This is a genomic window from Humidesulfovibrio mexicanus (genome assembly GCF_900188225.1).
In the GTDB taxonomy this organism is placed as follows: domain Bacteria; phylum Desulfobacterota; class Desulfovibrionia; order Desulfovibrionales; family Desulfovibrionaceae; genus Humidesulfovibrio; species Humidesulfovibrio mexicanus.
Genome location: NZ_FZOC01000010.1, coordinates 1 through 57,098, shown reverse-complemented (window position 1 = coordinate 57,098; position 57,098 = coordinate 1). Strand labels below are relative to the sequence as shown.

Below are 57,098 nucleotides of genomic sequence, written 5' to 3'. Positions count from 1 at the left end.
GCCTTCGACCTCACGGCCGGGACTGCCGCCGTCCTCTCCAGCCAGAACGCGGCGGACCTGCATACCCTCGACCTTGCCGACAAGCCCGAGCTGGTGCGGGCCCTTGGCGCGCTTTTGGCCTACCTCAGACTCACGCAGTGCACGGACATGCCGCCACTGGGCGAACTCCGCCCCCTGGACCTCTCCAGGCACCTGATCCTTGACGAGGTCACTGAGCGCAACCTGGAGATATTCCGAAGGCTTGACGGCAAGCCTGGCGGGGGCACCCTGTGGCATGTGCTGGACCAGACCGTCACGCCCATGGGCGGGCGGCTGCTTGAATCGCGGTTGCGCCAGCCCTGGCGGGAACTGCCGCCCATTGTGCGCACGCAGGAAGCCGTGGCTGTTCTTTTCGACCGCGACGAACTCCGCCGTGCGCTTCGCCTGAGGCTGGAAAACGTGCAGGATCTGGAGCGCCTGGCCACGCGCATCGCCCTCTCCCGCGCCACCCCGCGCGATTTCGTGGCCGTGCGTGAAAGCTTGAAGCGCCTGCCCGAGCTGCGCGCCCTGGTGGACCAAGGCCTCAAGGAAACCGCAGTTCCGGCGGACATTGTGTCCCTGCTCAAAAATTGGGACGATCTTTCGGAAGTGACCGACCTGCTCTCGCGCGCTTTTGTGGATGCGCCGCCGCTTGCCATCACCGATGGCGGGTTGTTCCTGCCCGGCTATGACGCGGCCCTGGACGAACTCATCGGACTCACGGAACACGGCGAGGCGCGCATCCAGGAAATGCTGGAACGCGAACGCGACGCCTCGGGAATCCCCAAACTCAAGCTCGGCTTCAACAAGGTCTTCGGGTATTATCTGGAGATCTCGCACGCCCATCAGGGACAGGTCCCAGAGCACTTCATCCGCAAGCAGACCCTGGTGAACGGCGAACGCTACATCACCCAGGAGTTGAAAGACCTGGAGGACCGCCTGCAGCACGCGGCCGAGGAGCGCAAATCCCTTGAGTACCGGCTGTTCGGCGAGCTCAGGGAACAGGTGGCGCAGCTGCGGGCCAGGCTTATGTTCATGGCCGGGGCAGTGGCCGCCCTGGACTACTGGCAGGGCCTGGCCGAAGCCGCCCGGCTCAATGGCTGGAGCCGCCCGGAACTGCACGAGGGCATCGAGACGGAGGTGTCACAAGGCCGCCACCCTGTTGTGGAAGCGGCCACAGGCGCTGGAGGGTACATTCCCAACGACCTGCGAATGGACGAGGCGCGTCGCATCCTGCTCATCACCGGGCCCAACATGGCGGGCAAGTCCACGGTGCTTCGCCAAACCGCCCTCATGAGCATTCTTGCCCAATTGGGATCGTTCGTCCCGGCGCAGTCCGCCAGGCTGGGGCTGGTGGACCGCGTGTTCTCCCGCGTGGGAGCAAGCGACAACCTCGCCCGTGGGCAGAGCACCTTTATGGTGGAGATGATGGAGACCGCGCGCATCCTCAGGCAGGCCACCTCCCGCAGCCTGGTGATCCTGGACGAGATCGGCCGGGGCACCAGCACCTTCGACGGCTTGGCTCTGGCCTGGGCCGTGGTGGAGGAGCTTTCACGCCGGGGCAAGAACGGAATCCGCACCCTCTTCGCCACCCATTACCATGAGTTGACCTCGCTGGAAGGCCGCATTCCCGGCTTGCGCAACATGAACATCGCCGTGCGTGAGTGGAAGGGCGACATCGTGTTCTTGCGCAAGCTGGTGCCAGGTCCGGCGGACAAGAGCTATGGCATTGAGGTGGCGCGGCTGGCCGGTGTGCCGCAGCCTGTGGTCCAGCGCGCGCGCGAAATACTTGCGTCCCTCGAAGAAAAATCGCAGACTGGCGGCGGAGCTTTGGTGTCCGCTCGCCAGCCCCTGCTGCCGGGAATGCCCGCCCAGCCGAAGCCCAAGACGCCGGAGCCGGAGCATCCCATGCTCGTGGAATTGAAACGCCTGGACGTAGATGGCATGACGCCGATGTCCGCCCTCACCCTTTTGCACGAATGGAAAAAGAGCCTGTGCGCATCATGACCGGAATCGCACCAAGCCGCGCGCGCCAGTTCCGCATCGCGGCCGTTGTCCTGCTGGCGTTGCTGGGAACGGGCCTCTTGGCCTGCGGCAAGCGCGAATGGCCCGCGCCGCAGCTCAGCGAAGACCGCTTCCGCATCCGCAGCATGAACGTGCAACGCGGGCAAGGCTGCCTCATCGTGGACTGCGAACTTGCCGGGGCCTGGGCCAATTTGGACAGCGTGCGCCTGCACCTGGAGCCAATCGGCGACGAGCCAGGCGACGGTTGCCCAACATGTCCCTTCGTGCCGCGCATCTCGCGCTTCTACGGACCCGGCGCGCCCGAGATGCGCCGCGACATGAACCGCCTCATCATCACCGCCTGCGACCTGAATCCGAAAAAGACCTACCGGGTGCAGATCGTGGCCAGCAACGTCTATCCAGCCTTGAGCCTTGTCGTCTCGGAGCTTTTTGTCTCCGCGCCGCAATAACCATCCCGTGCCGACAGAAGGAGCACCGACACGATGCACCATTTTGCAATGAAAAACGGCAGCCTTTTCGCAGAAGGCCTCAGTGTGAAGGAACTGGCCAGGGAATACGGCACCCCGCTGTACATCTATTCTGCGGCCACCCTCAAGCGTCACTTCCAGGCCTTTGATTCGGCCTTCGATTCCATGGAGCACCTGACCTGCTACTCGGTGAAGGCCAACTCGAACCTCGCGGTGCTCAAACTGCTCGCCTCCCTTGGCGCGGGCATGGACATCGTCTCCGGCGGCGAGTTGTACCGCGCCCTTCTGGCGGGCGTTCCGGCCGAACGCATCGTGTACTCCGGCGTGGGCAAGAAGGCTCCGGAGATCGCCCAGGCGCTCTCCGCGGGTATTCTCATGTTCAACGTGGAGTCCGTGCAGGAGCTTGAGCGCATCAACGATGTGGCCAAGTCCATGGGCAAGATTGCTCGGGTGAGCTTCCGCATCAACCCCGACGTGGACCCCAAGACCCACCCGTACATCTCCACGGGCATGAAAAAGAACAAGTTCGGGCTCACCATCGAGTCCGCCCTGGACGCCTACGCCCTTGCCCGCGACCTGCCCGCCATCAAGCCCGTGGGCATGGACTGCCACATAGGCTCCCAGCTCACCACCATCGAGCCGTTCCTCGAAGCGCTGGACAAGCTCCTCGCCTTCTACGAAAAGCTCAAGGCCATGAACCTGGACATTCGCTACCTTGACTTGGGCGGCGGACTCGGCATCCCTTACAACGAAGAAGAGCCTCCCCATCCCAGCGCATTCGGCGCGGCCCTCACCAAGGCCCTTTCCGGCGTGCCGCTCAAGGTCGTTCTCGAACCCGGCCGCGTCATCGTGGGCAACGCGGGCATCCTGGTGACGGAAGTCCAATACACCAAGCAGACCCCCACCAAGAGCTTCGTCATTGTGGACGCGGCCATGAACGACTTGCTGCGCCCATCGCTCTACGGCTCGTTCCATCGCATTGAGGAGGTGGCGCCCAAAGGCCGCGCGCCCCAGGACGTTGACGTGGTTGGCCCCATCTGCGAGTCCGGGGACTTTCTGGCCAAGGACCGCCAGCTTCCGGAAATGCTGCAGGGCGAATTGCTGGCCGTATACTCCGCAGGGGCGTACGGCTTCACCATGAGTTCCAACTACAACACCCGCGCCAAGGCAGCGGAGATCCTTGTGGATGGCGATACAGCCATTGTCGCCCGCCGCAGAGAGACCTACGAGTCCATGGTGGCGCACGAAATCTAGCCGGACCGCGAGACCGGGGGCCCGCACCGCTCCCGGTTTCGCCCGGTATCAGCCATGGCCCGCCTGAACTCCTACCATCTGCCCCCGGAGGCTTGGCCCGCTCCCGGAGTCCGGGCGATCCTCGACGGACCGGAGGCCCGACACCTCATCGGCGTGCTGCGCGCCCGCGTGGGCGACACGGTGCGGCTCTTCGACGGCCTGGGGCGCCACGGGCTCTTCCAACTGGCGGCCACCACCTCCAAGTCCCGCGCAGAACTGTCCCCGCTCTCGGAAACGCTGGAGCCGCAACCCAAGCGCGGCGTGGCGCTGGCCCTTGGCTGGAACAAGGCCAGCCGCCGCGACTGGCTTCTTGAAAAGGGCGTGGAGCTTGGCGCGCTCGGCTTCGTCTTCTGGCAGGCGGTTCGCAGCCAGGGCGACATGCCCAGCCACCCCAAGGAAGCCTGGCGGGAGAAATGCGTCCAGGCGGCCAAACAGTGCCATGCGGCCTGGCTTCCTGAACTCTCGGTGCTGCCCGGCGGGGTGGATGGACTTTTGCGCATTGCGGCGGACTATGACGGATGCTATCTGTTGTATGAAGCGGCCTCCCCGGAAGCGCTCCCCGAACCGGCGCTGCTGGCGTCGGGCCGCACACTCGTGGTGCTGGGGCCGGAGGGCGGGCTGGAAGAGCGCGAAGCCACACGGCTGGCCGAGGCCGGTTTCCGCCATTTGAGCCTGGGGCCGCGCCCGCTACGCTGGGAGACGGCGGCGCTCTCTTGTCTGTCGCTGGCGCACTATGCCCTGCTCAAACCGTAAGCAACAGGATTGGCCGATGCGCATTGAGATTTCCGAAAAACAGCCCCTGGCCGACAAGATACGGCCGCAAACCCTCAACGACTTCGTGGGGCAAAGCCATCTTCTGGAGCGCATTGCGGCCTTCGCCAGCGGCCCGCGCCTGCCCAGCCTGCTCTTTTTCGGGCCGCCGGGCTGCGGCAAATCCACCCTCGCCATGGTCATGGCCAAGGCGGCGAACAAACGCTGGGTGCGCGTCAGCGCCCCAGAGGCCGGGCTCGCCGCACTGCGCAAGCAGTTGCAAGGGGCCGAGGTGCTCATCCTGGACGAAATCCACCGCTTCTCCAAGGCACAGCAGGATTTTTTTCTGCCGATTCTTGAAAGCGGAGAAATCGTGCTCTTGGCCACCACCACGGAGAACCCGTCCTTCAGCGTCACGCGTCAGTTGCTCTCGCGATTGCATGTGCTGCGATTCCGCTCGCTAACGCGCGAGGAACTGGTGCGCATGGCCCGACGCGGGGCAAATGTTCTAGGCTGCGACTGGCCCGACGAAGTCTTCGACCTGCTGGCGGGCATGTGCGGTGGCGATGGCCGCGCCCTCCTGAACCTCGTGGAGCATGTTGCCGGGCTCCCGCAGGACCGGCTTGGCATCGAGGCTCTCAAACAGGCCCTGCCGGAAGTCATCATCCGCGGGGACCGCGAGGGCGATTCGCATTACGAACTTGCTTCTGCGCTCATCAAGTCCATCCGGGGCAGCGATGTGGACGCCGCCCTCTACTACCTGGCCTGCCTTCTGGAAAGCGGCGAGGATCCCCGTTTCGTGTGCCGCAGACTCATCCTCTCCGCCTCCGAGGACATCGGCCTCGGCGACCCGCAGGCCCTTCCCCTGGCCGTTTCGTGCCAGCAGGCCGTGGAGTACGTGGGGATGCCCGAAGGCTTCATCCCCATGGCCGAGACCGTGGTCTACCTGGCCCTTGCGCCAAAGAACAACGCCAGCTACGCCGGGTATCTGAACGCCCTCAAGGAGGTGCGGGAGAACGGAAAGCTGCCCGTGCCCCTGCACCTGCGCAACGCCAGCACCAGCCTGCACAAGGAATGGGGCTATGGCCGAGGCTACAAGTATCCGCACGCCTTTCCCGGCTCCTGGGTGGACCAGGAATACCTTCCGCACGAACTGGTCCAGCGCGGAGCGCAATTCTTCGTGCCCAAGAACGAAGGGGCCGAAGCCCGTATGCACGCTTGGCTGGCCTCGCGCAAGCGCGGAATCAAGAAGCCCTAGGCTTGCGCTTTCTTGGCGTACAGCTTGCGCCACTCGTCCAGAAACAGCACCGCAGCGTCCAGCCCCTCAAGCGATCCCTGCTGCTGACGCACGGCCCACACCAGGTCGTCAAATCCCGTGCTCGACGGCAGTCCCAGCCGCTCCAGCAAGGCGGTTATCTCCGCCGCCAGTTCCGGAGGCAGCCCGCTGACTGCTGGCGCCATGTCCCGGACTTTGGGCCAGCCCGGCCGCCGGGTGGCAATGAAGTCGAGGAGATCGCGCATACGCGCGCTGTAGGTGTGGTCGGCCAGCACCCGCGCCTGCCCACGCTTGGCGATGGCGATGCGCTCCTCCGGACTGGCAAGGTACCGCTCCACAAGCGGGGCCAACTCCTCCATCCGGTCAAACACGGCAAGCTCGGCTTCCGGCCCATCGGTGACGAACAACTCGCCCATAAGCCCGCGGCGGTCCACCAGTTGAAAGGCTCCGCTAGCCGCTACCTCAAAGGTGCGCGGGTTCACGAAATCGCCTCCGGTCACCAGTTCGCGCGCCTGGATGCTGGAGTGCAGATTGATGTTGACCGTGGTGGCGTTGTAGATGCGCACGCAGTCCTCGCTCGAAACCCTGGCTCCCCCCATCTGCACATGCGGAGCCAGGATAGGGTCGCCCTCCCAATCCGTACCCCAAAGCTTGAAGTCAAACCGCGTGAGGTCGCGGAAGGCCATGCGCCGATTCGGATAGCCTGCGCCCATGAAAGACACAGCTGAACCGAACCTGCGGCGATCCACGGCGGAAAGTTCAAGCCTCCTGTGAAATTCCGGGTCCGCGGCCATGGGCAGATACAGAACGTTTTCCTGGCCCACCTGCCGCAGGGCATCGAAAAACGCCCCTTTCTGGATGACGGCGAAATAGTCGTAATACGGCGCAAAGGCCTGCCAATAGGTAAAAAGCCGATAATCCTCGACAAACCACATGGCCGTGGCCACGCCGTCACGCCGCAGACGCTTCAGGGACTGAATGGACAACGGGGCCTGAGCCAAGGCAAGAACACAATCCGGTTCAAAGGTCTCGGTTTTGGCCAGCACAGCCTGGGAAAGCACTTGCAGATAGCTGTTTTCAAGATACTGAAGCCGGTCGCTGGTGACCCTGAGCCCCTTCAACGCCTGATAGGAGGCGTAAAACTCCGGCGCCTCGAAGACCTCGACCAAATGCCCAAGCCCAGTCAAAGCCGATGCGCAGTAGCGTCCTACGGGCAGCGAACCGCCGTACAGCGGCAGCACCACGAGCACCCTCATATTCCCCCCAGGCGTTCATCGCTACAAGGCCGAACAAAAGCCAGCAGAACGAACATCAACAATTAGACTTTCTCTAGACTATTTTTAATAAGCTAAAAACGCTTGCCTTTCCAGAAAACGCCAGCAAATCGGCTGTGTGCCGCCTCGGTGTCCGGGGGCATCCAGTCGCGCTCCGCGTACATGCGCTCCGCAAACTCAGGAACCGGCGCATCGCGCCAGCAACCGCCAGTCCCCAGGTGCCGGGACAGAAAGACACGAAAGCGGCCACGCAAGGGAGCATCGGCATCCGTGCCCGCGCGCGGGGAAAACGTTGCGCCAAGGCCATCCAAGGCCGAGTCCAGATCCAGCAGATCCTCCGGCAGATGCAGCGGGTCCGATGTGGACAAATACCGGGCCAACTGCGCAGCGCCAAAGGGGCGCAGGCAGGAAACGCCGCGACCACATGGCTGCGATTCCAGGCAGGGCAGACAGTCCGTAACGGCCTGCAAAACCCTGTGGCCAAGGCCGTACGGCCCGGTCTCCCAGCACCAGGCCGAGGACAGAAACGTCGCCAAGACCGGCGTTCCCAGCGCGGCGGCAAGATGCATGGTGCCCGTGTCAGGGGTCACCAGCAGGTCAAGACCGCCGACAATGTGGCACAGGTCCGCGTAATCGGTCTTGCCGCTAAGATTGGTCACCGAGGATGCGAGCCGGGGCGGAAGTTCGCGCAATAGTTGATGCGCCACCCGCGACTCGGACGCACTACCGAGCAGCGTCAGCGTGGAACTGCCCCGCTGCGACACAAGCGTCGCCACCAGTCCGGCAAGCTCCCGGGGCGGCAAGGACCGGCGCGATTCCCGTCCTGCCAACACCACGCCGAGGCCGCCTCCCCTGCCCTGTGCGGCCGGATTCACCACCTCCGGCGGCACGGGAGCGGGATGGTGCCAGGCCCAGAAATCGGCGATATTGAGCCCGATGCGGCGCATGGCTGACCAGCGCATGGCCAGACGAGCCCACTGCCCCACGTCCTCCTGGCCGTTGCGCCACACATGCCCCCGCACCCTGTCGGGATCGAAAAGGCTGGCCAGACGAAAATTCAAGGGGGAAAAATTCAGGTTGTACACGAGGTCGAACCCCGATCCCGCCAAATGGCGAAACGCCGGGATGTTGGCCTCCAAAAGCGTGCTGACCTGGCCGGAGGGAGCAAGAGCGGCCAATGCCGTGCCATGGGCGACAACGGGATGGAGCACGACGCCGGGGTACAGGATGGCGGCAAGCCCGGCCAGAGAGCGGTCCAGGCAAAGGTGCACTTCCGCGCCGGGATCGGCGCACAGGGACAGCATCAGCCGCCTGGTCTGAACGAGGTCCCCGAAACGGGCGAGTTGGATGACGAGAACGCGCACTGAATGACCTCATTTCCCTGGATGAGCCTGTCTATCCCACGGAGCGGGATTCTGGCAAGAAAGGGCTGCTTGGCATTTTACAGAGTCCCCCGGACTTTGGTATGGCTTGGGGATGCGGCGCTATCCAATGTTCGTGAACCTGGAGGGAAGGCACTGCCTGGTGGTAGGCGCAGGGCAAGTGGGCCTGCGCAAGATCCGCTCCCTGGCAGAATGCGGTGCTTCGCCGCTGACCATCATCGACACCCGACAGCCGGACGCCGCGCTCCTTGAATTGGCCAAGCGTCCCGGCGTGCGCCTCCTGAATCGGCGCTTCGAGGACTCCGATCTGGATGGCGTGTTCCTTGCCATCGCGGCCACCAGCGACGGGACCTTGAACCGACGCATCGCATCCAGCTGTACTGATCGGGGTGTGCTCTGCAACGTAATAGACGCCCCCGAAGCCGGGAACTTCATCGTGCCCTCCAGCGTGGTGCGCGGCGACCTCACCATCGCCGTGTCCACGGGAGGCGCAAGCCCCGCGCTGACCAAACGCATTCGAAAAGACTTGCAGGAACGGTTCGGAGAGGAGTACGCACAGCTCTTGACGCTCATGGGGCATCTGCGTCCGGCAGTCCTTGCCATTGGCCAGGGCGCGCCGGAGAACGCCACGCTGTTTCGGACGCTGGTCGGATCGCGGCTGCTTGAGGCGTTCCGACGCGAAGACAGGCCCCTTGCCGAATCCGAACTCGTGACCATCTTGCCCAGGGAACTGCACCACCTCATTCCGGAGTTGCTCGATGGCCTTGCCTGATTATCTGCCGATGCTGGTCATCGGCCTGTATTTTCTGGGGACCGGGCTCTATGTCCTGGGTTCGGCCCTGCGCAAGGAAAAGCTGAAGCAGGCGGCGCTGCTGCTTGCGGGAGGCGCCTTCGCGCTGCATGGAGCCGATATTGTCTCGCAATTGGCCGCCGGGACCGCCGCACTCACCTCGGCGCGCTTCCTGTTCTGTCTGCTGGGCTTTGGCATCCTCGTCATCTTTCTTTTCCTGTGGTGGAGGCTCAAGCTGCGCTTTCTCGCCGTGGTGGCGCTGCCCTTGGCGCTTCTGTTCTATGCCACGGCCAATGCGGCAACGGGCACCAACGCAAGTCTGCCGCCCATGCTTTCCGGCCTGTTCTTCCTCCTGCACATTGGCACGCTCTTCGCCAGCATGGCGCTACTGGCCATGGGCTTCGGGGCCGGCCTGGCCTTCCTGCACCTGGAAAAACGCATCAAGACCAAGACGGGGCTCAAACAATTCCAGAAGGACATGCCCTCCCTGGACACCTTCGACACCGTCAACCACTGGGTAGTGGTGCTGGGATTCCCCCTGTACAGTCTGGGCCTTGTTTCCGGCTTTGTGTGGGCTTGGCTGGCGAGCAAACGCGTTTTCTCCTTTGATCCAAAGGAAATTCTGGCCATGGTGGTGCTGTGCCTGTTCGCCAGCCTGTTCCACATGCGCTTGGCTTGCGGCTGGCGCGGCCGCAAACCAGCGGTCATGACCATCGTCGTGTTCCTGCTGACGGTGACCTCGATGCTGGGCATCAACTTCCTGGTCTCCACAACCTTCCACGGGTTCAAACCGTAATGGACAAGAATATTTTCCTCGTCGGCCTCAACCACCGCTCCGCCGGGGTGGATGTGCGCGAAAAGTTCGCCCTCACCAATGTTGCGGATTTCGAGCTGAGCCTTTTGGAATCCTGCCCGGTGCGCGAGGCGCTTGCCCTTTCCACCTGCAATCGCGTGGAGATCCTTGTGGTGGCTGATGCCGCCAGGAGCGGAAACGAAGATCTCGGAGAGGCGGTGCTTGCCCATTGGGCCGCCACCTGCAAAGGACCGCTGGAGGTTTTGCGCACCCACACGTACAGGCACCAGGGCCTCGACGCCGTGTCCCACCTGTTTTGCGTCGCCGCCAGCCTGGACTCCATGATCATGGGCGAACCGCAAATCCTCGGACAGCTCAAAAACAGCTATCGCAAGGCTGTGGAAACGGGAACGGCGCGTGTCGTCGTCAATCGCCTGCTGCACAAATCCTTCTCTGTGGCCAAACGCGTGCGCACCGAAACAGCCATCGCCTCAAGCGCCGTGTCCATCAGCTACGCGGCCGTCGAACTGGCGAAAAAAATCTTCGGCGAACTTTCCGGAAAAACGGCCATGCTCATTGGGGCCGGGGAAATGGCCGAACTGGCCGCTACGCATCTGCTGGCCTCCGGCATCGACAAGCTCTTCATTTGCAACCGCACCTACGCTCGCGCCCAGGAACTTGCCAAGACCATGCGCGGCGAAGCCGTCTTTTTCGAGGACATGGTCCAACGCCTCACCGGGGTGGACATCGTCATCAGCTCCACAGGATCGCCCACAGCCATCATCCGCGCCAAAGACATCCGCGAAGTGCTGAAAAAGCGCCGCAACCGGGCCATGTTCTTCATCGACATCGCCGTGCCCCGCGACATCGACCCTGACGTGAACAGCCTCGACAACGTCTACCTCTATGACATCGACGACCTGAAGGAAGTGGTTGAGGAAAACATCAGCGCACGCAAGGGCGAGGCTGTCAAGGCGCGCGCCATTGTGAACCTTGAAACCGAGGCTTTCGCAGCCTGGATGAAGTCGCTCGCCCTGCAGCCCACCATCACGGACCTGCTTGCCAGGGCCGAAGACGTTGGCGCCCGCGAACTGGCCAAGACGCTCAAACGCCTTGGCCCGGTTGATGACGACACGCGCCAGGCCCTGGAGGTGCTGGTGGCCAGCGTGGGCAGAAAACTCCTGCACGAGCCCATCTGCTTCCTCAAACGGCGCACCCGTGAGGAGGGCTCCGCCGACCGCTTCATCGACATGACGCGCCGCATCTTCAACCTTGACGGCGACCCGGTGAACCCGGACGCCCATCTTGATCGCCGTGGCGACGAAACCCCGCTTGATTGCGAATGTTGCCGGGACGACGAATCCGACCGCGACAGCACCGGCAAGCAATAGGATGCCCAATGCGCAGCTACCTCATTGAAGACATCTACCCGGACCAACTGGAGAGGATATCCTCCGCCCTGGCCGATAACGGGTACACGGGCGGGCTGGACGGCCTGTTCTACCTGCCTGTGCCCCAAGAATTGCTGACACCGGTCCAACAAGCCCATGCGGCGGAATGCGGGCCTCACATCATGGCGCTTGAGGTCGGCCTCGGCGATGGCGGTGAAGGCGTGCTCAAGCTTGAACTGCTGGTGCGGGCGCAAAACAGGCTGCGCTGCGAATGCGTTTGCTATGCAACCCCAGCACAGCGCACCCACGCCATCGACTTCCTCGACGCGTTCATCCGCCGCCTGGACATCCCGGTCTAGCGGAGCAGACATGCCTGGGCCACCATGTCTGCAGGATCTGTCACCCAAATGGGCCCGATTCTGCCTGGGCATTGAACGATTCTCGCGCCAAATCCTCGGACGCTCCTTTGCCCAAGCGACGTGCGTTCTCGGTCTTTCAGGCGGGGTTGACTCGACCTCCCTCCTCGCAATAGCAGCCATGCTCTGCCACCGCAGCCGCGGCTCCCTGGTGGCGGTGCATCTTGATCATTGCCTGCGCGCAGAGTCTGCGCTGGATGCCGCTTTTGTCCGCAACACTTGTGAAAAATGGGACATACCACTTGTGGAGGAACGGATTGATGTGGGCCGCATGGCCCGCGACCAAGGCTGCGGCCTTGAGGAAGCAGGAAGGCGCGCCCGGTATGATCTGCTGGAACGCGTGCGCCAGGAGCGAGACGCCCAGATCGTGCTGCTGGCCCATCAGCTGAATGACCTGGCGGAGGACCAGCTTATGCGGCTTGTGCGCGGCACGGGGTGGCCTGCCCTGGGAGGAATGGCCGCGTACGATCCTGAGCGTCGGCTGTTGCGCCCCCTGCTGCTCACCCCTAAAGCAGTGCTTGAAGATTTCTTGAACGCCGTGAAACACCCCTGGCGCGAAGACACCACCAATGCCGAGCCCTGCGCAACCCGCAACCGCGTGCGCCTGGACGTTCTTCCCTCACTGCTGCGGGAAAACCCGGCCTACTTGAAGGCCGCAGCGCGCCTGTGGCGTCAGGCCCGGATTGACCAGAAGCACTGGGACGCGACGTTGCACGCAGCCCTGCCCAAGCCTGCACCAGACACGCAGGAAGGCGAACGCAGCCTGTCATCCACGCTCCTGAGCGAAAGCTCGCCCCCATTGCGCCTGCGACTGTACAAGAGCGTGCTGGATTCCCTTGGCCCCGGCCAGAGCCAGTGCGATGCGCTTTTCCGCCTTGATGAACTCTGGGCGATGGGTGTCTGCGGTAAAACAATTCGCTTTCCTGGGGACAAGGAGGCCCGCATCGGCAAGGCTGGCATCCGCTTCCGGGTCATTGACAGGAAAAAAGAGTGCGGATAAGAGCTTGTGAATCTTTTGCACAAGCAGATCGCATTCACCCCAAGGAGGCACAATGAATATTCTGATCTTCGGCCCCAACGGCAGCGGCAAAGGCACCCAGGGAACCCTGGTGAAGGCCAAGTACAACCTGGACCACATCGAGTCCGGCGCCATCTTCCGCAAGCACATCGGCGGCGGCACCGAACTCGGCATGAAGGCCAAGGAGTACATCAACCGCGGCGAGCTGGTGCCCGACGACATCACCATTCCGATGGTTCTGGATGTGCTGAAGAGCTCCAGCGTCGGCGGCTGGCTGCTCGACGGCTTCCCCCGCTCCCTTGTGCAGGCCGAGAAGCTCTGGGAAGCCCTGCAGAAGGACGGCGTGAAGCTCGACTTCGTCATCGAGATCCTGCTGCCCCGTCAGGTCGCCAAGAACCGCATCATGGGCCGCCGCCTCTGCGCCAACGACAACAACCACCCCAACAATATCTTCATCGACGCCATCAAGCCTAATGGCGATGTCTGCCGTGTCTGCGGCGGCGCGCTTTCCGCCCGCGCCGACGACCAGGATGAGGGCGCAATCGACAAGCGCCACGACATCTACTACGATTCCAAGACCGGCACCCTTGCCGCGGCCTACTTCTACAAGGATCTTGCCGCCAAAGGCTCCTGCAAGTACATTGAACTCAACGGCGAAGGCTCCATCGACTCCATCAAGCAGACCCTGCTTGCCCAACTGGCCTAGCCGAAACCACGCACTCAAAGGCCCCCTCCGAAAGGAGCGGGGCCTTTTTTTCCGCCCAGGAACATCCTTCTCGCCGCAATGAAAAAGCCCCCTGCCTTGCAAAAAAGGCAGGGGGCTTCCATTGTGCGAGGCTAAAGGGAGCGGGAGTGCTTTACACCACCCCGTTGGGATCCATGCGGATCTTTGTCTTGGCCTTCAACGGTGCGGCTCCGGCATCCTCGTCCGGCGGGGTAAGGCTGACGATGATGGGAGCGGCGACATACACCGACGAGTAGGTGCCGACGATGACGCCGATAAGCATGGCCAAGGCGAAGTCGTGAATGACCTGCCCGCCGAAGAGGTACAAGCTGCCCACGGCCACGCAGGCAAGACCGGAGGTGAGCACCGTGCGGGACAGGGTCTGGTTCACGCTATTGTTGATGATGACCGAAAGCGGCTCGCCGGTCTTCTGCCCACGCAATTCGCGGATGCGGTCGAACACGACGATGGTGTCGTTGAGCGAGAAGCCGATGAGGGTCAGAAGCGCGGCGATGATGGTCAGGTCGAATTCCTTGTTCATGATCGAGAACAGGCCCACCGTGACCAGAACGTCGTGTATGAGGGCCACGATGGCCCCGAGCGCATAGTTGAGCTTGAGCAGGAAGCAGAGCACCAGGGTGATGATGAGCGCGCCCAGCACCAGCCACATCTGCGGCGCGTGAAAATACTGGAGGGCCCATATGCCGCCGAAGAGCCCTGCGGCCATGATGCCCGCAGCCATCCAGCGGTGTTCGAAGCGCCCGGAAATGTAGATGGCGATGAGCAGGATGGCGAAGTACATGGCCTCCAGCGCCTTGCCCCGCAGATCCTCGCCCACCTTCGGGCCGACCATTTCAATGCGCTTGTAGTTGGGGACAACGCCGCCCATTTCCGTGGAGATGGCCGTGGTGACGACCTTCTGCACGGATTCGCTGCCCCCTTCGGAAATGCTGGTGCGGATGAGGAAGTCGTTGTCCTTTTCCTGCCCCATCTGCTGCACCACAAGCCCTGGCAGCCCTGTGCCCTCCAGCGTCTTTTTGAGGTCGTCGAGCTTGGTGGGCGCGTCGAACTGCGCCTGGATGACGACGCCGCCCGCGAAGTCGATGCCGTAGCGCGGTCCGCCTTTAAGCCCAAGCGAAACCATGCCCACAATGATCATCAGGGCGGAGAGCGCGAAGGCGTAGTACCGCAGCCCAATGAAGTTGATGTTGGTGCCGGGTTTGATGATGTGGAAGCTCATGGCGACTCCTTAGATGCTCACGACGGCGTCGGCCGGGCGCCTGGAGAGATACAGGTCGAAGAGAATGCGCGACACGAAAATGGCCGTGAACATGCTCATGATGATGCCGAGCACCAGGGTGACGGCGAACCCACGGATGGGGCCGGTGCCGAACTGGTACAGGATGACCGCCACCAGAGCATTGGTGGTGTTGGCGTCCAGAATGGCCAGGGTGGCGCGGTCATAGCCCTTGTGCACGGCATCTGCGGGCTTGAGCCCCAGGGCCAGTTCCTCGCGGATGCGCTCGTAGATGAGCACGTTGGCGTCCACCGCGGTGACGATGGTGAGGATGATGCCCGCGATGCCCGGCAAGGTGAGCGTGGCGCCGAAGGCGGCGAGCCCGGCCAGGGTGAGGATGATGTTCAGCACCAGCACCACGTTGGCGAAAAGTCCGGCCACACGGTAGTAGAAGGTCATGAACAGGACGATGGCGAGCGCGGCGCCTGCCGTGGCCATGATGCCCGCGTCGATGGACTCCTGTCCGAGGGTGGGGCCGACGGTACGCTGCTCCAGCACGGTGACGGGTGCGGGCAGCGCCCCCGCGCGCAGCACGATGGCCAGGTCTCGCGCCTCTTCCTGGGTGAAGTTGCCCGTAATCTGGGCCTTGCCCCCGGCGATCTTGTCCTGGATGACGGGTGCGGAATAGCACTTCCCGTCCAGCACGATGGCCAGGCGCTTCTTGATGTTCTCCTCGGTGACGCGCTCGAATATCTTCGCCCCGCGGGCGTTGAAGGTCATGCTCACGGAGAACTGGTTGTTGTTCTGCTCAATGGTGGCGCGGGCGTCGGTGATGTACTCGCCGGTCATCACCGCATCCTTCTTGAGCACAATGGGGGTTTCGACCTCGGACTTGCCACTGCGGGACTTGATGACCGAGAGTTCGCGCCCAGGGCCGAGGAGGCCCTGGCTTGCGCTGACGGGATCAACAGTATCATCGACCACCTTGAATTCTAGGTGGGCGGTCTTGCCGATAACCGCGATGGCGCGTTCGGGATCGCTCATGCCGGGGAGCTGCACCTGGATGCGGTTGCCTTCCTGGCGGCGGATGTCAGGCTCGGCCACGCCGAACTGGTCAATGCGGTTCCGGATGGTCTTGACGGCCTGGTCCAAGGTCAACTTGGAAAGGTACTTCTTGTGCTCGGAGGTCATGGAGAGCACATAGCGCACGCGATCCTCCGGCAGACTCTCCTTGGCGTCGATTTTTAGCGCACCGAACTGATCCGAAAGAATCTTCTCGAAGGCGGTCTGCTTGTCTGCGCCCACAAGCACGCACTCAAGGCGCAGCCCGGGCAGCAGGTTCGGCTTGAGCACGGCGAGATTCTCCTCGCGCGCGGTGGACTTGATGTCCTGGCCGATGCTGGACATGTTGTTGTCCATGGCCTTGTCCACGTCCACGCCCAGGGTCAGGTGGATGCCGCCCTTGAGGTCCAGGCCAAGGTTGATGGCGGTATCGGGCAGGAACTTGCCCAGAGTCGTGCCCGTGACGCCCGGCACCGAGGGCAGCACCAAAATCACAGCCACGAGCATCACCGCAAGGGTGACAAGGAAACGCCAGCGCAAATTGCGGTACATGTGCTCTCCCGTTTGCTTCATGACAGGCGACTGGCTCACCAAGGCAAGGCCGCGCCCAGACAAAGACAAGCGCGGACCCGGGCGCTTTCCCAGGTCCGCGTATTCGCCTTTCGGCTGAAAATCAAAGAAAAAGGCTACTTTTCCTTCTTTTCCAACTTTTCAAAGGCCTCGGCCTTGTCGGCCACGGTGTTGCGCAACATCTCAACCTGGACCTTGTCAGCAATCTCCACGATGACGGTGGCGTCCTTCATGCGGACAATGGTGCCATACAGGCCGCCGTTTGTGACGATGCGGTCGCCGATCTTCAGGTTGTTGATCATCTCCTTATGCTGCTTGGCCTTTTTCTGCTGCGGCCGAATAAGCAGAAAGTAGAAGATGGCGAACATGAGGATGAGCGGCACAAAAGCGCCAAGGGGGTTGCCCTGAGCACCGCCGTTTCCGGCAGCGCCGCCCATGGCGAAGGCAAGATTGTCAAACAGCATGGAATCCTCCTGGATGCTGGACCGCGGGCGGAATTGCCCCGGCCCCGCCCTCCAAGCCTATGCCGGCACGTACAGGTTGCCGTACGGCCTATGCGAGAAGGGCTTGATCTTCACGAAATCAGCCGCCAGGATTTCCTTGGCGTCAAGCCCAAGTTCCTTGGCGTACTCCTTGACGATACCCGTGATGGCGGCCGTGTCCGCATCATCCACAGGCTGCGCGGAAAGCCCAGGTCCGATCTGCTCCACTGGAACCTCGCCGCGCACGTAAATCACCCCGCCGTGCATGCCTGTCCCCAGGCTGCGTCCGGCGATCGGTTCCGTGGGCTTATCAGAATACATTCCAAGAAGCAAAAGGATTCCGCCAGCCATATATTCGCCAAGAAAGTCGCCGGCCTTTCCGCCGATGACGATGGTGGGAAGCTTGTCCATGTAGGCTTTCATATGAATTCCCACCCGGTAGCCCACGTCGCCCTTGATGAAGATCTTGCCGCCGCGCATGGCGTAGCCGACCACATCGCCGGCCAAGCCTTCGATGACGATGGTGCCGTCGTCCATGGTATTGCCGATGCCGTCCTGGGCGTTGGCCTTCACGCGGACCGTCGGGCCACGCATGAACGAGCACAAATCCTGCCCTGGCACGCCGTTGACCTCGAAGCTGAGCTTCCCTTCCATGGCTCCGGCGATGTAGCGCTGGCCATTGATGTTGTTCAGGACGATCTTGGTGGCGCCAGCGGCCACGGCTTCACGAATCTGCTCATTCAGCTGGCGGTAATAGATGCCGCCAGCGTCCAGGGTGATAGTCTTGGCCATGCTCTACGCCTCCAGATGCACGATGACCGGTTCGCCCGCCTTGGGCATCCACACGCGGTCCAGGTCGCTCTGGACCTCGCGGATGGAGCTTTCCTCGCTCGACATGAATACCGCGTCGCCTTTTTCGGCCACGACCAGCGGCCGCAGCTTGATGCGGTCGTTCAGGCCGAAAAGGCCGGTGCTGTCGGCCACGAGGATGGCGAAGGGACCGTTCAAGAGGGCCTGGCCGTACACCATGCGCAACGCGGTGTAGGCCTCCTTTTCCTGCTTGGGCATACGGGCTATCTCGTCCCAGAAGGGCGGTGCAAAGACCTTGCAGGCCATCTCCTTGGAAAGCCCGTGCTTGCGGATGAGCAGATCGAGTTCGTAGGCGACCACCTCGGTGTCGGTCATGAGCGTGCACAAATAGTTGTGTTCGCACAGATAGCGGCGGTTGATGCCATAGGAACTGATTTCACCGTTGTGCACGATGGACCAGTCGAGCAGCGTAAAGGGGTGCGCACCGCCCCACCAGCCGGGAGTATTGGTCGGGAAGCGGTTGTGCCCAGTCCAGATGTAGGCGTTGTATTCCTCAAGGCGGAAGAAGTCGGCGATGTCCTCCGGGAAACCCACGCCCTTGAAGGCGCCCATGTTCTTCCCGCTGGAAAAGACAAATGCGCCGGGAACCTTGTGGTTGATATGCATCACCGCGCCCACGACGTAGTCCTGCTCGCCCAATTCGCGCGCTTCTTCGGGCCGGTCCTTCTTGATGGACAGGAAGTAGCGGGTGACGATGGGCGCGTTCTTGATGGTCACCACCTTGCGGGTGGGAATCGGGTGATACTCGTGCACGGTGAAGTAATGCTTGATCACCTGCTCGGCGCTGTCCAGCGCGGACTGGGTGTCGCACATGAGGTGGAAGGCGTACTTGTCGGCCAGGTCCGGGTAGATGCCGTACGCGGCGAACCCGCCGCCCAGGCCGTTGCCGCGGTCGTGCATGCAGGCCATGGCGCGGATGGGCACGTCGCCGGGGATGAGCTCACGCTTCTTGTTGATGACCCCGAAGACGCCACAGCCGGAGATGTCCTTCTGGAAGTCGTAATACCGTTCGGGTGCTTTCATTGAAATAGTGCTCCTAGGCGGATGTCCGACCGCCGGTCTAGCGGGCGGCCTGTGTCGGCTCGGGGTTCCAGGTCTGGTCGAACAGCTCTGCGGGCCACAGAAACACGTCCGGACCTGCGTTGATGATCGTATCCTTGGCCTCTCCGTCGAGCGGCATTTCGAATTTGATGAAAGCGGTGTACATGCCGCCCTTGTCGATATCGCCCACGAGCACGTAGCCCACCAGCCTGCCATCGCGGAAAACGAGCTTGCGGTATGCCTCCTTGGCTTCGTCCAACAGAGCGTGAACCTCGAAGGAGGCGTCGTCCTCCGGCGGGTTGACCACGCCCACCGAGATGGTGGGCAAGCCATAGAAGCTGATGGAGTTCATGGGCAGGCCGCCCTGGTACGGCAGCTTGGCTCCGGCCATGTTGCGTCCGCAGGCGTAGCCCTGGTTGTAGGCATTGGGCCAAATGGGCACCACGCGATGCTCGCCGGTAAGCTGATCCTTGGCCTGGGCCACGTCCCCCGCGGCGTACACGTCCTTGGCGCTGGTCATGAGCCTGTCGTCAACCATGATGCCACGCTCGACCTTGAGCCCAGCGTCCTTGGCAAGCTGGCTGTGGGGCACCACGCCGATGGCCACGACCACGACGTCACACTCCAGGAAGCGGCCATCGGTCAGCAGCACGCCTTTGACGCGGCCCTCGGCCGTGCGCTGGATCTCCTTGGCGGTGACGCCGCAGTTGACCTCGATGCCGACCTTTTTGAGCCGATTGGCGGCGAGCGCACCGGCCTTCTCGTCAAATCCGCCGGAGAGGATGCGCGGCGCCAGTTCGAGAATCGTCACCGAAACGCCCCGGTCGTGCAGGCTCTCCGCCGCCTTGAGGCCGATGAGCCCGCCGCCGATGACCACGGCGCGCTTTATCTTGGCCGACAGCTCGATGAGCGTCTGGGCGTGGGCAAGGGTGGTGAAGGAGTAGATGTCCTCGCCCTTGACGCCGGGAATAGGCGGCACAAAGGGAATGCCGCCGGTTGCGATGAGCAGGCGGTCGTATTTCACGGTCTCGCCCGTATCCGTGTTCACGATCTTCTTGGCAGTGTCCACGGCGGTGACAGTGGTGCCGAGCTTGAGCTCTACTCCGTTCTTCTCGTAATAGTCCGCGCCGCGCAGCGCCAGCCTGTCCGGTCCGATCTTTCCGGCCAGCAGGTAGGAGATGAGCGGACGTCCGTAGGCGGGGGCGTCTTCGGCACCGATGACGATGATGCGGCCGTCCTTGTCGTACCGGCGGATGCCCTCTATGGCCCCGATGGAGGAGACGCCATTGCCGATGAGTACATAGGTCATGCTAGCGCTCCTCCTGCTTCAGGGCCTTGTTGGGGCAGGCGGCGACGCAGGCAGGACCGCCGGGGCGGTCGAAACACAGGTCGCACTTGACGATCTTGGCCTCCAGCGGGTGCCTGGCGATGGCCCCATACGGGCACGCCATGAGACAGGACCAGCAGCCCACGCACTTGTCGCGGTCATAAATGGTGCGGCCGCTTTCCGAATCCTTTTGGAGCGCACCGGAGATGCAGGCGGCCACGCAGGCGGGTTCGTCGCAGTGGCGGCAGGAAAGGGCCACACACACGGGACCGCCCTCATGCACATGCTTGCAGGGGCTCAGGCCGGTCTGGCCGCGTTCGACCGTGTAGGCCAGGATGAGATCCTTGCTCTGCGAGTGCGCGGTGAGACAGGCCAACTCGCAGATATGGCACCCGATGCAGTAGTCTTTGTCAGGGTAGACGCGTTTCATGTTCTTCTCGCCCCCATGTTAGCGACCGGCGTGCTTGACGCCCAGAATGTCCATCTCCGTGTCGGAGAGGCCGACCGCGCGCAGTTTGTCACGATTGCCGCGCAGACTTTCGATGGAATTGAGCCCCATGCCGCCGAGCATTTCTTCGATCTCGTGCCCCCAGGCCCGCACCAGGTTGACCATCTTTTTGGCGGCGACCTCAGGGTTCTGGCGTTTTGCCAAGCGGGCATCGTTGGTGGCGATGCCCCAGGGACACTTGCCGGTGTAGCACTTGCCGCACAGCGTGCACCCGACGGAGATAAGCGCGGAGGTGGCGATGTAGCAGGCGTCCGCGCCAAGGGCGATTGCCTTGATGACATCGGCGCTGCAGCGGGTGCCGCCAGCGGCCACGATGGAGGCGCGGTTCCGGATGCCCTCGTCGCGCAGACGCTGGTCCACGGTGGCCAGCGCCAGTTCGATGGGGATGCCCACGTTGTCGCGGATCATGCCCGGAGCGGCGCCCGTGCCGCCACGAATGCCATCGATGGCCACGATGTCCGCTCCGGCGCGCACGATGCCGGAGGCTATGGCGGCCACGTTGTGCACGGCGGCGATCTTGACGCTCACGGGGACGCGGTACTCGCTGGCCTCTTTCAAGGCGAAGATCAGCTGATGCAGGTCTTCGATGGAATAGATGTCGTGGTGCGGAGCCGGCGAGATGGCGTCGGACCCCAGGGGCACCATGCGCGTCTCGGAGACCATGGCGTTGATCTTCTCGCCGGGCAGGTGCCCGCCGATGCCAGGCTTGGCGCCCTGGCCCACCTTGATCTCAATGCCAGTGCCCGCGTTCAGGTAGTCGCGATGCACGCCGAAACGGCCCGAAGCCACCTGGACAATGGTGTTCTTGCCGTAGGGGTACAGGCTCTTGTGCAGGCCGCCCTCTCCGGTGTTGTAGCAAATGCCGAGTTCTGTCGCGGCCTTGGCCATGGCCACATGCAGATTGAAATTGATGGAGCCGAAACTCATGGCCGAAAACATGATGGGATAATTCAGCTCTATTTGCGGGGCCAGCTTGGTCTTGAGCTTGGGGCTGCCGTCCTTGGTCTTGACGAACTCCAGCTTGTCCGGCTTGGAGCCAAGAAAGGTCTTGAGCTCCATGGGCTCGCGAAGGGGGTCGATGGAGGGGTTGGTGACCTGGCTGGCATCGAGCAGGAGTTTATCCCAGTACACCGGGATATTGACCGGGCTTCCCATGCCAGTCAGCAACACCCCGCCAGTGTCGGCCTGCTTGTAGATGTACTTGAGAAACTCAGGCCTCCACAATGCATTGTCCTTGAAATCAGAACGTTTCTTCTGAATAAGCAATGCTCCTGTGGGGCACATGGCTTCGCAGCGATGGCAGCCAACACATTTTGCGTTGTCATGCATCACTTTCTGGCGAGCCTCATCCCAGAAATGCGCCTCATAAGAACATTGGCGAACGCAGACCTTGCAGTTTATGCAAAGGTCCTTGTCGCGGACAATGGAGAAGTCGTGATAGTTTCGGTTGATTGGCTGAAAAAGCAAAACCGTTACCTCGCTCCAAGTGTTTTGGATGAATGCGCCGGGTGGAGCAGCAAACCATCTTGCAACTCGCCCGGCATGGTCCGGCTGTCAGGGGTCGTCAGAAAATCATAACGGTAATGAGCTGTCAACAAAGGAATACGAAAATGTAGTCAAATTAACATTTTTGTAATAGCGTTCCTGCAAAGCCCCAGTGTCTCATGCACGGAAATGACGAATCGTGGACGCAAAAAAAGCCGCCTTCACGAACGAAAGACGGCTTTCTCTGCGTAGTTTAGACGTTCGCCCAGCGAATTAATCCCAGGGCGTGCGCATCCAACAGCAAGGGATGGTGGGGTAAAATCCTAAGCGTAAACCCGAATCTCCCGGACTCCTGGGGAAGAACCTCACCCCGGTACAGGTGCCACCCATCGCCCAGATCCTTCTCCGGGGACATGGGCGTGGTGCTGCGGCGGGTGAACACGCTGTCCTGGCTCACAGGACCATGGTACACTTCGACCCGGACATCGGACACCGACAAACCATCAAGATGCACGCGCGCCTCAATGAGGATGGGCTCCTCGACAAAGACGTCGGCGTGGGTTTCCGTGCGGATGTCGTCGATGGCAAGATTCCCCCAGCGCGTCATGAGGCGCATCCGCCAGTCGGCCAGTTCCTTGGCCGCGCGGAAGTCGTCCTTCACCAGGCTCACATAGTTGCGGCAGGAAGGCAGATAGGCATGTTCCACATACTCTTCCACCATGCGGTGGGCGTTGAAGACTGGCCCCAGCTCCCGCAGGGCCGACTTCATCTTGAGCAGCCAGTTGCGCGGCAGGTTGCCCCGCCCCCGGTCATAGAATTCGGGCAGGATGTCATTCTCAAGAATATTGAACAGGGTCTGGCTCTCCACAAAATCCTGGTAGGAGGCGTCCTCGTACTCCTCTCCCCTGCCTATGGCCCAGCCGAGGCGGTTGTCCGGCTGAAACGCTTCGTCCCACCAGCCGTCCAGGGTTGAGACCTGAAGCACGCCGTTGATCATGGCCTTCATGCCGCTGGTGCCGCAGGCCTCCAACGGCCGCCGGGGGTTGTTCAGCCAGACGTCGCAGCCTTGGACCATCCGGCTGGCGATCTTCACGTCATAGTCTTCCAGAAAGACCATGCTGGCGCGGCAATCATCGCGGCGGCACAACTGCTGGAGTTCCTGGATGATCTTCTTGCCCTCGTTGTCGTTGGGGTGCGCCTTGCCCGCAAAAATGAACTGCACGCGTCGGCCGGAGTCGTTGAGCAGCCGCACCAGCCGCTCCTTGTCCATCAGCAGCAGGTTGGCCCGCTTGTAGGTGGCGAAACGCCGGGCGAAGCCGATGGTGAGGGCCTGTGGATCCAGCACCTCATCGGCCACCAGCACTTCCTTCTGGCGTGCGCCCTTGTCCATCAACTGCTTGCGCAGCCGCTTGCGGACGAAGTCCACCAAACGTTCGCGCAGGCGTTCGTGTGTGCGCCACAACTCCGCATCCGGTATGCTGTCGGCCTGCTCCCATATCCGTTTGCAGTCCGGATCCTCGCGCCAATTGCCCAGGTAGCGGTCGTAGAGGATGGCCATGTCACGGGCCACCCAGGTCGCCGCATGAATCCCGTTGGTTATGGAGCCGATGGGCACGTCCTCCACAGGATTCTGCGGCCACACCTTGCGCCACATGCGGCGGGACACCTCACCATGCAGCCGCGACACGCCGTTGGAGAACCGCGACAGGCGCAAGGCCAGCACAGTCATGCAGAAGTGCTCGCCCTCGTCGCGGGGATCCTCCCGCCCAAGGGCCATGAAGACCTTGAAGGCCAATCCCAGCTTCCCGGCGTAATCTTCGAAATAGGCGCGCATGAGTTCTGGTGGGAAGCGGTCATTCCCGGCCGGTACAGGAGTGTGCGTGGTGAACACGCTGGACGAGGCCGTAAGCTCCGTTGCGGCTTCGAAAGAAAGGCCGTGTTCCTGCATGTAGACGCGAATGCGCTCCAGACCCGCAAAGGCGGAGTGTCCCTCGTTCATGTGGATGACCATGGGCTCTATGCCCATCGCCGTCAGCGCCTTGATGCCGCCGATGCCAAGCAGGATCTCCTGCCACAGGCGCATCTCCAGGCCGCCGCCATAGAGGCGCGCTGTGACCTGTCGAAACTCATGGCTATTCTCGGACAGATTGGTGTCGAGCAGAAACAGACGCACCTTGCCCACCTGCGCCTCCCATACGCGGGCGCAGAGGCTCTGCCCGGCCAGACCCACGCAGATGCGGAGCTGGTTGCCGATGTCGTCCAGCACGGGCTTGAGGGGCATCTGCTCGAAGTCGTGACCGGGGTAGCGTTCCTGCTGCCAGCCATCGGGCGTCATGTACTGGCGGAAATAGCCCTCGCGATACAGCAGCCCCACGCCGACAAGGGGCAGGTTCAGATCGCTTGCGCTCTTGAGGTGGTCGCCCGCAAGAACGCCCAGCCCGCCGGAATAGATGGGCAGGCACATGGCGATGCCGTACTCCAGGCTGAAATAGGCCACGGCCATATCGCGGTCGGGCAGGGCCGGAAACCTGAAGGGCGAGTGCCGACGGTCTTTGTAATGCTCCAATGAGCGCTTGGCGTCGGCCAGACGCTGGAGAAAGAAGTCGTCCCGGGCGAGTTCCTCGATGCGCCGCTGAGACAGACGGTTCAGGAGCTCCACTGGGTTCTGGTCACAGGCCGTCCACAAATCATGGTCAATGGTTGCGAAAATATTGGTAATGTCGTTGTTCCAGGAAAACCAGAGATTATACGCGAGATCCCAGAGGGCTTCCAACCGTGGCGGGAGCTTGGGGACCACGCTGAACACGCGCAGCGCCTGCATGAAGTCTCCTTGAGGGGGGATGTGGAATTTTTGGACGCGTACAGCGTATAAAGCGCGCGAAGAAATTGCAAGGCTGGCAACGTGACGATTGCGCGACGGGGACTTTCATTGACAGGACGGGCGATTCGTTGGAAAGAAATCCGGCTTGGCGATCAAGAAGGAGAGGAACATGACGCATCAGCACGGCGCGGCCGACCAGGACCAGCTCGAAGTCCGCGTGCGCTACCTGCACCAGGTCTGGCAGGAAAACACCCTGGCCTACGCCACGGACCACTCCGCCGGGCTCGACCTGCGCGCCTGCATCGATTCTCCCACCCTGGTGATCCCAGCCGGTGAACGCGCGCCCGTTCCGGCCGGTCTGGCCATCGAGATCATGCGGCCGGGCATCGCGGGATTCGTGTTCTCCCGCTCCGGCCTTGGCGCCAAGGACGGGCTCACCGTGGCCCAGGGCGTGGGGGTCATCGATCCGGACTACCGCGGCGAAATCCTCGTGTGGCTCTTGAACACCTCTGGCCAGACTCAAACCATAGAGCGAGGACAGCGCATCGCGCAGTTGGTGTTCCTGCCGGTCTTCGCGGCCCGGCTCACCGCTGCCGATGCGCTAGGCGAGACCGCGCGCGGCGCGGGCGGCTTTGGCCATACGGGAAAGGTGTAGGCTCACGTTCAATTCCGCAAGGAGCATATATATAATGACAAGCAAGCACGACGCGCTGGTGGCGCGGGAAAAGAAAGTCCTCTTCCAGACCTACGGACGCTATCCCCTGGCCATTGCAGCGGCCAAGGGCGCACGCATGACCGACCTCGACGGCAAGCAATACGTGGACCTTCTGGCCGGAATCGCTGTGGCAAACCTGGGGCACAGCCACCCGGAACTGCTGGAGGCCATGGCCAGTCAGGCCGAGAAGCTGCTGCACGTCAGCAACCTCTTTTATCAATCCCCGCAGGTTGAGCTGGCCGAGCTTCTGCTCTCCACCTGCGCCTGCGACCGGGCGTTCTTCTGCAATTCCGGCGCTGAGGCCAACGAGGCCGCCATCAAACTGGCGCGGCGCTATATGCGCACCGTGCGCTACAAGGATGCTGGCGAGATCATCACCCTCTCCGGCTCCTTCCACGGCCGCACCCTGGCCACCCTCACCGCCACAGGACAGGCCGGGCGCATCAAGGAAGGCTACGAGCCCCTGCCCGCAGGCTTCTCCTGTGTGCCCTTCGGCGACATAGACGCCTTGCGCGCGGCGGTGACGCAAAAGACCGCGGCCGTGCTTATGGAGATGATCCAGGGTGAAGGCGGCGTCCTTCCCCTGCCAGAGTCCTACGTACGCGAAGCTGCGGACATCTGCCGCGAGGCGGGCTGCCTGTTCATGGTCGATGAGGTGCAGACCGGCATGTGCCGCACGGGCAGGTTCTGGGCGCACCAACACTACGGCGTCGAGCCAGATGTGTTCACCACGTCCAAGGCCCTGGCCAACGGCCTGCCCATGGGCGCCATGCTGGCCAAGGAGCATGTGGCCAAGGGCTTCGTGCCCGGTTCCCACGCCACCACCTTCGGCGGCGGAGGAGTCGTCTCCGCCGTGGCGGCAAAGGTTGTGGAGATCATGAAGCGCGACGACATTGCCGGGCGCGCCCGCGATTTGGGCAAGCTGGCCCTCGACGCCTTCCGCGCGGTTCAGGCCAAGCACCCGGATCGGATCGCAGGTGTGCGGGGCCTGGGCCTCATGATCGGCATCGTGCTCTCCGGCCCTGGAGAAACAATCCACGCGGACCTGCGCCAGCGGGGCTTCGTGTGCAACCTGGCGCACGGCACCGTGCTCAGGCTGCTGCCGCCCCTCACCATCGCGGCGGAGGATCTGCTTGCCTTTGCCCAAGCCCTGGATGATATTCTTGGCTCGGACAAGAAGACGAGCTAACAACGGGGACGAGCCCCTGGGGCGATATGTCTGAAATCGCGCCAATTTCCAAAGGAGCCTCTTTCGTGCGGCAGGGCGGCGACCCCGTGCCGCCCGAGGAGTCTCGCCTGCCCTACGGAAAACGCCTGGCCAGCGTACAGCCCCATCCCACCCCGCTTGTGACCGCAAACGAGCACCCGCATGTCGTGGTGGACGACCAGGCCAAGCGGTTGCATACGGCCCAAATGCGTTCCGAAATCACGGGCACAGGCTCCCTTGTGGACTCCATAGCCTGATCGCCCTCCCCCCGACACCACCAACACCAATGGGATTGCCCGCTCATGACCCAGGACCTGCTCAAAATCGAGTTCTCACTGCCCGAAGCCGACTACGACGCGGCCGTTCTGTTCCTCTCCACCGCCATCCAGCACGGCTGGGAAGAGTCGCAGGCGGTGGACGGCACCACCCACTTCAGCACCTATCTGGAAAACCATGAGGAAGGGCGGGAGGTCGCCCGACAAATCGGCGCGCGGTGGCCGCACTCCGGCATCAGGACCGAAGAGGCCCAGAGCCAGGACTGGGGCCAGAGCTGGCGCGAATTCTTCACGCCAATCGAGTGCGGTGGCCGTTTCGAAATCCTGCCGCCCTGGCTTTCGGACGAGCAGCACGCCGAATTCACGCCCATCATCATCGAACCCAAGATGGCCTTCGGCACCGGGCACCACCCCACCACGGCCCTCTGCCTCACCTGCATCGCCGATCTCAATCGCGAGGGCCACATCGCGCCCGGTATGGAATTCCTGGACCTGGGAACCGGCTCCGGCATCCTGGGCATCGGCCTGGCAAAGCTCGGCCTGCACGGCCTGGGGCTCGACATCGACCCACAGGCCATTGCCTGCGCACGGGAAAACGCCGAGATAAACGCCGTCGCGGAAGCCTTTTCCGTCGCCGTGGGCGGCATCACCACCCTGCCGGAAGACAAGCGCTTTCAGGTCATCGTGGCCAACATCCTGTCCAAGCCCCTCATCTTCATGGCCAAGGACATCCTGTCGCACTTGGCGCCCGGCGGTTGCCTGGCGCTTTCTGGCATCCTGGTGGAGCAGGCGCAGGACGTCATCCGGGCATACAAACGCCTTGGCCTTCCCGACCCGGTGCAGCGCGACGAAGGCGAATGGTGCGGCCTGCTCTGGACACACGTCGTAAGGGCGGAGGGAGCGGAGAGCTGATGTCACGCTCGGGGGAACGCATCCGGGGCATGTACCGGGCCTTTGCCGAGGCCTTGGGCCCCAGCCGCTGGTGGCCCGGCGACACCCCCTTCGAGGTGGCGGTGGGCGCCATTCTTACCCAGAACACAAACTGGAAAAACGTTGAGCGGGCCATCGCCAACCTCAAACAAGCCCAGGCAATGACGGAACGCGGGCTGCGCGCCCTCCCCTCCGCACGCCTGGAGGAGCTTATCCGCCCAGCAGGGTACTTCCGCATCAAAACCAAACGGTTGACAGATTTTCTGGATTTTCTTGAGGAAGAATCTGGCCTCGACATCGAGGCTCTGTCCCGAAAATCCCTGGAGGAGTTGCGCCCCAAACTGCTGGCCGTGCGGGGCATCGGCCCGGAAACCGCGGACTCCATCCTGTGCTACGCCCTTGGCAAACAGACGTTCGTGGTGGACGCCTACACCATGCGCATGTTCTCGCGCCACCAACTCATCCCGGAGCAGACCGACTACCACGAGGTCCAGGAAATCATCCAATCCTCCCTCCCAGCATCTGTTCAAGATTACAATGAATTTCATGCACTGATCGTGCGCGCCGCCAAAGAGTGGTGCCACAAGTCGCGCCCCCTTTGCGCACAGTGCCCAGGGCGGTCCCTGCTGCCCGATACGGATCGGATGGCCATATGATTCTGCGCCTCCTGACCGTACTCTGGCTTGCCGCCGCCTTTGCCCTGTCCGTGCCGCTGCCCGCGGCCTGGGCACAGGGTGCGCAGCTGGAAAAAACCTTGCGGAACGAACGCCTGAAGGCCGAGGAACGCAAGGGCGAGGTGCGCAGGCTTGCCGCACGGGAAAAATCCCTGGCGGGCAAGCTGGGAGAGGTTGAGACCCGCATGAAGGCGACTCAGGCGCGCATCGCCAAGCAGGAGGAGGAGCTTGCCCTCATCCGCGCGGAAGAGGCTCGCCACGCCGGGCAGTACGAAGAGTTGCGCGTGCGCCGCGAAAAATCCGTGCGTGAGCTTCGGCGTCTGCTGGAACTGCTGTGGCCCGTGCAGGCCCAGGGGATGCAGGAGGGGGCACGGCTGGCGGACGGATGGGATTCTGCGGACCGCCGTTTTCAGTGGAACGGCGCGGCCTATGCCCGCGCACGCGCGATGCTTGAGGATGTGCGGCGTCAGGAGCAGGAGCTCTCCGGCGTGCTGGAACGCCAGCGTGAACTCGAACAGCGTGTCGACAGGCAGTTGGCCGCCGTCAACGCGGAAAAGGACGCCCTGCTCAAGGACCGGCTTGCGCTCAATGCGCGCATGAACCAGGTGAACTCCCAGCGTCGCGATCTAGAGGGCGAACTGCAAGGCATCCTCAAGACCATTCAACAGCTCAACTACCAGCTGGTAAGCCTGCGCGGCCGCAAGTTCGAGGCCTTCAAGGCCGCCCTGCCCTGGCCTGTTGGAGGCCGTGTCGTGACGGCCTTCGCGCCAGAAGGCAAGCCCGCCCGCAGGGGCATCGGCATCGCCACCGGCGAAGCGGCCACCGTTCGCAGCGTGTTTTGGGGCAAGGTGGTCCATAACGACGTGCTGCGCGGCCTGGGCAAGGTCGTCATCCTCTACCATGGTGGCGACTACTACACGTTGTACGCCTATCTGTCTGAGACCAGCGTGGAGCCGGGACAGGACGTGGAGAAGGACGAACCCATAGGCCGCGCAGGGTACTACCCGGAAGCGCACGGCAACGGACTCTATTTCGAATTGCGTTTTCACCAGAAACCCATTAATCCGCAGCTGTGGCTCATGCCCGCCCATTAGGCGGCGCTGTTCCGTTCCTGGTCCGATCCCTGGAGGATTTCTATGCGCGTCGGCATCTGGTTTGTCTGTTTCATCATGCTTTTGACCCTGACCGTGGCCCCGGCGCCCCTTGGGGCTGCACCGGCCAAGGACGACCAGTTCGAGGCCCTGCGCAGGTTCAGCCAAGTGGTCGACATGGTGGAAACGCACTATGTGAAGCCGGTCACCAAGGCCGAACTCATTCAAAATTCCATCAAAGGAATGCTTGAGCAGCTCGACCCCCACTCGGCCTTCCTCTCCCCCGAAGACTTCAAGGAACTGCAGGTCTCGTCCAGCGGCGCCTTCCACGGCATCGGCATAGAGATCAGCTCCGAGAACGGTCGATTGGTGGTGGTGTCCCCCATTGAGGACACCCCCGCCCACAAGGCCGGCCTCAAAAGCGGGGACATCATCCTCGAAATTGACGGCGACCCCACCATGGAACTCGGCATGACCGAGGCCGTGAAAAAAATCCGTGGCCCGCAGGGCACGACCGTCACCCTGACCATTCTGCACAAGGGCGCGCAGCAGCCGGAAGACGTGACCATCGCCCGCGGCACCATCCCCATCATCAGCGTCAAGACGCAGGAATTGGACAAGGGCTACGTGCTCTGCCGCATTACCCGCTTCAACGAGCACACCACCAAGGAATTGCGCGAGAAGCTGGCCGAGTACGCCAAGAAGACCCCCATTCAGGGCATCGTGCTTGATCTGCGCAACAATCCTGGCGGTCTGCTTGAACAGGCCGTGACCGTTGCCGACACCTTCCTTGAGGATGGGCTCATCGTCTATATCCAGGGAAAAGATCCCCAGTCGCGCCGCGACTTTACCGGTCGCAAGTCCTCCGACGACCTCGTGCAAACGCCGGTGGTCACCCTCATCAACGCGGGGAGCGCCTCCGCAGCGGAAATCGTGGCCGGGGCCCTGCAGGACCGCAAGCGTTCCCTGCTCATTGGCGAAAAGACCTTTGGCAAGGGCTCGGTGCAAACCGTAGTCTCTCTGCCGGACGGATCGGGAATCAAGCTCACCACCGCCCTGTACTACACGCCCAACGGCCGTTCCATTCAGGCCGAGGGCATCGTGCCGGACCTGGAAATTCCCTTCACCGCACCTCCCTCTGACGAGGACAAGAACCTCAAAGACCGCTTCACGTTCCGCGAAAAGGACTTCTCCCGTCACCTGGAAAACGGCAGCGCCAAGAAAGGCAAGAAGACCCCGGCCAAACCTGGCCAGGAGAGCGATGCCGCGCGTGCGCTGATCGAGAAGGACAACCAACTGCGACTGGGGCTTGAAATGGTCAAGACCCTCCCCAAGATTCGGGACATTCGCTAGCAAGCCAATGACACAGCACAGCAACAACAAGGACCAGGCCGGGAAACGTCGGCCTGGTCCTGGCCTTTCGCCCGCTCGCAAGCGGCTTGTCCTGTGGATCGTCCTGGCCGTGGCGGCCGCACTCGCTGTTGGCTTGTTGATGTCCCGGAGCGTCGCCCCACCTCCCCCATCCATGCAGAACGCAACCGAATCTCCACAGGCGGACAGTTTGTCCTCGCGAGCCGCCCTCGCCTCCGAAGCCGTTCGTCATGTGCTGGGCCAAGTCGCGCCGGGAGCTCAAGAACCCAAAGTCGTGACGACCGAAGAACGCTTGCGCAATGGCGAACCCTATGCGTTTGTCGCCCTGCGCCTGCCGCCTGCGGACTCCCACTCCCTGCGCCAGGGGCTCGACAAGAAGCTGTCCCAAATTCACGGTGTGACGCTGCATGTGAACGCCCACGACGAATGGGAAGTGCGCGTGGATGGCGTGCCCTGCCTGCTGCTGCGTCTCACTCCGCTCACCCCGGAGCCAGCCGAGAAGCACCCGGCCAAGGGGCGGCTGGCAATCGTCATCGACGACATGGGCGAAGATGTGGCCGTGGCGCGCGATCTGGCCGCGCTTGGCGTTCCCATTGCCTTTTCCATCTGGCCCGACAGCGGCCACAGGGTGCAGGTGCTCAACATTGCGCAATCCGCGGGGAAAGAAATTTTCATCCACCTCCCCATGCAGCCCAAAGGCTACCCCAAGGTTGCGCCCGGCCCGCATGCGCTGCTTGACGGCATGACCGCCGAAAGGATTCAGGAGGTTGTGCGCCGCGCCGCGTCACGGGTGCCTGGAGCCGTCGCCGTCAACAACCACATGGGCTCGGCCTTTACGGAGTCGACCTACGGGATGCGCGCGGCGTTGTCCGCCATAAAGGGGCAAGGGCTTTTCTTTCTGGACAGCCGCACCACGGCAAAGAGCGTCGGGGTCGCCGAGGCCCGCCGCATCGGGCTGCAAGTGCACCAGCGCGATGTGTTTCTGGACAATGATCTCGCCGTGCCCGCCATTGTGGCCCAGTTGCGCGTGGCCGAAGCTGCGGCCCTGAAGCACGGACACGCCATCGCCATCGGGCATCCGCACAAGCAGACCGTTGCCGCCATCCGCGCCTGGCTCAAGAAAAAGAGCCCATCCGTTCATGTGGTCACCGTATCTTCGTTGCCGCCGCAATGATGCGCCTTGCCAATTCCGCGGTCTTCAGGCTATCCTTTTGATTCAACTGGCGAGCCATCTCTCTAGGCCCGATTTTTGCTAGCATTTTCCGGCAGAACGGCTTTTTCCTTCCACTGGGACCACGGGCGTACAAGGAACGGCGGACATGAGCAAAATTCTAGAACAAGATGAAGTAGATGCCCTTCTGCGCGGTCTTTCCGGCGGAGAAGTTGAAACAACGCCCGACATTCCAGAAGATGACTCCGGCATCGTTCCCTTCGACCTCACCAACCAGGACCGCATCATCCGCGGCCGAATGCCGGTCCTGGAAATCGTAAACGACCGTTTCGCTCGTCTGTGCACAAACGCTCTGGCCAACACCATGCGCAAACGCGTGGATATCAATCCCATCTCCATCGACATGAGCAAATTCGGGGATTTCATGCGCTCGCTCCCCGTTCCGACCAGCATCTCCATCTTCAAGATGGAGCCCCTGCGGGGCAATGCCCTGCTGGTTGTGGACTCGCGCCTGGTCTTCGCCCTGGTGGAAAACTTTTTCGGCGGCGCGGGCAGTCAACCGAAGGTGGAAGGGCGCGATTTCACGCCCATTGAGCAAGCCATCGTGGACAAGGTCGTCAAGGTGGCGCTCTCCAACATGGAGGAATCCTGGAAGCCCGTGCATGAGGTGCACATCGAGGTGGTGCGCTCCGAGGTCAATCCGCAGTTCGCCGCCATCGTTCCGCCAAGCGATGTGGTCATCGTCATCACCTTCGAAGTGGAGTTGGAAAACGCCATCGGCTCGCTCATCTGCTGCCTGCCGTATGCCACGATGGAGCCCATCCGCTCCAAACTGCACGCCTCCTTCCAGTCAGAACGCCTTGAGGTGGACCATGTGTGGATCAGCCGCTTCAAGGAGCGGCTGCTCGAAACCCCGGTGGAATTTCTTGTGCGCCTCGGCAAATCACGCATCACAGGACGGCAACTTCTGAATCTCGAGGTCGGCGACATCATGCTGTTGGACACCGATGCGGAGGATCTGCTGGAGGTCGAGATCGAAGGCGTGCGGAAATTCCATGGCGTGCCTGGTCGCGTAAAAGGCAACAAGAGCTTCAAGATCATCAAGGACGAGCAGTTGCACTTCTAGCTTTCGCTTTTGTCTTCGCCCATCCGCAGCCCCCTTCCGGACCGCCAAAGCCCTTGACTTGCGCCGCGTTTGCGGTGCATTTCCCTGCACGCGAACACAAGCGGCCCATGCGCCGCATACACCATTCACCGGAGGACACCACATGACGACCGAGCGCACCTTCTCCATCATCAAACCCGATGCCGTCGCCGCAAAACAGACCGGCGCCATCATCCAGATGATCCTCGATGCGGGCCTCACCGTTAAGGCCATGAAGATGATCCGGCTCACCCGCCCCCAGGCCGAGGGCTTCTACGCCGTGCACAAGGAGCGCCCCTTTTTCAAGGATCTCGTGGAATACATGATTTCCGGACCGGTGGTGGTGTCCTGCCTTGAAGGCGATAACGCCATTATCCGCTACCGCGAACTCATGGGCGCCACCGACCCCGCCAAGGCCGCCGAAGGCACCATCCGCAAGAAGTTCGGCAAGAGCATCGAGGCCAACGCCTGCCACGGCTCAGACGGACCGGACACCGCCAAGGTCGAAATGTCCTACTTTTTCAGCTCCCTGGAGATCGTGGGGGAATAAGGGCAATGAACAATCGCGTCGGCTTCATCGGCGTCGGGAACATGGGCACGGCCATCATCAAAGGGTTGGCCGCACAGGGCATACAGGTGCATGGCTACGACCTGGACTCGGCCAAGCTTGAAAAGCTGGGCCGCGAGGTCGGGCTTACGGCCGAACCCTCGCCCAAAACCCTGGTGAAGCACTGCCGTTACGTGCTGCTGGCCGTAAAGCCGCAACACCTCCCGGCCGCGCTTGAAGACATCGCTCCGGAGCTCTCCCCCGGGCACTGCCTGCTGTCCATCGCGGCCGGGATCACCATGGCTCGCCTGCAGGAGCTTTGCGGGGGACGCTGTCCTGTGGTGCGCATCATGCCCAACACCCCGGCCCTGGTGGGCGCAGGGGTATTCGCCCTGTGCTTTGATGACGCAAGCCTCGATGCAGAGCGCCGAGATTTCATCCGGGCCATGCACAAACCTTTGGGCCAGGTGCACGAACTGCCCGAGAAACTCTTCGACGCCTTCACCAGCGTGGCGGGTTGCGGGCCGGCGTACGTGTTCTATGTCATGGACGCCATTGTGGAGGCCGGGGTAAACCTGGGCCTGCCCCGCGCACAGGCCACGGACATCGTCAAGGCGCTCTTCAGCGGATCGGCCAAGCTGGCCGAAGAAGGCGGGATGCACTTGGCCGAACTGCGCGAGATGGTCACCAGCCCGGCCGGGTCCACCATCCGCGCCACCATGCACTTCGACCGCATGGCCATGCGCGGCGTCATCGTGGACGCCGTGCGCGAGGCTTACGACCGCAACGTCGAACTGGGCTAACGCTCCTAAAACGACAAAAGGCCGACTGGACGCTGAGCCCAGTCGGCCTTTTTTTGTGCCCTGCTGCTGCCGCTGCGGCCCGCCTGTACATGTGAAACTCTTGTGAAACAGCTCTGCTCTTTTGATGCGCGACCGGTGCTACAGCCAAAGCCATGGCAGATGCCGCACGACAACGACCTTGCACAGCTGCAACAACACGACGCCAGCAAACCCAGACAAGAGAACGAGTCTAAATAATTGTTTGAGTTTTTCTAGAGTCCATGGAGCACCTTGCGGGCCCAGGATCGGCTTGTTTTTGATCTCTCCGAAGTACCGCGTCGCCCCCCCCATGCCACCCCCGAGGAGCCAGGCGCATGTCGCCATGGGCCAGCCAGCGTTGGGGCTCTCCATGCGCGCGGCTTCCGCCCGAACATGGGCCATGGCCTCGCGCCAGGGCAGACGCAAAATTGCCCCACTCCCCACAAGAAGCACAGCCGATACTCGCGCAGGCAGGTACGCCAGAACATCGTCAGCTCGGGCCGCCGCCCAGCCCAGTTGGTTGAAACGCTCCGTGCGGTAGCCCCACATGGAATCCATGGTGCTGACCGCCTTGTACGCCCACATGAGGGCAGGTCCGCCCAGCACAAGGTAGAACAGGGGCGCAACGAAGGCGTCGCAAAAGTTTTCAGAAACGGTTTCGGCCAGGGTCTTGCGCAGTTCCGGGGCCTGCATGGTCGTTGTGTCCCGGCTCACCAGCATCCCTACCGCCAGCCGCGCATCGTCGAGCCGCCCGTCATCCTCCACAAGCTCAAGCGCCTCACGCCCGCTGTCCACAAGCTCGCCAAGAGCAAGCCCGGCATATGAGAAATACGCCAGGAGAAGAACGCCGAAGAAGTGGATGTCGCACAGGAAGTCCACAGCGGCATATGCCCCCCCGGCCATGAGCCCGACGCACAAGGCTCCGGCGAACCGCAGAGGCAGTCCGCACCGTCGCGCGAGGGGCTCCAGGCGGTCCAGCCCCCATCCCAAGCCCCGCACGGGGTGTGGCAGCCTGTGCGGATCGCCAAGCAGCAAGTCGAGGGCAAAAGCCAGCGTGGGCAGGCTGAAGAATGTCAAGGCCAGAAGGTTCGACACCACGCCTCCTGAAACGAAAAAGGCGGGGAAAGCGTTGTGTCCGCCCTCCCCGCCCGGAATATGGCGGCCTAGCTTTCGAAGTAGGACCGAAGCACGCTGCTGCGCACCGGGTGGCGCAGTTTGCGCAGGGCCTTGGCCTCGATCTGGCGGATGCGCTCGCGGGTGACATTGAAGAGCTTGCCAACCTCTTCAAGGGTGTGGTCGCTTTTCTCCCCGATGCCGAAGCGCTTGCGCAGCACCTGCTCCTCGCGGGGGGTCAGGTCGGCCAGCACCTTGGCGATCTGCTCGGAAAGCTTGGTGCTCACCACCTCCTCGGCCGGGGCGGTGGCCTTCTTGTCCTCGATGAAATCGCCAAGGTTCGAATCCTCTTCGTCGCCGATGGGCGTTTCGAGGCTGATGGGCTCCTTGGCGATCTTGAGCACCTTCTTGACCTTCTCCACGGGATAGTCCATGCGCTCGGCGATCTCTTCCGGCGAGGGGTCGCGGCCAAGCTCCTGGACCAGGTAGCGGCTGGTGCGGATGAGCTTGTTGATGGTCTCGATCATGTGCACGGGGATGCGGATGGTCCTCGCCTGGTCGGCTATGGCGCGGGTGATGGCCTGCCGGATCCACCAGGTGGCGTAGGTGCTGAACTTGTAGCCCCGCTGGTACTCGAACTTGTCCACGGCCTTCATGAGGCCGATGTTGCCCTCCTGGATGAGGTCCAGGAACTGCAGGCCGCGGTTGGTGTACTTCTTGGCGATGGACACCACAAGGCGCAGGTTGGCGCGGATGAGCTCCTGCTTGGCGCGCATGGCGGCCAGGTTGCCGCGCTTGATGCGCCAGAGGACCTCTTCCAAGTCGTCCACATTGTGGCAGCACTTGTCCTGCAGCCGGGTGATGATCTCCATCTTGCCCGAAAGCATCTCCTTGAAGGAAAAGAACTCATCCACGGTCATGCCGAGCGCGTCCGAAGCGTTCACGGGGTTCATCTCCCGGTCGTCAACGGCCTTGAAGATGCGCACGATCTCGTCGCGGCTTTTGCCCACAGAAAGCACATAGGCCGAAAGGTCGCGTTGGCAGTTGTGCATTTGGCGCACATAGTCGGACACGGTCTCTATGATGCGGTCGACAAGGGTCTTTTCGATCTTGATGTCGCGCAGCCTGGTGACGATTTCCTCCTTGTACGAGAGGATGTCGTTCTGCACGGCGGTGACGCGGCGGTCGAGCTGGGCGCAGGCGTCGAGCTTGTCGTATATCTTGCGCTTCTTCTTGTAGAGGACCTTGACCTCGTCGAGCAAGAAGATGACCCGCTGGCGCTGGTTCATTTCATCCTCTGTGGGGTCGTCCTCCTCAATGGTCTTGACCACATCCTTAAGCTTGATGCGGGTGTTCTTGAGGTCCTCGCCCACCTGGACGAGTTCCTCCACGGCAACGGGCACCTCCACCAAGGCGTACAGCACGTCCAACTCGCCGTTCTCGATCTTCTTGGCGATGACCACCTCGCCTTCGCGGTCCAGCAGGGGCACGGCGCCCATTTCGCGCAGGTACATGCGCACGGGGTCGGTGGAACGAGAGGAATAGTCGGCGGCATCGTCGCCGTCGGATGGCGCCAGATCAAGCTCCTCGTCGGTATCCGCAGTTTCTGAGGTCAGCTTTTTCCCATTTTCCTCAGAATCCACGATGACGATGTTCATCTGGTCAAAGATGCTCATCACCTCTTCAAGCTGATCGGGCGTGTTCATCTCCGTGGGGAGCGTTTTGCCCACTTCCTCGAAAGTCAGAAATCCGTTTTTCTTGCCCTTGGCGATAAGGAGCTTGATTTGCTGGATTTCTTTCAAATTATTCATTCTTCCTCCCTGCTGGGGGCATTGAGATCCGTAAGCGCGGCCATGAGTCGTTTCACTTCGTCCGGGTCACCGGACTGGCTGGCCCGGCGTATGTCTTCCATCAACTGCTCTCGCGTGTTCCGCACATCCGCAAACGCAATGCGTTGGCAAACGTGCGTCCACTCCTCGGCCAAAGCCTCACCCTCGGGCTTTTCCCTCGAGCGCGTGTCGGCCCAGAAGCTTTTTTCCTCAAGGTCAAGGGTCGGCACAACATCGGTTCCCTGGGCCGCCACGAGCTTCTCCCACAGAGCACGGCCAAAATCCGTGGTGAGCAGGCGCTCGAACCCGCGCTTCACCAATTCCGGGACATACTCCGGATACTGGATGGCGAAGCGCAGGAAATAGCGGTCGTCCCGTTCCTCGCGGCCGACCGCCGGGGCCTTGGGCGACGGCATCGCATCGGTTCGCGACCGGTTCGGCGCGAAACCGCCGCCCCCGCCTTGCCGCCCCTGCCCGGCACCGAAACGGCGCAAATCCGCCTCGGCAATGCCCAGGCCTTCCGCCAGTCTCGGTATGTAGAACGGGCGCAAGGAATTATCGGCCAGATGCGCCAAAAACCCATTGGCCCAGGCCACAATTTCTCTTGGCGAAAGGGTTTCACGCACCACGGAAGTGCAATACTCCAGACCGTCCACGGCATTCTTGAGGCAAGCGTCGAGGCCCGGCTGTCCAAGCTTCTGGAGCAGGCTGTCCACATCCTCGCCATCGGGCATAAGCACCACGCCGCACTTGGTCCCGTACTGCAGAATCATCTCCGCGCTGCGCAAAGCCGCCTTGCGACCCGCCGCGTCCCCGTCAAAGATCAGCTCCATGCGCGAACAAAACCCGGCCAGACGCTTCACCTGATCCATGGTGAGCGCGGTGCCGAGAACTCCGCAGGAATCCGTGTAGCCGAACTGGTGCAGCGACAGCACATCCATGTACCCTTCCGTGAGTATCGCCCGCTTGCTGCGGGTCATGGCCTGGCGGGCCTGGAAGAGACCGTAGAGATGTTCCCCTTTCTTGTAGATGGGCGTGTCGCTGCTGTTCAGATACTTGGGTTCACCCTCTGTAAGTATTCTGCCGCCAAAGGCAATAACCTGACCCGATAAATTCTGTATCGGAAAAATAAGCCTGCCTCTGAAGCGGTCGTAAACCCGTCCCCGCTCGTTCTGGGACAAAAGTCCGGCCATGACCGCATCCTGTGGCGCAAAGCCGCGCGACCGCAAAAAAACCGACAGTCCCTGCCAGTCGTCCGGGCTGGCGCCCAGGCCGAAGGCGGCAATCGCCTCTTCCGCCGCTCCGCGCCGGGCCAGGTAGCCACGCGCCACATCCCCCACGGCCAAGCCGAGATTCCGGCGATAATACTCCTGCGCGGCCTCATGCATTTCGTGGCACAGCCGCTTCATTTTTTGCCGCTCGTCATATGCCGGATCGGGCGCAAAAGCCTTGAGCTCGATCCCGGCCTCTTGCGCCAAGTGCTCCAGGGCGTCCTTGAATTCCAAGCCATTGACGCGCTGGTAGAAATCCAGCACATCGCCACCGGCCTGGCAGCCGAAGCAGTAGAAGAAGCCTTCCGCTTCGTTGACGCTGAAGGAAGGGGTCTTCTCCTGGTGAAAGGGGCACAAGCCCATGAGCCGTCCGCCCGCTGGGCGGAGGGACACGTAGCGCCGGACCATCTCCGCAATGTTGATCCGCTGCTTGATGGCCTGAATGACCTGCCTGTCCATGACTCCGGAACCTCCGGCGCTACTTGAGCGCCACCTCGGTCATGCCGTCGCCGCCACGATCCTCGTTGGCCAAGGTGTAGGACGCAACTCCGGGTGCGGTGCGCAAATAGGCGTGGATCTCCTTGCGCAAGGCGCCGGTGCCTCGGCCATGCACAATCTCCACTCCGCGGGCGCCGCGCAGAAGCGAAGCATCGAGAAATTGCGCCAGGGCCGCAAGCGCCTCGTCGGCGCGCTGCCCGCGCAAGTCGATGCGCGGCGTGAAGCCAAGGTCCGCGGCAACGCCGCCAGCGGGCTTCCTCACCTGTTGAGATGGCTGTGCATCCAGGCTCAATTCCGAAAAGGCCACCCACATGGCCACACCGGAAAAATCCACCTTGACTTGGCGTTTGCGCTCATCCTTCTCGACAACCGCGCCGGATTTGCTCCAGGCCTTATAGCTGACGCGTCCGCCAGGGACAATGTCCTCCCACTGCAGGCTGGATGAGGGGGATGTCTCGTCATCGCGCGCGGCAGGTTCCAGGCGCTCACGCACATCAGCCAGCTTTTTGAGGGCCTGCTTGCGGCCGATGCGCTCGCTCTTCCATTCGCGCAAAACCCCCTGGGCCATGGCGCGCACCTCTGTCAACAGCTTGGCGCGCTCCCTCTCGAAGCGGGCCTCCAAGCCTTCACGTTTCTTCTTAAAGGCGGCGCGCTCCTGTTCCAGAGCCTCGTTCTCGCGCTCACGCTTCACGGCGAGAGCGTTCAAACGGTCCAGCACGGCGCTGGTGTCGGAGCCGTCAAGCAGCAGATACTGTTCGGCGCGGGAAAGAATGGTCCGAGGCAATCCATGCTCACGGGCGACATCGAGGGCGATGCTTGCGCCCACCTGATCATAAGCGAGACGGAACAGCGGACGTTTGGTTGCGGGGTCGAACAACACGCTGGCCGCACGCACCCGTTCGGTCGCCAAGGCATACGCCTTCAAGGCCGGGAAGTGCGTGGCCGCAAAGCTGGTAACTCCGCGGTCCAGCAAGGCATCGATGACCGCCTGGGCCAGCGCCGCGCCCTGCGTCGGGTCGGTGCCCGCACCGAACTCGTCGAGCAGGAAAAGGGTGCGATCGTCCACACGATCCCACACGCGCGAGATGTACTGAATCTGCGCAGTGAACGTGCTCACGTGCTCCTCAAGGCTCTGCTCGTCCCCCAGCACCACAAAAACGCTGGTCCACAGGCGGAGCGAGGATCCCTCGGCCACGGGCACGGGAAGACCGGAAAAGGCCATGAGGGCGATGAGACCGACGGTCTTGAGGCACACGGTCTTGCCGCCAGCGTTGCCGCCGCTGACCACAAGCGCAAGCTGCCCTTCCCGAAGCTTGATGTCCAGCGGTTGCGTGTCCGGGTTGTGCAGGGCCAGAAGCGGATGCCGGGCGTTCAGCAGGCGCGCGGGACAATCGTCCCCGATGTCCAAGGCGCGGGCGTTGGTGGCTTCGGCGAGCCGGGCCTTGGCCATGAGCACATCCAAGCGCACAAGGCTGTCGTAGCTGGCGACAACGCCAGGACGCTCCTGACGGACAAGCCCGGTCACATACTCCAAGACCTTGCGTTCTTCAGCCCGCTCTTCCTGCTTCAGCTCCTGCAGGGTGTTGTTCACCTCGACCAGGAACATGGGTTCGAAATAGCAGGTTTCGCCAGTCTGCGAATAGTCGTGGATGATGCCGGGGAATCGGTTCTTAAAGTTTACCTTGAGGGGCAGCACGTAGCGATCAGACGAAATGGTGATGTAGTCGTCCTGCAGATACTGCGAAATGTTCTCGGCCAGCACGAAATCCTTCACGCGCTTGGAGCAGCGCTGGTGGATTCCGCGTATTTCCTGGCGCACGGAAAACAACCCCGGAGAACTTTCGTCCTTGAGGCGCCCGTCCTGATCCAGGCAGCGCTTGAGAGCGGATGAAGTGGCCGCGGGCCAAGGTGCGCCCGAAACCAGCTCGACGAGTTCGTCCCAGCCCCTTTCGGCGAATGGGGACAGCAAATCGCGGGCGTTGCGCGCCTGATCCAAGGTAAGGGCCAAGGCGAACAAGGCGTCAAGGTCCAGCACCCGGTGCGAAACGTCGAGTTCCGGAAAAAAGGGGGCAAAATTCGGAAACGGGGTCAGACGGAATCCCGACTCGCGCACCCAACGCAAAGCTTGATCAAGCAGGGCAAGTTCGCTTCGCACCGCCTGGACGGTCGACATGGGATGAAGTCCAAGACAGGCGAGGGCTCCAGGCTCGGAGACGGCGAACCCCGAAAGCTCTTTCAAGACCTTCGGGAACTCCAGCAAATGCAGGGTTCTCGGTTCCATGAAGGCCGCCGGTCAGGAACTGAGTCGGGCGCGCACGGCCTCGCTGGCCTTCCGGCCATCGTAGCGGCCCTTGTACGCCAGCGCCAAGGCCGCCATGACCTTCCCCATGTCCTTGGGCCCCTGGGAGCCCGTTTCAACGGCAAGACGATCTATGGCTTCGGCGAGTTCGTCATCGGTAAGCGCTGTCGGCATGTACCCGAGCAAGACTTCCAGTTCTGCCGACTCAACAGCGGCGAGTTCCGGACGCCCATGCTTCTGATACTGCTCCAGCGACTCGCGGCGCTGCTTTATCTGGCGGGAAATGATTCCGAGATAGTCGTCATCGGTGAGGGGGCGCAAGACCTCTACGGAAAGGTTCTTGGCGGCTGTCTTGAGATGCCTCAAGACAGCCAGCCGAACCGAATCCTTGGCCTTGTAGGCAAGGACATACTCCGAATCGATGCGTCCCTGAAGGGTACTCATCCGTCGTTCCTGGACTTGCGCATCTTTTTGATAAGGCGCTTTTTGGCAGCGGCCTTCTTCTTCTTTTCCTGGACGCTGGGCTTCTCGTAGTGCTGACGCTTCTTGAGTTCGGAGAGGACGCCGGCCTTTTCGACCTGCTTCTTGAAGCGGCGCAGCGCGATCTCAAAGTTGTCACTGTCATCCAACAAAATACCGGGCAAAGAAATCACCTCCCCGAACAAAAATCAGAATGAAGAAAGGGCATGTACCCCATTCCATAGCGGATAGCAAGAGAAAACGCAGCCCGAATAAAACAGGCCCCATCGGTGAATGACCGAAGGGGCCTGCCGGTAACGCAAATGGCTCGATTGCTCAGGGCTAATGAGCGGAGTGGTGCCCGCCGCGGCTGTCAAACCAGGACTTCAGGATGCAGTAGCCCATCCCAGAGCTGATGACGAACAGCACGATGTAGAGCACGCCGAAGAACACCGCGTGATCAGCCTGCCACCAGGGAAGATCCTGGGGCAGTGGGCTGTGCACAGTCTCACCATGAAGCATAAGAGGCCTCCAGGATTACTTTACGGCGTCTTTGAGAAGCTTGCCCGGACGGAACTTGACGACCTGAGTGGCGGGGATCTTGATTTCCTTGCCGGTACGGGGATTGCGGCCCACGCGCGCCTTGCGCTTCTCCACCTGGAAGGTGCCGAAACCGGTCAAGGTCAGCTTGCCCTCTTTCACGAGGATGTCCTCGACGGCGCCAACAAAAGCATTCAGGGCGCGCTCGGCGTTGGCCTTGGTCAAATTGGCCTTTTCAGAAATTTTGACAACCAGCTCAGCCTTCGTCATGTGTCCTTCCTCCTCAAATTGGTGGTCTCTGTTTGCGGCCCGGACCTTTCCGAGTCAGACATAAAATCCATTGGAATTGCAGTACATAGTGGCGAAGCCCAGCGGTCAATCACCATTTGTCCGTTCGCCACGTTTCGCATCAAGGCTGACAAACCCATATCCGGCCTCAATACGCAACTGGACCTGGATAAACACCAAAGCAAAAGCCAAGTCAAGCAAGAAAATCGATCGGCAGGAGTTTTGCCATGCTCAGAAACCGTTCTGGCGCTAGCGTCTCCGGGCGCTGCATTTGGTCTATATCGAGCGCACGAAGCACTCCTACGTAATCGGGAATCCCCTTTGATTTCAGTATAGTACCTAGCTGTTTGCGCCGCTGTTGAAAGCATAGGCGCAATGTGGCCGCCAAGCGGGAGACCTCTTCGCCTGTGGGGCGGGGTGTCCGTAAAAAAAAACGCAACACGGCGGAAGTTACTTTTGGCTGCGGACGAAAAACCTGTGGAGGGACCTTGAACAGGAATTCGACCGTGGCAAAATTTTGCACAAAGGCGGAAAGAGCCCCATACGTCTTGCCCCCTGGGCCAGCCGCTACACGCTGCCCAGCCTCCAGTTGAACCATGAAAACGGCCTGTGAAAATTCGGACCGGCTGACGATGTCCCAAATTAACGGGGAGGCGATGTTGTACGGCAAGTTTCCCACAATCTTCCACCGCTCGCCGCTTGCAAGGCTGGCCCAGTCGAAGCGCATGGCATCGCCGCGCACCACTTCGGCCAAGGGATTACGGCGTTCAAGCTCGCTGGCCAAGGCCTCGTCCTTTTCAAGGGCCACATAGCGACCTGGGGTTCGCGCAAGAATATGCTCCGTCAGCGCACCGCGCCCGGGGCCGATTTCAAGGACGTTGTCGCCCGGAGCCAGGTCCAGGGCCTCGACGATCTTTCTGGAGACGTTAGGATCGACAAGAAAATTTTGCCCCAGGCTCCGTTTGGCCGGGGCAAACGGTTGAGGCTGCTCGTGGCTGCTCATGCTGAACCCTAGCAACAGCGCAGCGGGTTGACAACCTGTTTGCGAAATCATTACAAGCTGGCAACATCGTTGAGAAGGAGCAGCCCACGTGAATCTGCGCGAATACATCCGAGACGTCCTTGACTTCAAGCCTGGCATCACCTTCTTCGACATCACCCCGCTTTTGGCCGACCCCAATGCCTTCCGCTACGCCATCGACGCGCTTGCGGAGCGGTATCAGGACTGCGGGGCAAACAAAATCGTCGCAGCCGAGGCCCGGGGTTTCCTGTTCGGCGCACCGCTTGCCTATAAGATGAACATCGGCTTCATACCCGTGCGCAAGCCAGGCAAGCTGCCATACAAAACTGCCGAGGTCACCTACGAGCTTGAGTATGGAACGGACAGTCTGCAAATGCACGTCGATGCCGTCAAGCCCGGTGACAATGTCCTCATCATCGACGACCTGCTCGCCACCGGCGGCACCACCAACGGCATGATACAGCTTGTGCGCAACGCGGGCGGTTCCGTGGCGGGCATCGGCTTCCTCATCGAGCTGGGGTTCCTCGACGGCCACAGCAAACTCGAGGGCATCCCCCACGAGTACCTGCTGAAGCTGTAGAAGGCCGCGTTCCATGAGCATCATCGGCATCATCGGCGGCAGCGGCCTCGACAACCCTGACATTCTCCAGTCCCCAACCGACGAGCGTGTGTCCACGCCCTACGGCGACTTGCCCTCGCCCATTCGCGTGGGCTCCATGGGCGGGCACACGGTCTGTCTCGTAGCCCGGCATGGCCGCGAGCACACCGTTCCCCCGACCCAAGTGAACTATCGCGCGGTCATCAGCGCTCTGCGCCAGCTCGGCTGCACGGGCATCCTCTCCACCACCGCCGTCGGTTCCCTGCGCGAGGACATCCGGCGCGGGGATCTCGTGGTGCTGGACCAGTTCATCGACTTCACGCGGCACCGCCCCATATCGTTCCACGAGGGCTTCCAACCACACTCCCCCGTGCATACCCCCATGGCGGAGCCCTTCCACAACGGTCTTCGCGGCCTGCTCGTCAAGGCCTGCAAAGATCTCGGCATCCGCCACCACGAGCGCGGCACGGTGGTCACCATCGAAGGCCCCCGCTTCTCCACCCGCGCCGAGTCGAACATGTTCCGCCTCTGGGGCGCGGACGTGATCAACATGAGCATCGCCCCGGAATGCATCCTCGCAAACGAGGCCGCCATCCCATACGCCTCCATCGCCATGAGCACGGACTACGACTGCTGGAAAACCGACGAGCCGCCAGTGACCTGGGACGACATTCTGGCCATTTTCCGCCAGAATGCGGAAAAGGTCACCAACGTGCTCATCAGGGCCATCGGCGGCATGAACTAGATTCGTCCGCCGATGCGGTGGGCATGGGCTTGACAACCACCGGGCCGCATCATAAAGAACCCGTCTCTATTTTTGATGACATCTGGCGGTCGCACCCTGCCAGACAAGGAGGAACTTCCCATGGCTGATGACAAGAAAAAGATCGGCGCCCTTGACGGCGCACAAATGACCCCTGAGGGGCTGTCCTTCAAGGGCTTCATCCTCTCCCCCGTGGTGGAGAACTGCACCGGCTGCGAGCGCGTTGTCCCCTTTGAGGGCGCCAACTACTGCCCGACCTACGCTGACCCTGCAAAGAAGTGGAGCCACGGCATCTGCAACTTCGCCACCCACGTCAAGGCCACCGTTGACAAGGAAGGCAAGACCAAGATCAACCCGCTGAAGGCGTCCAAGCGCGCCGCCAGGGGCCGCTAGCCCGACCGGTTCCGAGAAGGCGGGGGCGACCCCGCCTTTTTTCTGTTTCAGCAACCCAGCGACGCCCCGCCGCCGCGACATGGAGCCCCCATGCTTGCCGCAATCCAACGGCACATCGACGCCTCGGCCCAGTTCGTCATCGACCTGCAGCGCTCCCTGGTGGCCATTCCCGCCCTCGGCCCCATGAACGGCGGCCCTGGCGAGAAGGACAAAACGGAATTTCTCAAGCCGTTTCTCGCCGACATGGGGTTCGCCCAGGTGCGGGAGTTGCGCGCCCCGGACCCTGCCGTGCCTTGCGGCTACCGGCCCAGCATCGCCGCTGTCGTCCCCGGCCGCAACAGCGCCAAGACCTTCTGGGTCATCTCCCACACCGACATCGTGCCTCCCGGTGACCTGGCCCTTTGGGACAGCGATCCGTATTCGCTCAAGGTCGATGGCGACATCATCGTCGGCCGCGGCGTGGAGGACAATCACCAGGGCATCGTCAGTTCCCTGGTCGTGGCCAAGGCCCTGCTTGATCTCAAGCTCACTCCGGAAATCAACTACGGCGTGCTGCTTGTGGCGGACGAGGAAACCGGCAGCAAGTACGGGCTGGACCATGTGGTGAAACATCACCCCGATCTTTTCGGCCCCGACGACCTCTTTCTCGTGCCGGACTTCGGAGAGCCGGGATCGGAAATGATCGAGATTGCTGAAAAAAGCATGTTGTGGCTCAAAGTCGTGGTGGAGGGCAAGCAATGCCACGCCTCGACGCCTTCCGCCGGAGTGAATTCGCTGCTTGCGGCCGCAGCCTTCATCACCCGCGTTCCAAGCCTTCACCAGCGCTTTGACCGCAAAGACCCTCTTTTCGATCCGGACCATTCCACGTTCCAGCCCACCAAGAAAGAGGCCAACGTGGAAAACGTGAACACCATCCCTGGCCGGGACGTGTTCTACCTCGACTGCCGCGTCATGCCCGGATACGACCTTGACGACATCATGGCCGCCATTCGGGAAATCGGCATCGGCGTCGAACGTGAGCACGGCGTGCGCATCGGCTACGAATTCGTGCAGCGCGAACAGGCGGCCCCGCCAACCCCGGCGGAAAGCGAGATCGTGCGCAAGCTCGTTGCCGCAGTGCGGTCGGTCTACGACAACAATCCCAGGATGCAGGGCATAGGCGGCGGCACGGTGGCCGCGTATCTGCGTCGCGCCGGGCACAAAGCCGCCGTGTGGTCCACGCTGATGCACAACGCGCACCAGCCCAATGAGCGCTCGTCGATCTCGTGCACGTTGAAGGACGCCAAAGTCATGGCGGCCGTCCTCGCAGACATCTAGGAGACCGCTGCCCATGCACACCTCTCGCGCCCTGCCGGAGGTCTTTGACCTTGCAATCGTGGGCGCCGGACACGCCGGGTGCGAGGCCGCCAGCGCCGCAGCCAGACTCGGGCTCGCCACTCTGCTCTTGACCAGCAACGCCGACCGCATCGGGCATCTGTCGTGCAACCCGGCCATCGGCGGGCTAGCCAAGGGGCACATGGTGCGGGAAATCGACGCCCTTGGCGGCCGCATGGGGCTGTGGGCCGATGCCGCGGGCATCCAATTCCGTCAGCTCAACACAAGCAAGGGCCCTGCCGTACGTGCCACAAGGGCGCAGATTGACAGGGCCGCATACATGCGGGTGGTCCAGAACGACCTCTTCGCCCAACCCGGAATCTGGATCATCGAAGACATGGCCGTTGAGGTGCTGACAAAAGGCGGCCAGGCCAGCGGCGTGCGCACCCTCATGGGCCAGTGTTTTTCTTCACGCGCGGTCCTGCTCACCACCGGCACCTTCCTCGGCGGACTCATCCACATCGGCATGACGCATTTCCCCGGCGGCAGGCTGGGCGACGCTCCAGCCAACGGCTTGTCCGGCTCGCTTCGCGCCCTCGGCTTCGAACTGGGGCGGCTCAAGACCGGCACCCCCGCCCGGTTGCTCAAATCGAGCATCGACTTTTCCTCCATGGAAGAGCAACCCGGCGACGATCCGCCGACGCCCTTCAGCTTCCTGAACTCCTCCGTGCCACTGCGCCAGGTGCCCTGCCACCTGACGCACACCAACGAGGCTACCCATGCGGTCATTCGCGCGGGCTTCGACCGCTCCCCCCTGTTCTCCGGGATCATACAGGGCGTTGGGGCGCGCTATTGCCCCTCCGTGGAGGACAAGGTGGCCCGCTTTCCGGACAAGGAGCGGCACCATGTCTTCATCGAACCAGAGGGCCTGGACCACCCGGAAGTGTATCCCAACGGGATATCCACCAGCCTGCCGCTTGACGTGCAAAAGGCCATGCTCAAGACTATTCCGGGGCTTGAAAACGCCGTCATCGTCCGGCCTGGTTACGGAATCGAGTACGACTTCGCCCACCCAACGCAACTGCTTCCGACTCTGGAGTCAAAGCCGGTTCCGGGCTTGTATCTTGCCGGGCAAATCAACGGCACAAGCGGCTATGAGGAGGCCGCGGCACAAGGCCTCTGGGCGGCGCTCAACATATTCTGCGCGCAAACCAACCTCCCCCCCTTCCTGCTGCGGCGTGACCAAGCCTATATGGCTGTCCTTGTGGACGACCTGGTGACGCGCGGCACCAACGAACCCTATCGCATGTTCACTTCGCGCGCGGAATACCGGCTGTTGCTGCGCGAGGGCAACGCCGATGCCCGGCTGACGCCGCTGGGACGTGACCTCGGCCTAGTGGAGGATGCCCGATGGAACCGCTTTGTCGAAAAGCGGCGGCGTCTTGAAGCCCTCCTTCTCGCCTTCGACTCCGTGCATATCCGCCCGGACGCCCCCACGCGCGAAATTCTGGGCAACATCGGCGCAGCCGTTCCTGGCAAGGCGGCGCCGCTTTCGGCCCTGCTGCGCCAGCCACAGCTTGCCATCCATAATCTGGCCCCCTTCCTTCCCATGATCGCGGACGAAGACCCTGAAATTCTCGCGGAAGCCGAAACGCGCATACGGTACCAAAGCTATCTGGAATTGGAGGCGCAGCGCGTGTCGCGCAGTCGTGACCTGGAAGACACGCCCCTGCCGCAGGGCATGGAGTATGCTGAAGTGGTGGGCCTGACGCGCGAAGTGGTCGAGAAACTCCAACGCGCACGGCCAGCGACCCTAGGGCAGGCTGGACGCATATCGGGAGTGACGCCCGCCGCCGTGGCCTGCCTGGAGATATTTCTGCGCAAGGGGGGGCTGCTCGGCCCCGGGAGTCGAGCGTCCCGGCATCATTGACATTGCTGCCTTGACGACCTATTTTTTACATTTGCGGGACAGAACCCCGCGACACAACACCAGGGCGGCTCGGTCCGTCGCCCGCATGAGGAGCCACAGTCTTGGACGAAGGGTCAAACGGTACAATACTTTCGGCCATCCGCAACCTTTTCCGAAAAGCCGATTCCCCACTGGACGAAATGTTCAAGGATGCGGTGGCCGAAGGAGAGATCAAGAGCGACGATGTGCGCGTTCTACAGAACGTCATCGACCTTGAGGACAGGCACGTCAGCGAAATCATGATCCCCAGGCCGGACATCATCTGCGCCGAGCAGGACAGCCCCCTCGCCGAGGTCGCCGAGCTGATCATCCAGCACGGACATTCCCGCATCCCCATCTATCGCGACAACCGCGACCACATGGTCGGCGTGGTCCATGCCAAGGACATCCTCGGCCCCTTGCTCCAGCCGTCTGCGGACCAGCCCCTTGTGACGGGCATCATGCGGCCGGTGCACTTTGTTCCAGAGACCACGAACCTCAAGAGCCTGCTGCACGACATGCAATCCCGCAAGATACACCTGGCCGTGGCACTGGACGAATATGGCGGCACAGCCGGGCTGGTGACGATGGAAGACGTGCTGGAACAGATCGTCGGCGAAATCGGGGACGAATACGATTCCCTGCGCCCGGAGGACGTGCAAGAGCTGCCCGATGGCAGCCAGATCGTCTCCGGCCGCGTTTCGCTCGATGAAATCAACGAGCGTTTCGGCCTGGAGCTCAACTCCGAACTTGTGGAAAGCATCGGCGGCCATATCAGCGAATTGGCCGGACGCATACCGGCTGTGGGCGAAAGCTTCGACCTTGGCGAATGGCGTTTCCAGGTGCACGAGGCCGATGCCAAGCACATCGAAACCCTGCGGGTGCTTCGTGCGGAATAGGTCTGGAGCCGTGATCGCCTCTCCTGTCCTCTGGCCTCTTGCCGCAGGTTTGGGCGCCTTCTTCGGCTATGCCAACCCGGCTTGGCATTTTCCCTTGCTCGCTCTGGTCCTGCCCGCTGCGCTGTCCACCTTCGGACGTGCGGCCCAGACGTCCCGCCAGGCCTTTGCGCTGTGCTGGCGCATCGGTTCTGTGGCGAGCATCGCCTGCCTGTACTGGGTGTACTGGCCGGTGATGCACTATGGCGAGGTGAACTGGATTCTGGCTCTGCCGGTGCCGGTGCTGCTGGCGATGGCCATGGGCTGCTACCACGGTCTCTTCGGAGTGGCCGCGTGCCTGTCCAACCGGCTTTCCCCGCTCCTGGCGATGGTGTTTCTGGGCCTTGCCTGGACAAGCATGGAGCTGGCCCAGGCAACGCTGCTCTCCGGTTTTTCCTGGCTGACCCTTGCTTCCGCCTTCGCGCCGTGGACCATTGTTGTGCAGGCGGCCTCGGTGATGGGCGCCTATGGCGTTTCCGGCGTGCTTGCCGCAATCGCCGCTGGAGCAGTGCTCGGCGTTCGAGCCAAAGCGTGTCTTGCCCTGTCCACCGCCCTGACGATTGCGCTACTGGCGTTCGGCTGGCAGCGCATGGACAACGATGCCGAGACCACACCAGCGCACACCGTTGCGGTGGTCCAGGGCAACATCGACCAGAGCATCAAGTGGGATCCGGCCTACCAGATGGACACGGTGCGGAAGTACGTGCGCCTGAGCCGCGACATAGCCGCTTCCGCCTCTCCGGAGCTCATCGTCTGGCCCGAGACCTCCATGCCGTTCTACTTTCAGGACGACACGCCCATGCGCGAGCCAGCCGCCGCATTCGCGCGTACCGGGAAGGCGGCGTTGCTCATCGGCGCGCCAGCCTATGAGCGCACCAGCGGCCCGCAGTCGTTCGTGCTCTACAATCGGGCCTTCCTCCTCACCTCCGGCGAGGCCAGTCAGACCTGGTACGACAAGGAACACTTGGTTCCCTTCGGCGAATACATGCCCCTTGCGGGCTTATTGCCCCTGCAGAAGCTCGTTTCCGGCGTGGGCGACTTCGTCCCAGGCCGCAACGAGCATCCCCTCAAGGTCAACGGGCTTGCCCTAGGGGTGCTCATCTGCTACGAAGCCATATTCGCGGACCTTGCCCAGGAACGGGTTGCGCAGGGGGCGAACGTGCTGGTGAACATCAGCAACGATGCTTGGTTCGGTGACACATCGGCCCCACATCAGCACCTGCGCTTGGCTTCATTACGGGCCATCGAGCAGGGGCGTCACATGGTGCGCAGCACCAACACCGGAATTTCCGCGTTCATCGATCCCCTGGGACGGGTGCGCCAAGTCGGCCCGCAGTTTGCGGAACTTGCGGCAGCCGGAGTTGTGCACCCTCGCAACGACAACACGCTCTTCCATAACGTCTACGGCTGGCTGCTGGCGGGGCTGGGTGCAGCCATGGCGGTGTTCGCCGTTCTCATTTTTCGGGGGGTTCCGCGCCCCGGACAAACCAGCGGCCTTCGCTAGGCCGCCGCAACAAAGACAGGGAAATGCTGCAATTTGCCGACTTGAAGACCCAGGGCCAAGCCTTGCTCGAACAGTACGAAACGCTCTGGGGGCGTCTTTGACTCCGTTGAGTCACGCGAGCGCCTGAATGAAATCGAGGCGCAGCTTGCAAAGCCCGGCGCCTGGGACAAGCCGGAGCTGCTGACCCCGGTTCTGCGTGAAAAGAGCTCCCTTGAGTTCAAGCTTTCCATGTACGCAGCGCTCAGGCAATCCAAAATCGACGTGGACGACTGGCTAGTACTGGCCCAGGAAGACCAGAGCCAGGACGCGCTTGAAGCCCTGGCCGAGAATCTTTCCGCGCTGCAAAACCGCCTGGACGAGACCGAACTGTCCATTCTACTGAATGGACCGGACGACAACAGCCCGGCCATTCTGGAAATCCACCCCGGTGCTGGCGGCGTGGACGCCCAGGATTGGGCTGAAATGCTGCTGCGCATGTATCTGCGCTGGGCCGAATCGCGCGGATTCCAGGTGGACGAGTTGGACCGGCTCTACGGCGACGAGGCAGGCATAAAGAGCGTGACGCTGCAAATCAGCGGCCCTTACGCCTATGGGCTTCTCAAAGGCGAGGCTGGAATCCACAGGCTCATCCGCATATCTCCCTTCGACTCCTCCGGGCGCAGGCACACGGCCTTCGCTTCCATCGACGTGTACCCGGACATCGACACGAACATCGAAATCGAGGTGCGGGAGGAGGACCTGCGCATCGATGTGTTCCGCGCCAGCGGTCCCGGTGGCCAGCATGTGAACCGCACCAATTCAGCCATTCGCATCACCCACTTGCCATCTGGCATCGTGGTGCAGTGCCAAAATGAAAAGTCGCAGCTCAAAAACAAGATCTCCGCCATGAAGGTGCTCAAGGCCCGGTTGTACGAACGGGAGATCAAGGAGCTTGAGGCGAGCAAGAAGGCCGATTACGCCACCAAAGACGCCATAGCTTTTGGCAGCCAGATCCGCACCTACACCCTGCAGCCCTACCGCCTGGTCAAAGACCACCGCTCCAACTGGGAGGATTCCGGCGTGGACGCCGTGCTGGACGGCCGTCTGGACGAGTTCTTGCGCGCCACCTTGCTCTGCGCTCATTCGGCAAGGAAGACCGGCAATGCCTGACACCAAGCCCCCCCCCAGCCTGAACCGCGAGCTTGACGCAATCGAATCCCACTGCAGGGATTCCGCCCAATCCGGGCCATCAGGGCTCCGGCTCTGCCGCACAGTGCGTGGGATGAACCGGGAGCAATGGCGGCGCATCAAAGAGGAACTGGGCCTGGAGGCCTGGCACGCCGAGCCTCTGGAGGCCGACTCCGGCTTGAGCCTACATGGTTTTCTGCGGGTGGAAATGGAGCGGACGCGCAGTTGCCAACATCCGCTGGCCTTAGCCTTCATCCGCCCGGAAACAGGGGTGGAAAGCGTGTTGAATCTTGTCCGCACGCACCTGCGCTGCTTCGATCACGCGTCCTTGTTCGACGAACGCACGATCGCCATATGCCTCACAGCCACCCCTCTCGTGGCGGCGGAACGCGTCGTCGGGGCGCTGCTCAGGCGCATCCGGCAGGGCTTCGGTCCAGACCAGCTCTGCTCCGCCGGCCTTGTGGGCTATGGGGGACTGGCGCGCATCGACACGGGCGAACTGCTCGACACCGCGCACAGGGCGCTGCACGAAGCTGCGCGGCTTGGGGGCAACCGCCTGGAGGTGGCGCCCAGCGCCGACGCGGCCCTCGCCTCGCGCGAGACCCTTGTGCGCGCCAGTGAAAAGCATTTTCTCTTCACAGGAAAACAACTGCCAGATACGCAGGACGGCCAATGAGCGACAACATCAATCCAGGCGGCACGGTAAGTCTGTGCATAATGAGCGGCAAAGGCGGAGTGGGCAAGACCAACCTTTCCCTCAACCTGGGATTCTCCCTGCGCGACCAGGGGCACCCCTCGCTGCTGATGGATTGCGACCTTGGATTGGCGAACCTGGACGTGCTGCTTGGGCTCGCCCCGGAAAAAAACCTCCAGGACATGCTGGCCGGCTCCGCCCAGCCCCATGAAGTTGTGCAGACCATAGAGCCCGGATTGGACATCCTGCCGGCCGCCAGCGGCGTGCCCGAAATGGTCGAGATGGACCAGAACCAGCAAGCCGCGCTGTTTGACAAGCTGACGACCCTCGTCTCTGGTTATGAGTTCCTTATCTTGGATCTGGGAGCGGGCATCAGCGGCACGGTGCTCTCGCTTGCGCGCATGGCGCAAATGCGCGTGGTTCTGGTTACCCCGGAACCGACTTCCCTCACTGACGGCTATGCCATCATCAAGGTGCTGCATTCCCGCTTTGGAGTACGGGACTTCCTGGTGGTGGTGAACCAGGCCACAAGTCAGGAATCAAAAGAGACCTTCCAGAGGCTTAACACGGCCTGCAAAACATTTTTGGGGTTTGAACTCGTGCACCTGGGCCATGTGCGTCTGGACCGCTCCATGACCGAGGCCGTCATCAACCAAAAACCCCTTGCGCGCCACGCTCCCAATTGCTCGGCCATCAAGGACATCACGGAACTGGCCATGCGGATCGCCAGGTATCGCCAAGAAAACCTCGACGCCCTCCAGGGACGACAAGCGCTCAAGAATATTCTTCTGCCCTCAACCTAACGAAACCCTTGACGGAATACCCTTCTTTTGGGCATATCAGCAATACATGTCGACAAGTACCCCCCACCGTGCCTTCTGGCACGCTGTCACGAACTGCCCAACACAACGGAGCGGTCAATGAACAAGAGTGAACTCATCAAGGCCCTGGCCGAAGACAAGAAACTGCACATTGATGACGCCACCAAGGTCGTCAGCGCATTCTTCGACGCCATCAAGGACGCCCTGGTCGCTGGCGACAGGGTTGAAATCCGCGGCTTCGGAAGCTTCAAGGTCAAGGACTACGAGGGCTACACCGGCCGCAATCCCAAAACCGGAACCGTTGTTGAGGTGCATCCCAAGCGCCTGCCCTTCTTCCGTCCCGGCAAGGAACTCAAGGAGTTCATCAACGAATGATTTCCAGGCTGATGCTGATAATAGCCCTGTTGCTGGCCATGCCAGCGCAGGCCATAGCGGGTGGGCCTCGGCTCACCCTGCTTTTTTGTGCCAATACCGAAGGCGAAGTCCGTCCCTGCCCATCCTGAGGGGGGAAACTCACCGGAGGATTGGCCCGGCGGGCCAGCGCACAGAAAGCCTTCAGGCAAAACGCCACCAAGGGGAGCCCTGTGCTCTTCCTGGCAGGAGGGTACGAGTTCGTCCAATACGAACCAGCTCGGCTCCCCTCGCGACAGCGGCTGGCCTTCATGGCCGATGCCTTCGACCTGCTCCGCCACGACGTGCTTGTCGTCACGCCATCCGAGCGTACGGTCCTGGCACGGTCCGGGGTGAAGCCACGCCCGTACTGGCGTGGTTCTGACCGTCTGGAAAAGCATGTGCTCAAGGCGGGTGAGGTCACAGTCGGACTGCTTGTTCTTCCAGAACTGCCAAGAGGGGCACGGGGCCTGCCGCAAAACCTCATCCACGGAATTGAACATGCGGTTCGCGAACTGCGCGGAACCGCGCAAATCGTTGTCGCCATGAGCCCCTGGGGATATGCAAGGGAGCAGGAATTATTGAAGGCGAACGGCCCGCTCCCCCACGTCCTGCTCGGATCCGGTCCAGGGGTTGGGGTGGCGGGAATGCTTGCCGACGGAGGGAAAACCGCCTGGATGCGGTCCTACCCTGAAGGGAAAGCTGTGTTGTGCCTGGAAGTGCTTGATCTTCCCCTGGGGAATCCCACTTTCAAATGGACGGAAGGGAAAAATGTTCGTATGACCCTTAACGGGCTTACTGACCAGTATACGGAAGACCAGCAGATGCTCATGCTTATGCACACCAAGAGCACCGACTAGGAAGGAGGATTGAATGAGCTTTCGCGGCGCGTTTACCGCACTGGTGACGCCGTTCAAAAACGGCGCCGTGGACGAAGATGCTTACAGGGCCTTCATCGAATGGCAGATCGAGCAGGGAATCGACGGCGTTGTGCCCTGCGGCACCACCGGCGAGGCTGCGACGCTGTCGCACACTGAACAAGGGCAGGTGATCAAGATCTGCGTGGACCAAGTCAAAGGTCGGGTGCCGGTCATCGCCGGGGCTGGGTCCAACAACACCCGCGAGGCCATCGAGCTGGTGCAACTCGCCAAGGACGCCAGGGCCGACGCAGCGCTCATTATCACCCCCTACTACAACAAACCCACTCCAGACGGCCTGGTGGCCCACTTCAAAGCCCTTGCAGCCGAAGCGTCAATGCCATTTATCCTCTACAACGTTCCTGGCCGCACCGGTCAAAACGTGATGCCGAAGACCATCGCCCGCATCGCCAAGGCAGTGCCCGAGGTCATCGGGTGCAAGGAGGCCACTGGCGACATCAAGCAGGGCACCGAGCTTATCGAAATCATGGGCCGTGACTTCACTGTGCTCTCTGGCGACGATTTCACCGTGCTGCCCCTTCTTGCAGCTGGCGGACACGGGACCATCAGCGTCACCTCGAATGTCATGCCCGCCAAGATGTCCGGCATGATCGCCGCTTTCAACAAACGCGACACGGCCAGGGCCCAGGCGCTCAACCTGGAGATGATGCCTGTAAATCGGGCCATGTTCATTGAAACCAACCCCATTCCGGTCAAGACCGCCCTGTCGCTCATGGGCAAAATGGGCCCAGAATTCCGCCTTCCCCTTGTTCCCATGGAAAGCGCCCACCTGGAACAATTGAAAACCATTCTCAAGGCGAGCGCCCTGATTTAGACCACGCTGTACGCGATTACTCCCGCCCCTTGCGCCCCTGCCGATGCCTCGACAGGGGCGTTTTTTATTCTCTGCGCCCATTCCCTTCATCTGGAACTATGCTATGCCCAATACACCCGCCCTCGTCACCAATCGAAATCAACAGGAGGAACATCATGTCTTGTGAGATGATAGAAAAGTGTCTCTTTTTCAATGACAAGATGGCTGACAAGCCTGGCACGGCCGAGATCACGAAAGCTCGCTACTGCAGGGGCGACTTCGCAAGTTGCGCACGCTACATGGTCTGCAAAAGCCTTGGCCGTGACAAAGTGCCTGCGGATCTTTACCCTGGGCAAAAGGACAGGGCACTCGCCCTGCTGCACAAATAGCCAAATCGCCGTCAACGCCCCCCCCCCCCCCCCCCCCCCCCCCCCCCCCCCCCCCCCCCCCCCCCCCCCCCCCCCCCCCCCCCCCCCCCCCCCCCCGAATGGCAAACGCAAAAAAGGCCCTGTCGAGTGACAGGGCCTTTTGAAAAAAAGTCTTGGCGGCGACCTAC

Annotated in this window: 54 protein-coding genes and 1 pseudogene (1 of these 55 running past the window's edge); 35 read left to right on the top strand and 20 right to left on the bottom strand. The window is 62.1% G+C overall.

Annotated features, from left to right (window positions below; translation table 11 throughout):
* The 5 genes in view from mutS to CHB73_RS15695 are tightly spaced (at most 54 nt apart) and all read left to right on the top strand, a layout consistent with a single transcriptional unit that may run on beyond the window.
* Positions 1-2,025, top strand: partial view of a DNA mismatch repair protein MutS gene (gene mutS / locus CHB73_RS15715; RefSeq protein ID WP_089275572.1) — the 3' portion only. It extends 606 nt beyond the left edge of the window; 2,025 of the gene's 2,631 nt are visible here — the last part of the coding sequence; the start codon falls outside the window, past its left edge; its stop codon occupies positions 2,023-2,025.
* Positions 2,022-2,492, top strand: a complete 471-nt coding sequence (locus CHB73_RS15710) for a hypothetical protein (RefSeq protein ID WP_143337429.1) — start codon at positions 2,022-2,024, stop codon at positions 2,490-2,492. Before mutS ends, CHB73_RS15710 begins: the two co-directional genes overlap by 4 nt.
* Positions 2,493-2,525: 33 nt before the next feature.
* Positions 2,526-3,764, top strand: coding sequence for a diaminopimelate decarboxylase (gene lysA, locus CHB73_RS15705; RefSeq protein WP_089275554.1), 1,239 nt, complete (start codon positions 2,526-2,528; stop codon positions 3,762-3,764).
* A 54-nt stretch (positions 3,765-3,818) separates the two neighbouring features.
* Positions 3,819-4,556 (top strand): RsmE family RNA methyltransferase, encoded by a 738-nt coding sequence (locus CHB73_RS15700; RefSeq protein ID WP_089275553.1) that lies wholly within the window; start codon positions 3,819-3,821, stop codon positions 4,554-4,556.
* Between the two features lie 16 nt (positions 4,557-4,572).
* Positions 4,573-5,811 carry a replication-associated recombination protein A gene (locus CHB73_RS15695; protein ID WP_179217090.1) on the top strand — a complete coding sequence of 413 codons (1,239 nt, stop codon included), beginning with the start codon at positions 4,573-4,575 and terminating at the stop codon, positions 5,809-5,811.
* Here the strand turns inward: CHB73_RS15695 and CHB73_RS15690 are convergent.
* Both CHB73_RS15690 and CHB73_RS15685 read right to left on the bottom strand, forming a co-directional pair.
* Complete coding sequence (locus tag CHB73_RS15690; protein WP_089275552.1) at positions 5,808-7,085, bottom strand: CgeB family protein; 1,278 nt, start codon at positions 7,083-7,085, stop codon at positions 5,808-5,810. The genes CHB73_RS15695 and CHB73_RS15690 overlap by 4 nt on opposite strands.
* A 92-nt stretch (positions 7,086-7,177) precedes the next feature.
* Positions 7,178-8,467 (bottom strand): glycosyltransferase family 9 protein, encoded by a 1,290-nt coding sequence (locus CHB73_RS15685; protein ID WP_235641632.1) that lies wholly within the window; start codon positions 8,465-8,467, stop codon positions 7,178-7,180.
* 112 nt (positions 8,468-8,579) lie between these two features.
* Between CHB73_RS15685 and CHB73_RS15680 the strand changes: the two genes are divergently transcribed.
* The 6 genes from CHB73_RS15680 to CHB73_RS15655 all read left to right on the top strand — a co-directional run bounded on the left by CHB73_RS15680 (position 8,580) and on the right by CHB73_RS15655 (position 13,599).
* Positions 8,580-9,257 carry a precorrin-2 dehydrogenase/sirohydrochlorin ferrochelatase family protein gene (locus CHB73_RS15680; RefSeq protein ID WP_089275551.1) on the top strand — a complete coding sequence of 226 codons (678 nt, stop codon included), beginning with the start codon at positions 8,580-8,582 and terminating at the stop codon, positions 9,255-9,257.
* Positions 9,244-10,071, top strand: coding sequence for a cytochrome C assembly family protein (locus CHB73_RS15675; RefSeq protein WP_089275550.1), 828 nt, complete (start codon positions 9,244-9,246; stop codon positions 10,069-10,071). Before CHB73_RS15680 ends, CHB73_RS15675 begins: the two co-directional genes overlap by 14 nt.
* On the top strand, positions 10,071-11,459 hold the full coding sequence (gene hemA, locus CHB73_RS15670) for a glutamyl-tRNA reductase (RefSeq protein WP_089275549.1): 1,389 nt from the start codon (positions 10,071-10,073) through the stop codon (positions 11,457-11,459). Before CHB73_RS15675 ends, hemA begins: the two co-directional genes overlap by 1 nt.
* 8 nt (positions 11,460-11,467) lie before the next feature.
* Positions 11,468-11,818, top strand: a complete 351-nt coding sequence (locus tag CHB73_RS15665; protein WP_089275548.1) for a hypothetical protein — start codon at positions 11,468-11,470, stop codon at positions 11,816-11,818.
* A 178-nt stretch (positions 11,819-11,996) separates the two neighbouring features.
* Positions 11,997-12,875 (top strand): tRNA lysidine(34) synthetase TilS, encoded by an 879-nt coding sequence (gene tilS / locus CHB73_RS15660; protein WP_235641631.1) that lies wholly within the window; start codon positions 11,997-11,999, stop codon positions 12,873-12,875.
* Between the two features lie 52 nt (positions 12,876-12,927).
* Entirely contained in the window at positions 12,928-13,599 is a 672-nt protein-coding gene (locus CHB73_RS15655) for an adenylate kinase (RefSeq protein WP_089275546.1), read from the top strand.
* A 151-nt stretch (positions 13,600-13,750) separates the two neighbouring features.
* Here CHB73_RS15655 and secF read toward each other — a convergent pair whose 3' ends face one another.
* From secF to glgP, 9 genes are all read right to left on the bottom strand, one after another.
* Positions 13,751-14,857: a protein translocase subunit SecF gene (secF, locus tag CHB73_RS15650; RefSeq protein WP_089275545.1), complete on the bottom strand. Its 1,107-nt coding sequence runs from the start codon at positions 14,855-14,857 to the stop codon at positions 13,751-13,753.
* A gap of 9 nt (positions 14,858-14,866) precedes the next feature.
* A complete protein-coding gene (secD, locus tag CHB73_RS15645) occupies positions 14,867-16,468 on the bottom strand; it encodes a protein translocase subunit SecD (protein ID WP_089275544.1) in 1,602 nt (533 codons plus the stop codon).
* 134 nt (positions 16,469-16,602) lie between these two features.
* Positions 16,603-16,950 (bottom strand): preprotein translocase subunit YajC, encoded by a 348-nt coding sequence (gene yajC, locus CHB73_RS15640; protein WP_089275543.1) that lies wholly within the window; start codon positions 16,948-16,950, stop codon positions 16,603-16,605.
* 57 nt (positions 16,951-17,007) lie between these two features.
* Complete coding sequence (locus tag CHB73_RS15635) at positions 17,008-17,760, bottom strand: GltB/FmdC/FwdC-like GXGXG domain-containing protein (protein ID WP_089275542.1); 753 nt, start codon at positions 17,758-17,760, stop codon at positions 17,008-17,010.
* Positions 17,761-17,763: 3 nt separating this feature from the next.
* Positions 17,764-18,861, bottom strand: coding sequence for a class II glutamine amidotransferase (locus CHB73_RS15630; RefSeq protein ID WP_089275541.1), 1,098 nt, complete (start codon positions 18,859-18,861; stop codon positions 17,764-17,766).
* 37 nt (positions 18,862-18,898) lie between these two features.
* A complete protein-coding gene (locus CHB73_RS15625; protein ID WP_089275540.1) occupies positions 18,899-20,188 on the bottom strand; it encodes an NAD(P)/FAD-dependent oxidoreductase in 1,290 nt (429 codons plus the stop codon).
* A gap of 1 nt (position 20,189) precedes the next feature.
* Entirely contained in the window at positions 20,190-20,636 is a 447-nt protein-coding gene (locus tag CHB73_RS15620) for a 4Fe-4S dicluster domain-containing protein (RefSeq protein WP_089275539.1), read from the bottom strand.
* Between the two features lie 18 nt (positions 20,637-20,654).
* A complete protein-coding gene (locus CHB73_RS15615) occupies positions 20,655-22,181 on the bottom strand; it encodes a glutamate synthase-related protein (RefSeq protein WP_089275538.1) in 1,527 nt (508 codons plus the stop codon).
* Positions 22,182-22,452: 271 nt separating this feature from the next.
* Positions 22,453-25,020, bottom strand: a complete 2,568-nt coding sequence (glgP, locus tag CHB73_RS15610) for an alpha-glucan family phosphorylase (RefSeq protein ID WP_089275537.1) — start codon at positions 25,018-25,020, stop codon at positions 22,453-22,455.
* Positions 25,021-25,189: 169 nt separating this feature from the next.
* Between glgP and dut the strand changes: the two genes are divergently transcribed.
* The 11 genes from dut (at position 25,190) to proC (ending at position 34,948) form a co-directional block, all read left to right on the top strand.
* Entirely contained in the window at positions 25,190-25,675 is a 486-nt protein-coding gene (dut, locus tag CHB73_RS15605) for a dUTP diphosphatase (protein ID WP_089275536.1), read from the top strand.
* Between the two features lie 34 nt (positions 25,676-25,709).
* Positions 25,710-26,924 carry an aspartate aminotransferase family protein gene (locus CHB73_RS15600; RefSeq protein WP_089275535.1) on the top strand — a complete coding sequence of 405 codons (1,215 nt, stop codon included), beginning with the start codon at positions 25,710-25,712 and terminating at the stop codon, positions 26,922-26,924.
* Between the two features lie 65 nt (positions 26,925-26,989).
* Positions 26,990-27,199 (top strand): hypothetical protein, encoded by a 210-nt coding sequence (locus CHB73_RS15595; RefSeq protein WP_089275534.1) that lies wholly within the window; start codon positions 26,990-26,992, stop codon positions 27,197-27,199.
* A gap of 45 nt (positions 27,200-27,244) precedes the next feature.
* Entirely contained in the window at positions 27,245-28,129 is an 885-nt protein-coding gene (locus tag CHB73_RS15590; protein WP_089275533.1) for a 50S ribosomal protein L11 methyltransferase, read from the top strand.
* On the top strand, positions 28,129-28,803 hold the full coding sequence (locus CHB73_RS15585; protein WP_089275532.1) for an endonuclease III domain-containing protein: 675 nt from the start codon (positions 28,129-28,131) through the stop codon (positions 28,801-28,803). Before CHB73_RS15590 ends, CHB73_RS15585 begins: the two co-directional genes overlap by 1 nt.
* Complete coding sequence (locus tag CHB73_RS15580; protein ID WP_089275531.1) at positions 28,800-29,915, top strand: murein hydrolase activator EnvC family protein; 1,116 nt, start codon at positions 28,800-28,802, stop codon at positions 29,913-29,915. Before CHB73_RS15585 ends, CHB73_RS15580 begins: the two co-directional genes overlap by 4 nt.
* 42 nt (positions 29,916-29,957) lie before the next feature.
* Entirely contained in the window at positions 29,958-31,265 is a 1,308-nt protein-coding gene (locus CHB73_RS15575; RefSeq protein WP_089275530.1) for a S41 family peptidase, read from the top strand.
* A 292-nt stretch (positions 31,266-31,557) separates the two neighbouring features.
* Positions 31,558-32,457: a divergent polysaccharide deacetylase family protein gene (locus CHB73_RS15570; protein WP_179217089.1), complete on the top strand. Its 900-nt coding sequence runs from the start codon at positions 31,558-31,560 to the stop codon at positions 32,455-32,457.
* A gap of 145 nt (positions 32,458-32,602) precedes the next feature.
* Positions 32,603-33,580: a flagellar motor switch protein FliM gene (fliM, locus tag CHB73_RS15565; RefSeq protein ID WP_089275528.1), complete on the top strand. Its 978-nt coding sequence runs from the start codon at positions 32,603-32,605 to the stop codon at positions 33,578-33,580.
* A gap of 142 nt (positions 33,581-33,722) precedes the next feature.
* Positions 33,723-34,148, top strand: a complete 426-nt coding sequence (ndk, locus tag CHB73_RS15560) for a nucleoside-diphosphate kinase (RefSeq protein WP_089275527.1) — start codon at positions 33,723-33,725, stop codon at positions 34,146-34,148.
* Between the two features lie 5 nt (positions 34,149-34,153).
* Positions 34,154-34,948 carry a pyrroline-5-carboxylate reductase gene (gene proC, locus CHB73_RS15555; protein WP_089275526.1) on the top strand — a complete coding sequence of 265 codons (795 nt, stop codon included), beginning with the start codon at positions 34,154-34,156 and terminating at the stop codon, positions 34,946-34,948.
* 138 nt (positions 34,949-35,086) lie between these two features.
* Here the strand turns inward: proC and CHB73_RS15550 are convergent, their stop codons facing one another.
* From CHB73_RS15550 to rsmA, 9 genes and pseudogenes are all read right to left on the bottom strand, one after another.
* Positions 35,087-36,061 carry a CobD/CbiB family cobalamin biosynthesis protein gene (locus CHB73_RS15550; protein WP_089275525.1) on the bottom strand — a complete coding sequence of 325 codons (975 nt, stop codon included), beginning with the start codon at positions 36,059-36,061 and terminating at the stop codon, positions 35,087-35,089.
* A gap of 68 nt (positions 36,062-36,129) precedes the next feature.
* Positions 36,130-37,890, bottom strand: a complete 1,761-nt coding sequence (gene rpoD / locus CHB73_RS15545) for an RNA polymerase sigma factor RpoD (RefSeq protein ID WP_089275524.1) — start codon at positions 37,888-37,890, stop codon at positions 36,130-36,132.
* A complete protein-coding gene (gene dnaG, locus CHB73_RS15540) occupies positions 37,887-39,638 on the bottom strand; it encodes a DNA primase (protein ID WP_089275523.1) in 1,752 nt (583 codons plus the stop codon). Before dnaG ends, rpoD begins: the two co-directional genes overlap by 4 nt.
* Before the next feature lie 19 nt (positions 39,639-39,657).
* A complete protein-coding gene (locus tag CHB73_RS15535) occupies positions 39,658-41,958 on the bottom strand; it encodes an endonuclease MutS2 (protein WP_089275522.1) in 2,301 nt (766 codons plus the stop codon).
* Between the two features lie 12 nt (positions 41,959-41,970).
* Positions 41,971-42,420 (bottom strand): GatB/YqeY domain-containing protein, encoded by a 450-nt coding sequence (locus tag CHB73_RS15530; RefSeq protein ID WP_089275521.1) that lies wholly within the window; start codon positions 42,418-42,420, stop codon positions 41,971-41,973.
* Positions 42,417-42,620: a 30S ribosomal protein S21 gene (gene rpsU / locus CHB73_RS15525; protein WP_089275569.1), complete on the bottom strand. Its 204-nt coding sequence runs from the start codon at positions 42,618-42,620 to the stop codon at positions 42,417-42,419. Before rpsU ends, CHB73_RS15530 begins: the two co-directional genes overlap by 4 nt.
* Before the next feature lie 157 nt (positions 42,621-42,777).
* Positions 42,778-42,957, bottom strand: a complete 180-nt coding sequence (locus CHB73_RS15520; protein ID WP_089275520.1) for a hypothetical protein — start codon at positions 42,955-42,957, stop codon at positions 42,778-42,780.
* A 15-nt stretch (positions 42,958-42,972) separates the two neighbouring features.
* Positions 42,973-43,251, bottom strand: a pseudogene (locus tag CHB73_RS15515) (HU family DNA-binding protein); the annotation flags it as partial.
* Positions 43,252-43,456: 205 nt separating this feature from the next.
* Complete coding sequence (gene rsmA / locus CHB73_RS15510) at positions 43,457-44,266, bottom strand: 16S rRNA (adenine(1518)-N(6)/adenine(1519)-N(6))-dimethyltransferase RsmA (protein WP_089275518.1); 810 nt, start codon at positions 44,264-44,266, stop codon at positions 43,457-43,459.
* An 88-nt stretch (positions 44,267-44,354) separates the two neighbouring features.
* Between rsmA and CHB73_RS15505 the strand changes: the two genes are divergently transcribed.
* From CHB73_RS15505 to dapA, 13 genes are all read left to right on the top strand, one after another.
* The gene (locus tag CHB73_RS15505; protein WP_089275517.1) at positions 44,355-44,864 is read left to right on the top strand and encodes an adenine phosphoribosyltransferase; all 510 of its coding nucleotides are present in this window, start codon (positions 44,355-44,357) and stop codon (positions 44,862-44,864) included.
* A gap of 13 nt (positions 44,865-44,877) precedes the next feature.
* Positions 44,878-45,627 (top strand): S-methyl-5'-thioadenosine phosphorylase, encoded by a 750-nt coding sequence (gene mtnP / locus CHB73_RS15500; protein ID WP_089275516.1) that lies wholly within the window; start codon positions 44,878-44,880, stop codon positions 45,625-45,627.
* A gap of 120 nt (positions 45,628-45,747) precedes the next feature.
* Positions 45,748-46,038 carry a PxxKW family cysteine-rich protein gene (locus tag CHB73_RS15495; protein WP_089275515.1) on the top strand — a complete coding sequence of 97 codons (291 nt, stop codon included), beginning with the start codon at positions 45,748-45,750 and terminating at the stop codon, positions 46,036-46,038.
* Positions 46,039-46,128: 90 nt separating this feature from the next.
* Entirely contained in the window at positions 46,129-47,355 is a 1,227-nt protein-coding gene (locus CHB73_RS15490; RefSeq protein WP_089275514.1) for a M20 family metallo-hydrolase, read from the top strand.
* 13 nt (positions 47,356-47,368) lie between these two features.
* Positions 47,369-49,282: a tRNA uridine-5-carboxymethylaminomethyl(34) synthesis enzyme MnmG gene (mnmG, locus tag CHB73_RS15485; RefSeq protein WP_089275513.1), complete on the top strand. Its 1,914-nt coding sequence runs from the start codon at positions 47,369-47,371 to the stop codon at positions 49,280-49,282.
* Positions 49,283-49,461: 179 nt separating this feature from the next.
* A complete protein-coding gene (locus CHB73_RS15480; RefSeq protein ID WP_235641630.1) occupies positions 49,462-50,199 on the top strand; it encodes a hemolysin family protein in 738 nt (245 codons plus the stop codon).
* Positions 50,156-51,739, top strand: a complete 1,584-nt coding sequence (lnt, locus tag CHB73_RS15475) for an apolipoprotein N-acyltransferase (protein WP_089275511.1) — start codon at positions 50,156-50,158, stop codon at positions 51,737-51,739. The genes CHB73_RS15480 and lnt overlap by 44 nt, the downstream gene beginning before the upstream one ends.
* 23 nt (positions 51,740-51,762) lie before the next feature.
* A protein-coding gene (gene prfB / locus CHB73_RS15470; protein ID WP_143337427.1) for a peptide chain release factor 2 occupies positions 51,763-52,888 on the top strand; the annotation gives its coding sequence in 2 pieces (ribosomal slippage) (positions 51,763-51,837 and positions 51,839-52,888; 1,125 coding nt in all).
* The gene (locus CHB73_RS15465; RefSeq protein ID WP_089275510.1) at positions 52,881-53,582 is read left to right on the top strand and encodes a GGDEF domain-containing protein; all 702 of its coding nucleotides are present in this window, start codon (positions 52,881-52,883) and stop codon (positions 53,580-53,582) included. Before prfB ends, CHB73_RS15465 begins: the two co-directional genes overlap by 8 nt.
* A complete protein-coding gene (locus CHB73_RS15460) occupies positions 53,579-54,403 on the top strand; it encodes a MinD/ParA family protein (protein WP_089275509.1) in 825 nt (274 codons plus the stop codon). The genes CHB73_RS15465 and CHB73_RS15460 overlap by 4 nt, the downstream gene beginning before the upstream one ends.
* A 117-nt stretch (positions 54,404-54,520) precedes the next feature.
* Entirely contained in the window at positions 54,521-54,796 is a 276-nt protein-coding gene (locus CHB73_RS15455; RefSeq protein ID WP_089275508.1) for an HU family DNA-binding protein, read from the top strand.
* Complete coding sequence (locus tag CHB73_RS15450; RefSeq protein ID WP_456152180.1) at positions 54,793-55,671, top strand: UshA-like (seleno)protein family 2; 879 nt, start codon at positions 54,793-54,795, stop codon at positions 55,669-55,671. The genes CHB73_RS15455 and CHB73_RS15450 overlap by 4 nt, the downstream gene beginning before the upstream one ends.
* 13 nt (positions 55,672-55,684) lie before the next feature.
* A complete protein-coding gene (gene dapA / locus CHB73_RS15445) occupies positions 55,685-56,563 on the top strand; it encodes a 4-hydroxy-tetrahydrodipicolinate synthase (RefSeq protein WP_089275506.1) in 879 nt (292 codons plus the stop codon).
* The last annotated feature ends 535 nt before the right edge of the window (positions 56,564-57,098 follow it).

What these genes read in the sequence shown, in the direction of transcription:
- mnmG (WP_089275513.1), top strand. Translation starts at nt 47,369, where the DNA reads ATGCACACCTCTCGCGCCCTGCCGGAGGTCTTTGACCTTGCAATCGTG.
- CHB73_RS15465 (WP_089275510.1), top strand. Translation starts at nt 52,881, where the DNA reads ATGCCTGACACCAAGCCCCCCCCCAGCCTGAACCGCGAGCTTGACGCA.
- glgP (WP_089275537.1), bottom strand. Translation starts at nt 25,020, where the DNA reads ATGCAGGCGCTGCGCGTGTTCAGCGTGGTCCCCAAGCTCCCGCCACGG.
- secD (WP_089275544.1), bottom strand. Translation starts at nt 16,468, where the DNA reads ATGTACCGCAATTTGCGCTGGCGTTTCCTTGTCACCCTTGCGGTGATG.
- CHB73_RS15590 (WP_089275533.1), top strand. Translation starts at nt 27,245, where the DNA reads ATGACCCAGGACCTGCTCAAAATCGAGTTCTCACTGCCCGAAGCCGAC.
- tilS (WP_235641631.1), top strand. Translation starts at nt 11,997, where the DNA reads ATGCTCTGCCACCGCAGCCGCGGCTCCCTGGTGGCGGTGCATCTTGAT.
- CHB73_RS15490 (WP_089275514.1), top strand. Translation starts at nt 46,129, where the DNA reads ATGCTTGCCGCAATCCAACGGCACATCGACGCCTCGGCCCAGTTCGTC.
- rpoD (WP_089275524.1), bottom strand. Translation starts at nt 37,890, where the DNA reads ATGAATAATTTGAAAGAAATCCAGCAAATCAAGCTCCTTATCGCCAAG.
- dut (WP_089275536.1), top strand. Translation starts at nt 25,190, where the DNA reads ATGACGCATCAGCACGGCGCGGCCGACCAGGACCAGCTCGAAGTCCGC.
- CHB73_RS15665 (WP_089275548.1), top strand. Translation starts at nt 11,468, where the DNA reads ATGCGCAGCTACCTCATTGAAGACATCTACCCGGACCAACTGGAGAGG.
- CHB73_RS15520 (WP_089275520.1), bottom strand. Translation starts at nt 42,957, where the DNA reads ATGCTTCATGGTGAGACTGTGCACAGCCCACTGCCCCAGGATCTTCCC.
- CHB73_RS15630 (WP_089275541.1), bottom strand. Translation starts at nt 18,861, where the DNA reads ATGAAAGCACCCGAACGGTATTACGACTTCCAGAAGGACATCTCCGGC.
- rsmA (WP_089275518.1), bottom strand. Translation starts at nt 44,266, where the DNA reads ATGAGCAGCCACGAGCAGCCTCAACCGTTTGCCCCGGCCAAACGGAGC.
- CHB73_RS15575 (WP_089275530.1), top strand. Translation starts at nt 29,958, where the DNA reads ATGCGCGTCGGCATCTGGTTTGTCTGTTTCATCATGCTTTTGACCCTG.
- CHB73_RS15675 (WP_089275550.1), top strand. Translation starts at nt 9,244, where the DNA reads ATGGCCTTGCCTGATTATCTGCCGATGCTGGTCATCGGCCTGTATTTT.
- dapA (WP_089275506.1), top strand. Translation starts at nt 55,685, where the DNA reads ATGAGCTTTCGCGGCGCGTTTACCGCACTGGTGACGCCGTTCAAAAAC.
- CHB73_RS15695 (WP_179217090.1), top strand. Translation starts at nt 4,573, where the DNA reads ATGCGCATTGAGATTTCCGAAAAACAGCCCCTGGCCGACAAGATACGG.
- CHB73_RS15680 (WP_089275551.1), top strand. Translation starts at nt 8,580, where the DNA reads ATGCGGCGCTATCCAATGTTCGTGAACCTGGAGGGAAGGCACTGCCTG.
- CHB73_RS15700 (WP_089275553.1), top strand. Translation starts at nt 3,819, where the DNA reads ATGGCCCGCCTGAACTCCTACCATCTGCCCCCGGAGGCTTGGCCCGCT.
- lnt (WP_089275511.1), top strand. Translation starts at nt 50,156, where the DNA reads ATGCCAAGCACATCGAAACCCTGCGGGTGCTTCGTGCGGAATAGGTCT.
- CHB73_RS15710 (WP_143337429.1), top strand. Translation starts at nt 2,022, where the DNA reads ATGACCGGAATCGCACCAAGCCGCGCGCGCCAGTTCCGCATCGCGGCC.
- dnaG (WP_089275523.1), bottom strand. Translation starts at nt 39,638, where the DNA reads ATGGACAGGCAGGTCATTCAGGCCATCAAGCAGCGGATCAACATTGCG.
- CHB73_RS15530 (WP_089275521.1), bottom strand. Translation starts at nt 42,420, where the DNA reads ATGAGTACCCTTCAGGGACGCATCGATTCGGAGTATGTCCTTGCCTAC.
- CHB73_RS15690 (WP_089275552.1), bottom strand. Translation starts at nt 7,085, where the DNA reads ATGAGGGTGCTCGTGGTGCTGCCGCTGTACGGCGGTTCGCTGCCCGTA.
- CHB73_RS15625 (WP_089275540.1), bottom strand. Translation starts at nt 20,188, where the DNA reads ATGACCTATGTACTCATCGGCAATGGCGTCTCCTCCATCGGGGCCATA.
- yajC (WP_089275543.1), bottom strand. Translation starts at nt 16,950, where the DNA reads ATGCTGTTTGACAATCTTGCCTTCGCCATGGGCGGCGCTGCCGGAAAC.
- hemA (WP_089275549.1), top strand. Translation starts at nt 10,071, where the DNA reads ATGGACAAGAATATTTTCCTCGTCGGCCTCAACCACCGCTCCGCCGGG.
- secF (WP_089275545.1), bottom strand. Translation starts at nt 14,857, where the DNA reads ATGAGCTTCCACATCATCAAACCCGGCACCAACATCAACTTCATTGGG.
- fliM (WP_089275528.1), top strand. Translation starts at nt 32,603, where the DNA reads ATGAGCAAAATTCTAGAACAAGATGAAGTAGATGCCCTTCTGCGCGGT.
- CHB73_RS15585 (WP_089275532.1), top strand. Translation starts at nt 28,129, where the DNA reads ATGTCACGCTCGGGGGAACGCATCCGGGGCATGTACCGGGCCTTTGCC.
- CHB73_RS15620 (WP_089275539.1), bottom strand. Translation starts at nt 20,636, where the DNA reads ATGAAACGCGTCTACCCTGACAAAGACTACTGCATCGGGTGCCATATC.
- CHB73_RS15480 (WP_235641630.1), top strand. Translation starts at nt 49,462, where the DNA reads ATGTTCAAGGATGCGGTGGCCGAAGGAGAGATCAAGAGCGACGATGTG.
- CHB73_RS15580 (WP_089275531.1), top strand. Translation starts at nt 28,800, where the DNA reads ATGATTCTGCGCCTCCTGACCGTACTCTGGCTTGCCGCCGCCTTTGCC.
- mtnP (WP_089275516.1), top strand. Translation starts at nt 44,878, where the DNA reads ATGAGCATCATCGGCATCATCGGCGGCAGCGGCCTCGACAACCCTGAC.
- CHB73_RS15600 (WP_089275535.1), top strand. Translation starts at nt 25,710, where the DNA reads ATGACAAGCAAGCACGACGCGCTGGTGGCGCGGGAAAAGAAAGTCCTC.
- lysA (WP_089275554.1), top strand. Translation starts at nt 2,526, where the DNA reads ATGCACCATTTTGCAATGAAAAACGGCAGCCTTTTCGCAGAAGGCCTC.
- CHB73_RS15635 (WP_089275542.1), bottom strand. Translation starts at nt 17,760, where the DNA reads ATGGCCAAGACTATCACCCTGGACGCTGGCGGCATCTATTACCGCCAG.
- CHB73_RS15535 (WP_089275522.1), bottom strand. Translation starts at nt 41,958, where the DNA reads ATGGAACCGAGAACCCTGCATTTGCTGGAGTTCCCGAAGGTCTTGAAA.
- ndk (WP_089275527.1), top strand. Translation starts at nt 33,723, where the DNA reads ATGACGACCGAGCGCACCTTCTCCATCATCAAACCCGATGCCGTCGCC.
- CHB73_RS15460 (WP_089275509.1), top strand. Translation starts at nt 53,579, where the DNA reads ATGAGCGACAACATCAATCCAGGCGGCACGGTAAGTCTGTGCATAATG.
- CHB73_RS15655 (WP_089275546.1), top strand. Translation starts at nt 12,928, where the DNA reads ATGAATATTCTGATCTTCGGCCCCAACGGCAGCGGCAAAGGCACCCAG.
- CHB73_RS15495 (WP_089275515.1), top strand. Translation starts at nt 45,748, where the DNA reads ATGGCTGATGACAAGAAAAAGATCGGCGCCCTTGACGGCGCACAAATG.
- proC (WP_089275526.1), top strand. Translation starts at nt 34,154, where the DNA reads ATGAACAATCGCGTCGGCTTCATCGGCGTCGGGAACATGGGCACGGCC.
- CHB73_RS15455 (WP_089275508.1), top strand. Translation starts at nt 54,521, where the DNA reads ATGAACAAGAGTGAACTCATCAAGGCCCTGGCCGAAGACAAGAAACTG.